Source organism: Microvirga puerhi, assembly GCF_020089865.1.
Lineage (GTDB): Bacteria > Pseudomonadota > Alphaproteobacteria > Rhizobiales > Beijerinckiaceae > Microvirga > Microvirga puerhi.
Genome location: NZ_JAIRBM010000006.1, coordinates 1 through 55236, shown reverse-complemented (window position 1 = coordinate 55236; position 55236 = coordinate 1). Strand labels below are relative to the sequence as shown.

General features: G+C 60.8%; 58 protein-coding genes, 5 tRNA genes and 2 pseudogenes (1 of these 65 only partly in view). 34 read left to right on the top strand and 31 right to left on the bottom strand.

From position 1 onward, the window contains the following. The 6 genes from K9B37_RS09780 to K9B37_RS09755 form a co-directional block, all read left to right on the top strand. A protein-coding gene (locus K9B37_RS09780) for a DNA polymerase III subunit gamma/tau (RefSeq protein WP_224312890.1) crosses the window boundary here: on the top strand, nt 1-1448 show its 3' portion. 382 nt of this gene lie to the left of the window's left edge; only the last 1448 of its 1830 coding nucleotides appear in the window; its start codon lies beyond the left edge, outside the window; the stop codon is at nt 1446-1448. Nucleotides 1449-1458: 10 nt separating this feature from the next. Continuing rightward, nucleotides 1459-1779, top strand: a complete 321-nt coding sequence (locus tag K9B37_RS09775; protein WP_224312889.1) for a YbaB/EbfC family nucleoid-associated protein — start codon at nt 1459-1461, stop codon at nt 1777-1779. Nucleotides 1780-1788: 9 nt separating this feature from the next. After that, nucleotides 1789-2394 (top strand): recombination mediator RecR, encoded by a 606-nt coding sequence (gene recR / locus K9B37_RS09770; protein WP_224312888.1) that lies wholly within the window; start codon nt 1789-1791, stop codon nt 2392-2394. 240 nt (nt 2395-2634) lie between these two features. After that, on the top strand, nt 2635-3477 hold the full coding sequence (dapD, locus tag K9B37_RS09765; RefSeq protein WP_224312887.1) for a 2,3,4,5-tetrahydropyridine-2,6-dicarboxylate N-succinyltransferase: 843 nt from the start codon (nt 2635-2637) through the stop codon (nt 3475-3477). A gap of 3 nt (nt 3478-3480) precedes the next feature. Continuing rightward, nucleotides 3481-4638, top strand: a complete 1158-nt coding sequence (dapE, locus tag K9B37_RS09760; protein WP_224312886.1) for a succinyl-diaminopimelate desuccinylase — start codon at nt 3481-3483, stop codon at nt 4636-4638. A gap of 147 nt (nt 4639-4785) precedes the next feature. Beyond that, nucleotides 4786-5376, top strand: coding sequence for a hypothetical protein (locus K9B37_RS09755; protein WP_224312885.1), 591 nt, complete (start codon nt 4786-4788; stop codon nt 5374-5376). Here the strand turns inward: K9B37_RS09755 and truA are convergent. Genes truA through def form a run of 4 tightly spaced genes read right to left on the bottom strand, consistent with a single transcriptional unit; the run spans nt 5373 to nt 8071 of the window. Continuing rightward, nucleotides 5373-6116 carry a tRNA pseudouridine(38-40) synthase TruA gene (gene truA, locus K9B37_RS09750; protein ID WP_224312884.1) on the bottom strand — a complete coding sequence of 248 codons (744 nt, stop codon included), beginning with the start codon at nt 6114-6116 and terminating at the stop codon, nt 5373-5375. The genes K9B37_RS09755 and truA overlap by 4 nt on opposite strands. 1 nt (nt 6117) lies before the next feature. Beyond that, the gene (locus tag K9B37_RS09745; protein ID WP_224312883.1) at nt 6118-6624 is read right to left on the bottom strand and encodes a GNAT family N-acetyltransferase; all 507 of its coding nucleotides are present in this window, start codon (nt 6622-6624) and stop codon (nt 6118-6120) included. Then, nucleotides 6621-7553, bottom strand: coding sequence for a methionyl-tRNA formyltransferase (fmt, locus tag K9B37_RS09740; RefSeq protein ID WP_224312882.1), 933 nt, complete (start codon nt 7551-7553; stop codon nt 6621-6623). The genes K9B37_RS09745 and fmt overlap by 4 nt, the downstream gene beginning before the upstream one ends. Continuing rightward, the gene (def, locus tag K9B37_RS09735) at nt 7550-8071 is read right to left on the bottom strand and encodes a peptide deformylase (protein WP_224313074.1); all 522 of its coding nucleotides are present in this window, start codon (nt 8069-8071) and stop codon (nt 7550-7552) included. The genes fmt and def overlap by 4 nt, the downstream gene beginning before the upstream one ends. An 84-nt stretch (nt 8072-8155) precedes the next feature. Between def and K9B37_RS09730 the strand changes: the two genes are divergently transcribed. Both K9B37_RS09730 and K9B37_RS09725 read left to right on the top strand, forming a co-directional pair. Beyond that, the gene (locus K9B37_RS09730) at nt 8156-9343 is read left to right on the top strand and encodes a DNA recombination protein RmuC (protein ID WP_224312881.1); all 1188 of its coding nucleotides are present in this window, start codon (nt 8156-8158) and stop codon (nt 9341-9343) included. A 156-nt stretch (nt 9344-9499) separates the two neighbouring features. Next, entirely contained in the window at nt 9500-10003 is a 504-nt protein-coding gene (locus K9B37_RS09725; protein ID WP_224312880.1) for a YciE/YciF ferroxidase family protein, read from the top strand. Between the two features lie 72 nt (nt 10004-10075). On the opposite strand, the gene K9B37_RS24900 is transcribed toward K9B37_RS09725, so the two are convergent. The 6 genes from K9B37_RS24900 to K9B37_RS09685 all read right to left on the bottom strand — a co-directional run bounded on the left by K9B37_RS24900 (nt 10076) and on the right by K9B37_RS09685 (nt 17014). Beyond that, nucleotides 10076-12448 carry a hypothetical protein gene (locus K9B37_RS24900; RefSeq protein ID WP_369414264.1) on the bottom strand — a complete coding sequence of 791 codons (2373 nt, stop codon included), beginning with the start codon at nt 12446-12448 and terminating at the stop codon, nt 10076-10078. A gap of 107 nt (nt 12449-12555) precedes the next feature. Beyond that, complete coding sequence (locus tag K9B37_RS09705; RefSeq protein WP_224312879.1) at nt 12556-13287, bottom strand: pyrimidine 5'-nucleotidase; 732 nt, start codon at nt 13285-13287, stop codon at nt 12556-12558. Nucleotides 13288-13365: 78 nt separating this feature from the next. Next, on the bottom strand, nt 13366-14280 hold the full coding sequence (gene argB, locus K9B37_RS09700) for an acetylglutamate kinase (RefSeq protein WP_224312878.1): 915 nt from the start codon (nt 14278-14280) through the stop codon (nt 13366-13368). A gap of 179 nt (nt 14281-14459) precedes the next feature. Continuing rightward, the gene (locus tag K9B37_RS09695) at nt 14460-14831 is read right to left on the bottom strand and encodes a DUF423 domain-containing protein (RefSeq protein WP_224312877.1); all 372 of its coding nucleotides are present in this window, start codon (nt 14829-14831) and stop codon (nt 14460-14462) included. Beyond that, on the bottom strand, nt 14828-15484 hold the full coding sequence (gene yihA / locus K9B37_RS09690) for a ribosome biogenesis GTP-binding protein YihA/YsxC (protein WP_224312876.1): 657 nt from the start codon (nt 15482-15484) through the stop codon (nt 14828-14830). Before yihA ends, K9B37_RS09695 begins: the two co-directional genes overlap by 4 nt. 42 nt (nt 15485-15526) lie before the next feature. After that, nucleotides 15527-17014, bottom strand: coding sequence for a CYTH and CHAD domain-containing protein (locus tag K9B37_RS09685; RefSeq protein ID WP_224312875.1), 1488 nt, complete (start codon nt 17012-17014; stop codon nt 15527-15529). A 208-nt stretch (nt 17015-17222) separates the two neighbouring features. On the opposite strand from K9B37_RS09685, the gene K9B37_RS09680 reads away from it, so the two are divergent. After that, nucleotides 17223-17807 carry an NUDIX domain-containing protein gene (locus tag K9B37_RS09680; protein ID WP_224312874.1) on the top strand — a complete coding sequence of 195 codons (585 nt, stop codon included), beginning with the start codon at nt 17223-17225 and terminating at the stop codon, nt 17805-17807. Between the two features lie 14 nt (nt 17808-17821). Here the strand turns inward: K9B37_RS09680 and K9B37_RS09675 are convergent, their stop codons facing one another. The 4 genes from K9B37_RS09675 to rpmH all read right to left on the bottom strand — a co-directional run bounded on the left by K9B37_RS09675 (nt 17822) and on the right by rpmH (nt 20502). Continuing rightward, entirely contained in the window at nt 17822-17983 is a 162-nt protein-coding gene (locus tag K9B37_RS09675) for a hypothetical protein (protein ID WP_224312873.1), read from the bottom strand. Between the two features lie 76 nt (nt 17984-18059). Further along, nucleotides 18060-19910 carry a membrane protein insertase YidC gene (yidC, locus tag K9B37_RS09670; protein WP_224312872.1) on the bottom strand — a complete coding sequence of 617 codons (1851 nt, stop codon included), beginning with the start codon at nt 19908-19910 and terminating at the stop codon, nt 18060-18062. After that, nucleotides 19903-20346 (bottom strand): ribonuclease P protein component, encoded by a 444-nt coding sequence (gene rnpA / locus K9B37_RS09665; RefSeq protein ID WP_224312871.1) that lies wholly within the window; start codon nt 20344-20346, stop codon nt 19903-19905. The genes yidC and rnpA overlap by 8 nt, the downstream gene beginning before the upstream one ends. Before the next feature lie 21 nt (nt 20347-20367). Continuing rightward, nucleotides 20368-20502 (bottom strand): 50S ribosomal protein L34, encoded by a 135-nt coding sequence (gene rpmH, locus K9B37_RS09660; RefSeq protein ID WP_027314822.1) that lies wholly within the window; start codon nt 20500-20502, stop codon nt 20368-20370. Between the two features lie 558 nt (nt 20503-21060). Between rpmH and K9B37_RS09655 the strand changes: the two genes are divergently transcribed. The 7 genes from K9B37_RS09655 to K9B37_RS09625 all read left to right on the top strand — a co-directional run bounded on the left by K9B37_RS09655 (nt 21061) and on the right by K9B37_RS09625 (nt 24921). Beyond that, complete coding sequence (locus K9B37_RS09655; protein WP_224312870.1) at nt 21061-22524, top strand: dihydrolipoyl dehydrogenase family protein; 1464 nt, start codon at nt 21061-21063, stop codon at nt 22522-22524. Nucleotides 22525-22533: 9 nt separating this feature from the next. After that, entirely contained in the window at nt 22534-23961 is a 1428-nt protein-coding gene (locus K9B37_RS09650; RefSeq protein WP_224312869.1) for a sensor histidine kinase, read from the top strand. Between the two features lie 119 nt (nt 23962-24080). After that, nucleotides 24081-24157, top strand: a tRNA-Arg gene (locus K9B37_RS09645). A gap of 108 nt (nt 24158-24265) precedes the next feature. Further along, nucleotides 24266-24341 (top strand) — tRNA-Ala (locus tag K9B37_RS09640). 23 nt (nt 24342-24364) lie between these two features. Further along, nucleotides 24365-24439 (top strand) — tRNA-Gly (locus K9B37_RS09635). A gap of 11 nt (nt 24440-24450) precedes the next feature. Next, nucleotides 24451-24527: transfer RNA gene (locus K9B37_RS09630), tRNA-Asp, on the top strand. Between the two features lie 124 nt (nt 24528-24651). Further along, nucleotides 24652-24921: a GlsB/YeaQ/YmgE family stress response membrane protein gene (locus tag K9B37_RS09625; RefSeq protein WP_224312868.1), complete on the top strand. Its 270-nt coding sequence runs from the start codon at nt 24652-24654 to the stop codon at nt 24919-24921. 69 nt (nt 24922-24990) lie between these two features. On the opposite strand, the gene K9B37_RS09620 is transcribed toward K9B37_RS09625, so the two are convergent. After that, complete coding sequence (locus tag K9B37_RS09620) at nt 24991-25221, bottom strand: YgaP-like transmembrane domain (protein ID WP_439651708.1); 231 nt, start codon at nt 25219-25221, stop codon at nt 24991-24993. A gap of 149 nt (nt 25222-25370) precedes the next feature. Here K9B37_RS09620 and K9B37_RS09615 point away from each other — a divergent pair, with 149 nt between their 5' ends. After that, nucleotides 25371-25865 (top strand): YciE/YciF ferroxidase family protein, encoded by a 495-nt coding sequence (locus K9B37_RS09615; RefSeq protein WP_224312867.1) that lies wholly within the window; start codon nt 25371-25373, stop codon nt 25863-25865. A gap of 164 nt (nt 25866-26029) precedes the next feature. On the opposite strand, the gene K9B37_RS09610 is transcribed toward K9B37_RS09615, so the two are convergent. Then, a complete protein-coding gene (locus K9B37_RS09610) occupies nt 26030-26170 on the bottom strand; it encodes a hypothetical protein (RefSeq protein WP_224312866.1) in 141 nt (46 codons plus the stop codon). 158 nt (nt 26171-26328) lie between these two features. Here K9B37_RS09610 and K9B37_RS09605 point away from each other — a divergent pair, with 158 nt between their 5' ends. From K9B37_RS09605 to K9B37_RS09575, 7 genes are all read left to right on the top strand, one after another. After that, nucleotides 26329-26895 (top strand): hypothetical protein, encoded by a 567-nt coding sequence (locus K9B37_RS09605; RefSeq protein ID WP_224312865.1) that lies wholly within the window; start codon nt 26329-26331, stop codon nt 26893-26895. Further along, the gene (locus K9B37_RS09600; protein ID WP_224312864.1) at nt 26882-27277 is read left to right on the top strand and encodes a phage holin family protein; all 396 of its coding nucleotides are present in this window, start codon (nt 26882-26884) and stop codon (nt 27275-27277) included. Before K9B37_RS09605 ends, K9B37_RS09600 begins: the two co-directional genes overlap by 14 nt. Then, on the top strand, nt 27274-27672 hold the full coding sequence (locus K9B37_RS09595; RefSeq protein ID WP_224312863.1) for a DUF3618 domain-containing protein: 399 nt from the start codon (nt 27274-27276) through the stop codon (nt 27670-27672). The genes K9B37_RS09600 and K9B37_RS09595 overlap by 4 nt, the downstream gene beginning before the upstream one ends. A gap of 276 nt (nt 27673-27948) precedes the next feature. Then, the gene (locus K9B37_RS09590; RefSeq protein WP_224312862.1) at nt 27949-28455 is read left to right on the top strand and encodes a hypothetical protein; all 507 of its coding nucleotides are present in this window, start codon (nt 27949-27951) and stop codon (nt 28453-28455) included. 438 nt (nt 28456-28893) lie between these two features. Beyond that, the gene (locus tag K9B37_RS09585; RefSeq protein WP_224312861.1) at nt 28894-29295 is read left to right on the top strand and encodes a response regulator; all 402 of its coding nucleotides are present in this window, start codon (nt 28894-28896) and stop codon (nt 29293-29295) included. Between the two features lie 82 nt (nt 29296-29377). Beyond that, nucleotides 29378-29830, top strand: a complete 453-nt coding sequence (locus K9B37_RS09580; protein ID WP_224312860.1) for a response regulator — start codon at nt 29378-29380, stop codon at nt 29828-29830. A 160-nt stretch (nt 29831-29990) separates the two neighbouring features. After that, on the top strand, nt 29991-30302 hold the full coding sequence (locus K9B37_RS09575; RefSeq protein ID WP_224312859.1) for an SWIB/MDM2 domain-containing protein: 312 nt from the start codon (nt 29991-29993) through the stop codon (nt 30300-30302). A 14-nt stretch (nt 30303-30316) separates the two neighbouring features. Here K9B37_RS09575 and K9B37_RS09570 read toward each other — a convergent pair whose 3' ends face one another. Further along, nucleotides 30317-30934, bottom strand: coding sequence for a hypothetical protein (locus K9B37_RS09570; RefSeq protein ID WP_224312858.1), 618 nt, complete (start codon nt 30932-30934; stop codon nt 30317-30319). Nucleotides 30935-31050: 116 nt separating this feature from the next. Between K9B37_RS09570 and K9B37_RS09565 the strand changes: the two genes are divergently transcribed. Then, nucleotides 31051-31914 (top strand): D-amino-acid transaminase, encoded by an 864-nt coding sequence (locus K9B37_RS09565; RefSeq protein WP_224312857.1) that lies wholly within the window; start codon nt 31051-31053, stop codon nt 31912-31914. A gap of 54 nt (nt 31915-31968) precedes the next feature. Next, nucleotides 31969-32292 carry a hypothetical protein gene (locus K9B37_RS09560; protein WP_224312856.1) on the top strand — a complete coding sequence of 108 codons (324 nt, stop codon included), beginning with the start codon at nt 31969-31971 and terminating at the stop codon, nt 32290-32292. Between the two features lie 5 nt (nt 32293-32297). Here the strand turns inward: K9B37_RS09560 and K9B37_RS09555 are convergent, their stop codons facing one another. The 3 genes from K9B37_RS09555 to K9B37_RS09545 all read right to left on the bottom strand — a co-directional run bounded on the left by K9B37_RS09555 (nt 32298) and on the right by K9B37_RS09545 (nt 35056). Further along, complete coding sequence (locus K9B37_RS09555; RefSeq protein ID WP_224312855.1) at nt 32298-33299, bottom strand: coiled-coil domain-containing protein; 1002 nt, start codon at nt 33297-33299, stop codon at nt 32298-32300. Between the two features lie 126 nt (nt 33300-33425). Continuing rightward, the gene (locus K9B37_RS09550; RefSeq protein ID WP_224312854.1) at nt 33426-34028 is read right to left on the bottom strand and encodes a DUF1134 domain-containing protein; all 603 of its coding nucleotides are present in this window, start codon (nt 34026-34028) and stop codon (nt 33426-33428) included. Between the two features lie 212 nt (nt 34029-34240). Continuing rightward, nucleotides 34241-35056, bottom strand: a complete 816-nt coding sequence (locus tag K9B37_RS09545) for a 3'(2'),5'-bisphosphate nucleotidase CysQ family protein (protein ID WP_224312853.1) — start codon at nt 35054-35056, stop codon at nt 34241-34243. Nucleotides 35057-35232: 176 nt separating this feature from the next. Here K9B37_RS09545 and chpT point away from each other — a divergent pair, with 176 nt between their 5' ends. Continuing rightward, entirely contained in the window at nt 35233-35874 is a 642-nt protein-coding gene (gene chpT / locus K9B37_RS09540; RefSeq protein ID WP_224312852.1) for a histidine phosphotransferase ChpT, read from the top strand. Between the two features lie 169 nt (nt 35875-36043). Here the strand turns inward: chpT and K9B37_RS09535 are convergent, their stop codons facing one another. Together K9B37_RS09535 and ctrA are read right to left on the bottom strand one after the other, a co-directional pair. Next, nucleotides 36044-36481: an EamA family transporter gene (locus K9B37_RS09535; RefSeq protein WP_224312851.1), complete on the bottom strand. Its 438-nt coding sequence runs from the start codon at nt 36479-36481 to the stop codon at nt 36044-36046. A gap of 85 nt (nt 36482-36566) precedes the next feature. After that, the gene (gene ctrA / locus K9B37_RS09530) at nt 36567-37268 is read right to left on the bottom strand and encodes a response regulator transcription factor CtrA (protein WP_224312850.1); all 702 of its coding nucleotides are present in this window, start codon (nt 37266-37268) and stop codon (nt 36567-36569) included. Between the two features lie 517 nt (nt 37269-37785). Between ctrA and K9B37_RS09525 the strand changes: the two genes are divergently transcribed. Then, entirely contained in the window at nt 37786-38190 is a 405-nt protein-coding gene (locus K9B37_RS09525; RefSeq protein ID WP_224312849.1) for a flagellar export protein FliJ, read from the top strand. Nucleotides 38191-38252: 62 nt separating this feature from the next. Here K9B37_RS09525 and K9B37_RS09520 read toward each other — a convergent pair whose 3' ends face one another. Next, the gene (locus K9B37_RS09520; protein WP_224312848.1) at nt 38253-38873 is read right to left on the bottom strand and encodes a GNAT family N-acetyltransferase; all 621 of its coding nucleotides are present in this window, start codon (nt 38871-38873) and stop codon (nt 38253-38255) included. 338 nt (nt 38874-39211) lie between these two features. Here K9B37_RS09520 and K9B37_RS09515 point away from each other — a divergent pair, with 338 nt between their 5' ends. Next, a complete protein-coding gene (locus K9B37_RS09515; protein ID WP_224312847.1) occupies nt 39212-40207 on the top strand; it encodes a lysylphosphatidylglycerol synthase domain-containing protein in 996 nt (331 codons plus the stop codon). Nucleotides 40208-40216: 9 nt separating this feature from the next. After that, entirely contained in the window at nt 40217-41041 is an 825-nt protein-coding gene (locus K9B37_RS09510; RefSeq protein ID WP_224312846.1) for a class I SAM-dependent methyltransferase, read from the top strand. Between the two features lie 4 nt (nt 41042-41045). On the opposite strand, the pseudogene K9B37_RS09505 reads toward K9B37_RS09510, so the two are convergent. Both K9B37_RS09505 and sciP read right to left on the bottom strand, forming a co-directional pair. Further along, a pseudogene (locus K9B37_RS09505) lies at nt 41046-41237 on the bottom strand (helix-turn-helix domain-containing protein); the annotation flags it as partial. 249 nt (nt 41238-41486) lie between these two features. Then, nucleotides 41487-41762, bottom strand: a complete 276-nt coding sequence (gene sciP, locus K9B37_RS09500; protein ID WP_109595385.1) for a CtrA inhibitor SciP — start codon at nt 41760-41762, stop codon at nt 41487-41489. Between the two features lie 235 nt (nt 41763-41997). Here sciP and mnmA point away from each other — a divergent pair, with 235 nt between their 5' ends. From mnmA to K9B37_RS09485, 3 genes are all read left to right on the top strand, one after another. Then, the gene (gene mnmA / locus K9B37_RS09495) at nt 41998-43152 is read left to right on the top strand and encodes a tRNA 2-thiouridine(34) synthase MnmA (RefSeq protein WP_224312845.1); all 1155 of its coding nucleotides are present in this window, start codon (nt 41998-42000) and stop codon (nt 43150-43152) included. 23 nt (nt 43153-43175) lie between these two features. Next, nucleotides 43176-43817, top strand: coding sequence for a class I SAM-dependent methyltransferase (locus tag K9B37_RS09490; RefSeq protein ID WP_224312844.1), 642 nt, complete (start codon nt 43176-43178; stop codon nt 43815-43817). A 67-nt stretch (nt 43818-43884) separates the two neighbouring features. Then, a complete protein-coding gene (locus K9B37_RS09485; protein ID WP_224312843.1) occupies nt 43885-44139 on the top strand; it encodes a hypothetical protein in 255 nt (84 codons plus the stop codon). Between the two features lie 214 nt (nt 44140-44353). On the opposite strand, the gene K9B37_RS09480 is transcribed toward K9B37_RS09485, so the two are convergent. The 6 genes and pseudogenes from K9B37_RS09480 to K9B37_RS09455 all read right to left on the bottom strand — a co-directional run bounded on the left by K9B37_RS09480 (nt 44354) and on the right by K9B37_RS09455 (nt 49083). After that, the gene (locus K9B37_RS09480; protein WP_224312842.1) at nt 44354-45493 is read right to left on the bottom strand and encodes an HlyD family secretion protein; all 1140 of its coding nucleotides are present in this window, start codon (nt 45491-45493) and stop codon (nt 44354-44356) included. A gap of 92 nt (nt 45494-45585) precedes the next feature. Beyond that, a pseudogene (locus K9B37_RS09475) lies at nt 45586-45915 on the bottom strand (DUF3302 domain-containing protein); the annotation flags it as partial. A gap of 498 nt (nt 45916-46413) precedes the next feature. Then, nucleotides 46414-46785, bottom strand: a complete 372-nt coding sequence (locus K9B37_RS09470; RefSeq protein WP_224312840.1) for a hypothetical protein — start codon at nt 46783-46785, stop codon at nt 46414-46416. Next, nucleotides 46782-47246 carry a hypothetical protein gene (locus K9B37_RS09465; RefSeq protein WP_224312839.1) on the bottom strand — a complete coding sequence of 155 codons (465 nt, stop codon included), beginning with the start codon at nt 47244-47246 and terminating at the stop codon, nt 46782-46784. The genes K9B37_RS09470 and K9B37_RS09465 overlap by 4 nt, the downstream gene beginning before the upstream one ends. A gap of 31 nt (nt 47247-47277) precedes the next feature. After that, a complete protein-coding gene (locus K9B37_RS09460) occupies nt 47278-48603 on the bottom strand; it encodes a metallophosphoesterase family protein (RefSeq protein ID WP_224312838.1) in 1326 nt (441 codons plus the stop codon). Nucleotides 48604-49006: 403 nt separating this feature from the next. Then, nucleotides 49007-49083: transfer RNA gene (locus tag K9B37_RS09455), tRNA-Met, on the bottom strand. 650 nt (nt 49084-49733) lie between these two features. Here K9B37_RS09455 and K9B37_RS09450 point away from each other — a divergent pair. Continuing rightward, nucleotides 49734-55236: beta strand repeat-containing protein (locus tag K9B37_RS09450; RefSeq protein ID WP_224312837.1), on the top strand; the 5503-nt coding region annotated here is incomplete at its 3' end.

Sequence of the window (55236 nt, the reverse complement as noted above, 5' to 3'; positions counted from 1 at the left end):
CCGCCTCCCACACGGGCATCGACGATGTCCGCCAGATCATCGACGGCATCCGCTATTCGCCGGTCTCGGCGCGTTACAAGGTCTACATCATCGACGAGGTGCATATGCTCTCGGAGAAGGCGTTCAACGCCTTCCTGAAGACCCTCGAAGAGCCGCCGCCGCACGCGAAGTTCATCTTCGCCACCACCGAAATCCGCAAAGTTCCCGTAACGATTCTGTCCCGCTGCCAGCGCTTCGACCTGCGCCGGATCGATGCGGACAAGCTTGTGGCCCATCTCGGCCGGATCTGCAGCGCCGAGGGCGTGCAGGCTGAGCCGGAGGCGCTGGCCTCCATCGCCCGCGCGGCGGAGGGCTCTGCCCGCGATTCGCTCTCGCTTCTCGATCAGGCCATTGCCCACGGGGCCGGTCTCGTGAAGGCCGAGACCGTGCGCGACATGCTGGGGCTTGCCGACCGGACCCAGGTCATCGACCTGTTCGAGGCCGTGATGCGCGGGGACGTGCCGGCGGCCTTCGCGGGCTTGCGCGCCCAGTACGATTCCGGAGCGGACCCGGCCGTGGTCCTGTCGGACCTCGCGGCGTTCTCGCATGTGGTCACGCGCCTCAAGCTCATCACCGAGGCTGCGAAGGATCCGGCCTTGTCGGAGGCTGAGCGGAGTCGCGGCCTCGACTTCGCTCAAAAACTCTCCGTGCGGGCTCTCTCCCGCGCGTGGCAGATCCTGCTGAAGGGTATCCCGGAGGTCCAGGCCTCGAATCGGCCGATCGCAGCGGCGGAGATGGTGCTGGTGCGCCTGGCTTATGCGGCGGACCTGCCGACGCCGGACGAGGCTCTGCGCGCCCTGAAGGATGGAACGCCGGTGCCGACGGGAGGAGCCGCTCCCTCCGTGCCACGGCCGTCCGGGCCGACAACCTCCGGCAACATGGCCTTGGCCTCCTCGCAGCCTCGGCCGCAACCGCGACCGGAGCCGCAAGGCGCGGCACCCGCCGTGCGGTTACGGCGGTTCGAGGACGTCGTCGCCATGGCCGGCGAGCAACGGGACATCGTTCTGAAAGGCGCCCTGGAGCGGGACGTACGCCTCGTCCGCTTCGAGGAAGGCAGCATTGAACTCAGCCTTGCGGAAGGTGGCAGCCGTACCATCGCCAACGACCTTTCCCGCGCGCTGCAGCAATGGACCGGCCAGCGCTGGATGGTCGCCTTGTCGTCGGAGCAGGGCGCCCCGACCTTGCGCGAGCAGGCCCAGACGGCGGAGCGTGAGCGTAAGGAGGGGGCGGCGAACCACCCTCTCGTCCAGGCTGTGCTCGCCAAGTTCCCAGGCGCGCAGATCGTCAACGTGATCGAGCGCGGGGAGAAGGGCGCGGACGACGCGTCAGCCGACGCGGAAACCGAAATTCTCGGCGAAGCCGATGCGCTCGCCGCCCACGAAGCAGAAACCGACGACGATCTGAATTGAGGAGACCGTCATGAAGGACATCATGGGACTCATGAAACAGGCCCAGGCCATGCAGCAGAAGCTGCAGGACGCTCAGGCCGAGCTTGACACCGTGGAGGTCGATGGCACCGCCGGCGGCGGCGCCGTGACCGTGAAGGTCTCCGGCAAGGGGACGCTGAAGGCGATCAGCATCGATCCGTCGCTGATGAACCCGGACGAGAAGGAGATCCTCGAGGATCTCATCGTCGCAGCCATGAACGACGCGAGAGGCAAGGCCGACCGCGCCGCTCAGGACCGGATGGCGGAGCTGACCAAGGGCCTGCCGCTGCCGCCCGGCCTAAAGCTCTTCTAAGGGATCGCAATGGCTCAGAACGTCGCCGGACCCGAGATCGAGCGCCTGATCCAACTCCTGGCACGGCTGCCGGGTTTAGGCCCGCGCTCAGCCCGGCGCGCCGCTCTGCACCTGATCAAGAAGCGCGATACGCTTCTCAATCCGTTGAGCGACGCCATGCGTGTCGCCAACGAGCGGATCGTCGTGTGTTCCACGTGCGGCAACGTCGATACCTCGGATCCTTGCACCATCTGCCGCGATCCGCGCCGCGATATGTCGATCCTCGTGGTGGTGGAGGATGTGTCGGACCTCTGGGCACTGGAGCGTTCGGGTGCCGTCAATGCCCGTTATCACGTGCTCGGCGGCGTGCTTTCGCCCCTCGACGGTGTTCGTCCCGAGCATCTCAATCTCGACCGTCTCGTGGCCCGCGCTTCCGAACCTGGCGTCTCGGAAGTCATTCTGGCGCTCAACGCTACCGTTGACGGCCAAACCACCGCTCATTACATCACCGAGCTCCTCACGCACCTGCCGGTGAAGGTCACCAAGCTCGCCCACGGCGTTCCGGTGGGTGGCGAACTCGATTATCTCGACGAAGGCACCCTCTCAGCGGCGATCCGGCAGAGAACAGCGTTTTAAGGCCCCTGCCCCGTCATTCCGGGGCGCGCCATTGGCGCGAGCCCGGAACCCATAGCCGCTGAGCTTTACGGTTGAAGCGCAATGGCGGTTGCTGCGCCATTTCCTCCATTATCTGCGGTTATGGGTTCCGGGCCCAGCTCTGCGAGCTGTCCCGGAATGACGGTGTGTCAGGTGACAGGCTCAACCACCGTTGCTAAGCAGGCTTCTCCCGTTTTCCTCCGAAGCCTCCGAGCCAATCCCATGTCCCATACCGATCTCGCCCGAACCATCGATGCCGCCTGGGAGGACCGGGCCAATGTGAGCCCCGCCACCAAGGGCGCAGTGCGGGAGGCCGTCGAGCAGGCCCTTCATCTGCTCGATTCCGGCAAGGCACGCGTCGCCGAAAAGGCGGGCGGCGAGTGGCAGGTGCATCAGTGGCTCAAGAAGGCGGTTCTTCTGTCCTTCCGCCTCAACGACATGGGCATTATTAAGGGTGGGCCCGGCGAGGCCGTGTGGTGGGACAAGGTGCCCTCCAAGTTCGACGGCTGGACCGAGACCGAATTCAAGCAGGCGGGCTTCCGCGCCGTTCCCAACTGCACCGTGCGTCGCGGCGCCTTCATCGCGCCCGGCGTGGTGCTGATGCCGTCCTTCGTCAATCTCGGCGCCTATGTGGACGAGGGCACCATGGTCGATACCTGGGCGACGGTCGGCTCCTGCGCCCAGATCGGCAAGAACGTCCATCTCTCCGGCGGCGTCGGCATCGGCGGCGTGCTGGAGCCGCTCCAGGCCAATCCCACCATCATCGAGGACAACTGCTTCATCGGCGCCCGGTCGGAGGTGGTGGAAGGCGTGGTCGTGGGCGAGGGTTCGGTCCTCTCCATGGGGGTCTTCATCTCCGCCTCCACCAAGATCATCGACCGCAACACCGGCGAGGTCTTCGTCGGCAAGGTTCCGCCTTATTCGGTGGTCGTCCCCGGCTCGCTCCCCGGCAAGCCGCTTCCCGACGGCACGCCCGGCCCATCCCTCTACTGCGCCGTCATCGTCAAGCGCGTCGATGCGCAGACCCGGGCGAAGACCGGAATCAACGAGCTGTTGCGGGATTGAGCCATGGAGCATTCCCCGCTCTCTCTTGCCCAGTCCCTTCTCCGCTGTCCCTCCGTGACGCCCGCCGAGGGTGGGGCGCTCGCCTTCAGCGAAAGCGTGCTGCGCGAAGCGGGCTTCGAGGTGCATCGGCCGGTCTTCTCGGAGCCCGGCACGCCGGACGTGGAGAATCTCTATGCCCGCTACGGCAAGGGCGAGCCTTATCTGCTCTTTTCCGGGCATACGGACGTGGTGCCGCCCGGCGACACAGGCCGCTGGCGGCATGATCCGTTCGGCGGCGTGATCGACGGCACCGAGCTCTACGGGCGCGGCGCGGTCGACATGAAGGGTGGCATCGCGTGCATGATGGCGGCGGCGCTTGAATTCGTCCGCGAGCGGCCGGATTTTCCAGGCTCCATCGGCTTCCTGATCACGGGTGACGAAGAGGGGCCCGCCATCAACGGCACGGTCAAGCTCCTCGACTGGGCAAAGGCGCGGGGCGAACGCTTCGATGCCTGCATTCTCGGCGAACCGACCAATCCGGAACGGCTCGGTGACATGATCAAAATCGGCCGGCGTGGGTCGCTCACCGGTCATGTGACCGTCGAGGGCAAGCAGGGCCACGTGGCCTATCCACATCTTGCGGACAATCCGATTCCGAACCTCATGCGGCTGCTTTCCGCCCTGATCGCGAAGCCGCTTGATCACGGCACCGATCATTTCGATGCATCCAATCTCGAGGTGACGACGGTCGATGTGGGCAATCCGGCCGCGAACGTGATTCCCGCAGCCGCGCGAGCCACCTTCAACATCCGCTTCAACGACCGCTGGACGCCGGAGAGTCTGGAGGAGGAGATCGCCCGAAGGCTGAGTGAGGCCGCCGGGAACCACGTGCGCTACACGCTCACCATGGAACCGACGAACGCAGTCGCGTTCCTCACCGAGCCGAACGACTTCGTCGGCTTCATCGCGAAGGCGATCGAGACTGAAACAGGCATCCGGCCGAAGCTGTCCACCACGGGCGGCACCTCCGATGCCCGCTTCATCGTCAGGGATTGCCCCGTGGTCGAGTTCGGCCTCGTCGGCCAGACGATGCATCAGGTCGACGAACGCGTCGCCGTCGCGGACCTGGACAGGCTGGCCTCGATCTATCGTAAGGTGCTCGACGCCTATTTCCCTGCCTGATCCGGATTCATCCGGGCGCGACGATAGGAATTTCATTCTCCTGCGGCACTTTGAAAGCGCGGCATTATGCGACGAAAGTCGCATCATACCGGAACGTTCGCCGTCTTGGCAGGTTTTCGTGAGCAATCCTCTTGCGGGAGCTTGGCCATGATCGTGACTGCCGACGAAGTCAATCGCTCGTTCAGAGGCGCGCTCGACCTGCTCAACAGCCGCGTCGAAGGGCTGAAGGCCTTCGACATGAGCGAGCGCGGGTTCTGGCGGTCATTCGCGGCGATCTGGCTGACTTTGCCGGCCTATGTGGTCTCTATCGCGTTCGAGCGGCTGCGCCTGGGGTTGCTCTTCCCGAATCATCCCCTGCTCGACAGTTTTCAGATCGATTTCGTCGTGGCGCTGGGGCAGGTGGCGAGCGTCCTCGCCTTGCCCGTGGCAATGATCTGGGGTGCGCGGCAGCTGCACCTGACGCATCGCTATGTTCCGTTCGTGATCGTCATGAACTGGATCAACGTCATCGCCATGCTGTTGATGTCGGTTCCGCTTCTGCTTCTGCTTCTCGGATGGGCGACGCCGGCCCTGTCGGCTCTGTTCAGCCTCGCGTTCTTCGTCATCGTCCTTCGCGTGCAGTGGTTCGCCACGAAGGCGACGCTCGGGCTCGAAAGCCTTCCGGCCTTCGGCATCGTGACGCTCGGTGTCGTGCTCAACAGCCTCATCGACACCGCGGCGCGAGCGCTGCTGTCCTAATCAGGATAATCGACGCCGATCAGATAGAGGCCAGTCGAGGGCGCCATCGGCCCGCAGCGCTTCCGGTCGCGGGCATCGAGGGCTTCGCGCACATCGGCAACGGTCCAGCGGCCGGCGCCGGCCCGCTCCAAGGTCCCGACCATGGAGCGCACCTGATGATGCAGGAAGGAACGGGCGGAGGCGAAGATCCGGATTTCGTCTCCGGTCTGCTCTACATCGAGACGGTCGAGTGTCCTCACCGGGCTATTGGCTTGGCATTCGGCGGCCCGGAAGGTCGTGAAATCATGCCGCCCGATCAGCGACTGCGCCGCCTCGTGCATCACGGCAGCGTCGATGGGCCAAGCCACGTGCCAGACGCGATTGACTTCGAGCGCCGGCGGCGAGCGACGGTTGAGAATGCGATAGACATAATGACGTTTGACCGCCGAAAGGCGCGCGTGAAACGTGTCAGGCACCTGTCGCGCCGAGAGAATGGCGACCGGAGCCGGTTTCAGGTGAGCGTTGGTCGCATCCCTGACGGTATCCTCCCGCCACTCCTTGGCGAGATCCACATGGATAACCTGGTGCGTGGCATGCACACCCGAATCCGTGCGCCCCGCGCAATGGATGCGCACCTTCTCCCCGGCGAAGCGCGCGATGGCATCCTCCACCGCCTGCTGCACGGAGAGGCCGTTCGTCTGATGCTGCCAACCCGTGAAGGGCGTCCCGTCATATTCGACGACCAGCTTGTAGCGCGGCATCTCAGGTCAGCTCCGCAAAGGCGGAAGCATAGGCAACCGGGCCTTGTGCGTCCCGTCCCTTGTCGGTCAGGGGCAGGGCCTGAAGGAAGGGGCCATCGTAAGGGGTACGAAGCCCTTGTGCATCCTCCGGCCGAAAGCCGAAATCGCCGTAGTAGTTAGGCTCTCCGAGCACCAGGATAAGATCGGCACCCTGATCCGCCAGCCTTTGCAGTGCGTCCTCGATCAGGGCCGCGCCAACGCCCTGGTTCTGAAAAGCCGGCAGGACAGCAACCGGCGCAAGCGCGTAGGCCCTGACGTCAGGCGACTCAGCAAGAATCAAAGGCGAAAAGGCGACATGGCCGATTACTTCGTCCGCAAAGGCCACGAGAGAGAGGGCGAGATCGCCGTCGCGACGAAGCCCGTCCACGAGATTCGCTTCGGCAGGTCCGCCGAAGGCGGCGGCGTGAAGCGCGTGGATCGCAGTCCGGTCGTTCAGCTCCTCGGGCCGGATCCGCAGATCGGCTGTCATGCGAGGCTTGCTCCCGTGCCCAGCCTGACGCCACGAAGGAACTCCTCGGCGCTCATGGGGCCCTTTCCGGCCCGCTGAACCTGGAGAAGGCGTACGGCACCATCGCCACAGGCCACCAAGCCCTTGTCATTGAGAAGGCGGCCAGGTTCCCCCTGTCCATCGCCGATTGCAGTCCGCAGAACCTTGACCCGCTCGGCTCCCTTGCCGAAATCGGCGGCGAAGAAACTGCCCGGAAAGGGTGACAATCCCCGGACATGGTCATGGACCGCCTGGGCGGGTTTCGCCCAGTCGATCTGCGCCTCGGCGTTCGTCAGCTTGTGCGCATAGGTGACGCCCTGTTCGGGCTGGGGTGTGAAGTTCAGACCGCCGCGCGAGAGAGCCGCCAGAGCCCGCACCATGAGGTCCGCCCCGAGACCCATCAGCTTGTCGTGCAACTCGCCGGCCGTCATGTCGGGGGTGATCGCTACGCGCTCCGCCATAGCGACGGGACCGGTATCGAGGCCCTCTTCCATCTTCATCACGGCGACGCCGGTTTCCTTGTCGCCCGCCATGATCGCCCGCTGGATCGGCGCCGCGCCGCGCCAGCGGGGCAGGAGGGAGGCGTGGAGATTGAGGCAGCCGAGGCCGGTCCTTCCGAGAATGGATGTCGGAAGGATCATCCCGTAAGCCACGACGACAGCCACATCCGCTTCGTGCGCCCGGAAAACCTCGGCGGCTTCCTCGTTGCGCAAGGACTTGGGCGTGAGGACTTCGAGCCCGAACCGCTCCGCCATCCGGTGAACCGGGGAGGGGCGCAGTTCCATGCCGCGTCCGGCTGCGGCCGGCGCCCGCGTATAGACGGCGACGACCTCGTGCCCCTGGCCGACGATCTCGGAGAGGGTCGGAACCGCGAAGTCGGGTGTGCCCATGAAGACGACGCGAAGGCTCATGCGCCGCTCGCCTCGCGCTTGGCCGCCTTCTTGAACTTGGTCATGACCCGGTCCCGCTTCAGCTTGGAAAGATAGTCAATGAAGAGGACACCGTTGAGATGGTCGATCTCGTGCTGCACGCAGGTCGCCATCAGCTCCCCGGCTTCCTGCTCGATGATCTTGCCGTCGAGGTTCATGTAACGAAACCGGACCCGGTCCGGCCGCTCGACTTCCTCGTAGTATTCCGGAATCGAAAGGCAGCCCTCCTCGTAGGTGCGCTTTTCCTCTGACGTCCAGAGAATCTCGGGATTGATGAGGACCATCGGCTGACGCTCGGTCTCCGACTTCGACACGTCCACGGTGACGATCCGCAGCGGAACGCCGATCTGGATGGCGGCGAGGCCGACGCCGGGAGCATCGTACATGGTTTCCAGCATGTCGTCCGTCAGTGTCCGGATCGCGTCGGTGATCTCCTTTACGGGCTCGGAAACGAGACGGAGCTTGAGATCGGGAAGAATAACGATGGGTCTGATGGTCATGGGCGCGGAGATAAGCGGTTGTGTCAGGATGGTCAAATCGTTCGTCTTATGTTCGGATGATTTCGTCAACCGGAACCTTGCCTCATGAACGACCCCGTTCTGCTGTTCGGCGCTTATGCTATCCCTTTTGGGAAGCTGATGGCCGGAATCGCCGTCTCGTGCCTCCTGCTCCTGGCCGTTCTCACCATCCTGCTGTCGCGTAGCAAGCGGGAGAGAGCCTTCGAAGCGGCTTTGGCCGCGGAGCGGGCTCGGGAGATGGACGACAAGATGGCAGAGCTGACGCGGATCCAGGCGGAGATGACGGGACGGATGCAGACCATCGCCGAGGTCTTCGGGACACGCCAGAGCGACTTCGTGCGGCTGATCTCGGAACGGATCGATGGGCTCCAGCACCGGGTCGGCCAAGGTCTGGAGGCGACCACGCGCCATCAAACCGAAAACCTGTCGAAGCTGAACGAACGCCTCGCGGTGATCGATGCGGCCCAGCGCAACCTAAAGGACCTGACCGGGGAAATCGTCAGCCTGAAGGACGTGTTGTCCAACAAGCAGAGCCGAGGCGCCTATGGGCAGGGCCGGATGGAGGCGATCATTCGCGACGGGCTCCCGAGCAGCGCCTTCGAGTTCCAGCCGACGCTGTCCAACCGCACGCGGCCCGATTGTCTCGTCCGGTTGCCGGGAGATGCCCGGGGCCTCGTGGTCGATGCCAAGTTCCCGCTGGAAGGGTTCACGCTCTTTCGCGAAGCAAGGGAAGAGGAGGGCAGAGCAAAGGCTGCGGCGCGAGTCCGCAATGACATGCTCGTCCATGTGAAGGACATCGCCGAGAAATATCTTATCCCCGGCGAGACGCAGGACATCGCGATGATGTTCGTTCCCGCCGAGTCGATCTATGCCGACTTGTCGGAACACTTCGAAGACGTCGTGCAGAAAGCCCATCGCGCACGGGTGGTGATCGTTTCACCTTCTCTGCTCGCTCTGGCGATCCAGGTCATGCAGTCTCTGGTGCGCGATGCACGTATTCGCGAGGAAGCGCATGTCATTCAGATCGAGGTGCAGAAGCTTCTGGAGGATGTCGAACGCCTCGATGGTCGCGTGGCCAAGCTCGATGCTCACTTTCGTCAAGCGCAGGAGGACGTAAGCCAGATCCGGGTTTCGACCGAGAAGATCACCAAGCGCGGCCAGAAGATCGAGGCTTTGGAATTCGAGCAGGAGCAGACAGAAATGCGTGCCGAATGGCTCCGCCTTCATGGCCCGGGCTTGCGCGCTGTCGAATAGAAACGGTCACGCTGCTGCCGCCGTTCGGCAAACAATGTCGAGGCGGATTCACATCTAGGTCTGGGGAACTGGCGAAGCATCGCGACGTTCTTGAACCATCAGCCGCGATTTTCGCCAGCTCTGCGTCTGGCTCCCCCGAAACGAAGGATGTGAACCATGGGTCTCTTGTCGAAGGACATCAAGACACTGGATGATCTCTTCATCCACACGCTGCAGGACATCTATTATGCTGAGCAGCAGATCACGAAGGCGCTGCCGGACATGATCGAGAAAGCAAGCGATCCCCAGCTGAAGCAGGCATTTCAGTCGCATCTGGGCGAGACCGAGCAGCAGGTAAAGATGGTGGAGCAGGTCTTCCGTATGCACGGCCACGATCCGAAGGGCGTGACCTGCCCGGCGATCGACGGGATCATCGACGAGGCGCAGGATGTGGCCGGCGATATCGACGATCCGCAGGTGCTGGATGCGGCTCTGCTTGCCGCTGCGCAGGCCGTGGAGCATTACGAAATCACTCGCTATGGAACGTTGGTCGCCTGGGCGAAGCAACTTGGACGTGAAGATTGCGCTCAGATCCTGCATCAGATCATGGAGCAGGAACGCGCCACTGATCAGAAGCTGACACGAATTGCCGAGAGCAAGATCAACACTAAGGCTGCATAAAGGCGCAACCTCTGCAGTCTGTGAAAAAGGCGGCCTTTAGGCCGCCTTTTGATTCATTCAGGGGTCCACTCGTCAGATGACCATGAAGTCGAGATAGGTTATCTTGAGGCCCTTCTTGAGGGTGGCGATCTCGACCGCCTTGCCTTTGCTCGATCCATCGGCGTCGTAATAGAGCACGCCCTTCTTGTTGTCGTAGATAAGATAGTCGTTCTTGTCCTTGGCTTTGGATCCAATTGTAAAGAACGCCTTGTTGAGCTTGCCCGGCTTCAACTCTGTGCCCTTGCCGAGCTTCTTGAATACTATGTTGTCGAGCCAGATCGTGTCGTCCTTGACATTGAAGTCGACGATATTGTCCAGGTTCGTCTTCTTGTTCGAGGCGTAATCGAAAACAAAGATGTCCTTGCCGGATCCCCCCGTCAATTGATCATTGCCTTGGCCGCCCCACAGCCTGTCATTGCCGCCACCGCCGTTCAAGGCATCGTTGCCTGCTAGGCCCTTCAGAACATTGGCCGCTGCATTGCCGATGACCGTATTGGCAAAGCCATTGCCGGTCAGGTTCAGAGCGCCAGCCCCTGTAGCGATAAGCACTTCCACTTCCGCATCAGAAGCCAGTGCGAAGCTCGTGCTCGCCTGAACCGTATCGATGCCGTTGCCAGCCGCTTCCGTTACGAGATCTGCGGCATCGTCGACAATGTATATGTCGTTGCCGGCGCCGCCTTTCAGATGATCCGCGCCGGTGCCGCCGTCGAGAAGATCGTTGCCGCCTTCACCTTCAAGGGAATCGTTGCCGGCGCCGCCATAAAGCATGTCGTTGTCGCTGCCGGCTTCGTGGATGCTGTCGTCGCCATCGCCGCCATAGACCGTGTCGGCGCCCGTTGCGCCATAGAGCTGATCGCGTCCGGCGCCGCCATCGAGAACATTGTTCCCATCGTTACCGAAGATCGTATTGTCGAGAGCGTTTCCTGTGCCGTTGATATTGCCACCGGCGTTCTCGAGCGCGAGATATTCGACATTGGCGGTCAATGTGTAGCTGATTTTGGCGATCACACGATCGAACGTGCCGCCGTTCGCATCCTCCGTCACCACGTCGCCGGAAGAGTCCACGAAATACAGGTCGTTGCCGGCCCCACCGATCATGATGTCGGCGCCTGCGCCGCCGATCAGCATGTCATCGCCCTTGCCGCCATCGAGGTGATCTGCACCGGCGCCGCCGTCGAGCGTGTCGTTTCCATCCTCGCCGCTGAAGGTGTTCGCGCCACTATTGCCGGTGAGGAGATTGTTGGCATCGTTGCCCGTGGCCGCGAAATCGCGTGTGCCGGTGACCGTGAGCTTCTCGAAGTGGTCTTGCAAGATATATGAAGCGGGCGCGTAAGCATCGGTAATTTTGATCGTATCGGTGCCTCCGTCCTCAAGCTCCGTAATCGTGTCAGCCGCATCGATCACGTAGGTGTCATTGCCCTTGCCGCCCTCAAGGACATCGGCACCGCCCTTGCCGTCGAGTGTATTGTTGCCGTCATTCCCGACAATCGTGTTTGCGTTGGCATTTCCAATGGCATCGATATTTTTATCGCCGATCAGCGTAAGATTCTCGACATTGGGCAGCGTTTCCAAGCCGAAGCTGATCGAAGCTTTGATTGTATCTGTACCCTCGTTTGACGCTTCCACCACGATATCGTTGATGTCGTCGACATAGTACAGGTCATCGCCTTCGCCGCCTCTCATGTTATCCGCGCCGAAGCTACCATCGAGAGTGTCGTCGCCTTTTCCCCCCTCCAGCAGGTTGTTTTCCATATTGCCCGTAAGGTGATTGGCATAGTCGTTGCCAGTCGCTCTCACGCCGGACATCAATTCAATATTTTCGATTTCGGTGCCGACAATGGAATAGTCAAAAAGAACGAAAACCGTGTCGTTTCCGCCATCAGCGTCCTCAACAACCACGTCGTTAACATCATTGAGGTAGTAGGTGTCGTTACCAAGACCACCCGTCATGTGGTCGGCGCCAGCACCGCCGTCGAGCGTGTCGTTTCCTTTGCCGCCGTCGAGAATGTTCGCGAGGTCGTTACCCATGAGGTAGTTGTCGTCATCGGTTCCCGTGGCATGGATTGCCGTCCCGATCAGTCCAACATTCTCGACATTCGCGTAATTGTGCAGATCGATATCAAAGTAGGAGAGGATGGAGTCGTTGCCTTCGTCCGCGCCCGCCGCCTCGGTAATGACCACGCCCGCTGCCGCGTCATAAAGAACGTAGAGATCATCGCCCTTGCCGCCGATCAGGGTGTCTTTGCCGCCGTTGCCGTCCAGCGCGTTGCTGGTGTCGTTCCCGGTCAGGATGTTATCGAGGGCATTGCCGATGATATTAGAATCGATATCGGTCGCCGAGAGCGTATAGTTCTGCTCCTGGTCCGTAAGAGTGTAGGTATTCTCGACGGGATCGTAGGTGGCCACGGGACGTTCTCCATAAGGGGACTCTCCAGTAGCGTAATTCACATATTATATCATATCAACAGACGATGCTTCGCCATTATGGGTCGTCTACCGCCCAGGCGGCAGCTCTATAGGCGAATCGGCAGGACACCCCCGTGCAGGAAGCCTGCCAGATCGTCCGTGACATGGTCGATGTGCTGGGCCCTCACGGCTTCCTGCTCGAATTCCTCGCGGAAGGGGTCGGCGGTCCTGGGCACGACGAGGGTGGTGGTCATCCCTAGGTCATGGGGAACGATCAGGTTCTTGGCGATATCCTCGAACATGGCCGCCTGCTTGGGCTCTACCGCATGTTTGTCGAGGAAGCTCTCATAGGCGCGGCGGTCCGGCTTGGGCACGAAATTGGCGGCAGCGATATCGAATACGTCCTCGAAATGATCGAGAATGCCGATCTTCCTGGCCACGTTCTCCGCATGCTTGCGGGAGCCGTTGGTCAGAATCAGCTTGCGGCCCGGCAGTTTTTCGATCGCAGTCCCCAGACGAGCGTCCAGGGCGATATCCGTGTGGTCGATGTCATGCGCGAAGTCGAGGAAATCATAAGGATCGATATTGTATTCATCGATCAGGGCCCGCAGGGTCGTGCCGTATTTATGATAGAAATACTTCTGCAATGCTCGTGCCGAGATGCCGTCGATCCCGAAAAGATCTGCGATATACAGAGTGATCCGTTCGTCCACCTGCGGCCAGACACGGGACGTGTGGGGATAGAGCGTGTTATCGAGGTCGAAGATCCACGTATCCACATGGGAGAAGTCCCTTGCTTCCCTAAGGGACAGTTTTTCGTCGATCGGCAGAGCTTTCATGGCACCCAGAGATGGCAATGGGGCCGATGCGGCCCCATTCCGGTAATATAGGCACTGGATGGCCGGTTTTGAAGAGACCTACCCCCGGCGGATCATGGTGCCGGCGCCATGATCCGTGAAAAGCTCGAGCAGGACCGCATGTGGTACCTTTCCGTCGAGGATGACCACGGCCTCCACGCCCCGCTCCAGGGCATAGATGCAGGTCTCGATCTTCGGGATCATGCCATCGGTGATCGTGCCGTCGGCGATGAGGCGGCGGCAATCGTCGATGGTCATGTCAGGAATGAGATTCTTGTTCTTGTCGAGCACGCCGGGAACGTCCGTCAGGAGCAGGAGGCGCTTGGCCATCATTGCCCCCGCGATGGCACCTGCGAAGGTGTCGGCATTGACGTTGTAGGTCTGTCCGTCGCGCCCCACGGCCACGGGAGCCAGGACCGGAATCAGCTCGGCGCTCAGGACCTGATCCAGAACCGCCCGATTGACGGATTCGGGCTCTCCGACGAAGCCGAGATCCACCACCTTCTCGATGTTGGAATCCGGGTCGACGGCGGTTCGCGTCACCTTGCGGGCCGTGACCATGTTGCCGTCCTTGCCGCATAGGCCCACGGCCTTGCCGCCCTCGGCCCCGATCCAGCCGACGATCTGCTTGTTGATGGATCCGGCGAGGACCATCTCCACGACCTCGACGGTGGCCTCGTCGGTCACGCGCAGCCCGGCTCTGAATTCGGACTTGATCCCGAGCTTGTCGAGCATCTTGCCGATCTGCGGTCCACCGCCATGAACCACGATGGGCTTGATTCCCGATTGTTCGAGCAGCACCACGTCCTCGGCGAAATCCTCGGCAGCGGCTCGGTCGCCCATGGCATGGCCGCCGTACTTGATCACCACGACCTGCTGGTCGTAGCGCTGCATATGCGGAAGAGCCTGCACCAGCACTTCGGCTTGCACGTGGACGTCGGGCAGCTGCTGGGCTGCAGGGTTGGCATTGGACATGAAGGGCCCCGGCGCGAGAGTGAACGGAACGGCGAGGGTTCTAGAGCATCAGGCTCGAAAGTGGAATGCACTTTTGGGCCCCGTTCGATGCTCTCCCATTTCAAGCGACGTATCGTTTCACATGGAAAACCGGATCCGCTTTCCCATGATGAGTTGGCCGAATCCCGAGGAGGGCGGTCTCACGATCTCCGGTGAAGAAGGCCGGAGGCTCCTGCGAGCAGCCAACCGATCATGAGAAGAACGCCTCCCGTCGGTGCGGCCATGGGCACCAGGGGAAGTCCGGAAAGGGTGCGGCGGGAGAGATCGCCGCAGAACAGCACAAGCCCGAGAAGAAGGACGACCCCTGAAAGGCGCGCAAGCCGCGGATGCAGGAGGCCGCCGGCTCCCAAGGCGGACAGCGCAAGGAGCGCCGGCGCATGGAACAGAAGGAATTGCGCCGCCGTGAGCAGATTCCCACCGCCCGTCACGTGAGCCGCGGCCGCCGACAAGGCGACGCCCAAGCAGCCTGCCAGGCCCGCAGCAACCAACAGAAGCCGATCGGGCACGGTCATCCCTGGCCCCGCTCGTCCAGAAGACGGGCGATATGGGCGCGCAGCTCTGAGATACCCGCAGTCGTGCGGCTCGAGGTCGGCACGATGACCGGGTAGGCTGCAGCGCGCTTGGCGATCTTCTGCGCCGTGTCGGCTAGGCACTTCTCGATCTCGCCCTTCTTCAGCTCGTCCGCTTTCGTCAGCACGATCTGGTAGGAGACCGCGGCCTTGTCCAAGGTTTCGAGCACATTCTCGTCGACGGGCTTGATGCCGTGCCTGGCATCGATCAGGACATAGACGCGGGCGAGGCTCGCCCGTCCGCGGAGGTAGTCGTGGATCAGCTTGGTCCAGGCCTGCACCTTCTCCTTTTCGACGGCCGCATAGCCGTAGCCCGGCATGTCGACGAGCTGGAAACGTCCTCCGATATCGAAGAAGTTGAGCTGCTGGGTCCGCCCGGGCGTATGGGACGTGCGGGCAAGGGTGTTTCGTCCCGTGAGGGCGTTCACGAGGCTCGACTTGCCGACATTGGAGCGTCCCGCGAAGGCGATCTCGATCGGCCCCATGGGCGGCAGGTTCTGCAGGGAATTCGCGGCCCATTTGAAATCGGCCTCGCCGGCAAAGAGCTTGCGGCCGATTTCGAGAAAGGGGTCCGTTTCTGGTACCGTGTCTGTCATGAGCCCCTTATCGGTGCTTGCACGCCGTTGTTCAAGGCGTGCCTAAACATTCCAGAACGGTTTTGCCTTCACCAACTTGCGGGCGGAGGCCTCGGCACGCGTCTCGAGCCTCTTCATCCGCGTGGCCTGTGACTTCTCCGCGCCGTGCGCCGGAAAAAGCTTTTCGGCCATGATGATGTCGTTCATCTCGCCGAGTTCATCCTGCTGGTCTTGGAGGTTGCTCAGCATCGACTGGCGGCGTCTCTCAGCCTGTTTCGCCGGGAAGGTCGCTGCGAAGAATTCGAGGCCGTAGCGCAGCTCCTTGATCCTGATGCGTAGCTTATGGCGCCGCTCGGCATCCAGATCCGGCAGGCGCCGGGCGCCTTTGCGGATCCGCTTCCAGCGACGCTGCAGCTCGGTGCTCGCCCGGTCCGTCGCCGGGATCGCCCGCGCCTCCTGAACGCGCTGCTTCCTGCGGAAATGCCATTGCCCTGCCTCGATCCAGGCCGCAAGCCACAGGACGGAACGCATGAAACGCCGTTTCTCCAGGGTCTTCAGCAGAGCTTCGTAGGCCTTGGCGCGTTCGCGTTCGGCCTCATTCAGGGCCTCCCTGTCCAGATCAGGCCCGGTTTCCCGCAATGTGTGGACGTAAACATCCATATCGCGCACATGGCCAAGCTTTCGGCCGATCCAGCGCAGACGTTTTCGGACCGCCTTGCTCTCTCGGTCGTCCACCAGAGGCTCGAACAGCGCTACCGCTGCCTTGAGGCGTCTTGTCCCGACACGCATCTGATGAAGAGCCTCCGGCGCTCGGGTCCGGCGCAGGATTTCCTCATTCTGAATGACCTGGAAAAGACAGGCTCTGGCCGCCAGCTGGAAAGCCTTCTCGCTGCTCATGTGCGGCTGAATAGCAATCTCTTTGGCCTTGACCGAGGTCGCGGTGTCGGCCCCCAGAAGGCGATACCCTCGTTCGGATTTCGTGAGGGTCGAGAGCCGCAGCGGCATGCCATCCTGGAGATCGAGGGCAATGGAGAAGAGCGCGGATGTGTCCCCCCGTTTCAGCTCCAGCTCGACCTCCGTGAAGGGAAGGTGCTGCTGACCCGCGATCGCGGCGGCTTGGTCCAGACTCAGCTCAATCAGGGCGCCGTCCCTCTCGAGGGAAAAAACCCGCCGACGGGTCTCGATCATGAAAAGAGGGAGCAGGCTTTCTCGGAGGGCCGCGTCCGCGAGCAAGTCAGCCAGGGGCGTATCGGAGAGCATATCGAGATCGAGGCCCTCCTTGACCGGGCACTCCCACTCCTTCCGGTCAAGGGCAGGACCGCTCTCTTCGCCGCTCGCCTTGAGGGTCTGAATCAGGTGGCCGTCCTTCTCCCTGATTCGGAGAGAGAGTTGCCGCTGACGGAGGGCAAGCTCGGGCGTGTCGAAGTAGGTGGCACGCAGGATCCCACTCTGGTCGGCAAGTGGCTTTGCTTTTTTCAGGACGGAATGCGCCAGAAGGTCGTCCAGGGTGCCGGATGCAAGCTCAAGCTTGAGCTCGACTTCACGCGGCACCTCTGGCTCCTGTGATGACGTCAGGTTGGGGCGAGCTTGGTCCATGGTTACTGCCGCAGCAATTTTGCACTGTGTTGAATCTAGGGGCCATTGCTCCGCAGAAAATGTAGCTCTGCCCCATGAATGTATAGGAGTGCAATTGGGGTGCTCTCATGGTTCTGATGCCGGGTTGCGACATGTCACTGTGAATGCCACGTGAGGAGTTCCCATGAAAGCAGATCCGGTCCAGATCCATTCTGTGGAAGTCCTGTCGGACGATTGGGCCATCCTGAAAAAGGTGACGTTCGACTATACTCGTCGGGATGGGCGGATCGAACGGCAGGTCCGCCAAACCTATGATCGCGGCAACGGCGCCGTCATTCTGCCCTACGATCCGACCCGCCAGACCGTCCTGCTGGTTCGACAATTCCGGCTGCCCGCCTATGTCAGCGGCCATCCTGCGCCGCTGATCGAGGCCTGCGCCGGCCTTCTCGACGATCGCGACCCGGAGACCTGCATTCGCCGGGAGGCCGAGGAGGAACTCGGCTACCGGCTGCGGGATCCGAAGCGCGTCATGCAGGCCTTCATGAGCCCCGGCAGCGTCACGGAGCAGCTCGTGTTCTTCGTGGCCTGCTACGATGCCCGGGATCGTATCGGAGCAGGGGGCGGGGCGGAGGAGGAAGGGGAGGACATCGAGGTCCTGGAGCCGACCCTCGACGAAGCTCTGGCGATGATCGAAAGGGGCGGGATCATCGACGGCAAGACCATCATGCTGCTGCAGCACATGAAGCTGAACGACCTGATGGCGACGTGACGCGAACGGACGATTCAGGCGGCACGCTTCAGCGTGTCGAGATTCACCCCCCGGACGGCGTTCGGGTTGCACGTGATCTTTTCCAGATTCCGATCCCACCAGCAGACCGCCAGAATCGCCTCGAGCAGCTCGTCCTCGAAGCAGGCGTGGGTGACCAGGGATCGGGACCGGTCCACATGGGCTTGGCCTCCGTCGCAAAAAAATATCCCCGGGGAAGGGCCCCGGGGATGATCATGCGGCTCTTCTAGGCAATCAGCCCTTGGCCGCTGCCTTCTTGCCGAACATGTTGCGCAAGTTGTGCACCAGTTCGATCCGGACACCGTTGCGCTTCATGATGAAGGCCTGCTGGGTTACGGAGAGCAGATTGTTCCAAGCCCAGTAGATCACGAGACCGGCCGGGAACGAGCCGAGCATGAAGGTGAAGATCACCGGCATCCACGAGAAGACCTGCTTCTGAACCGGGTCCGGCGGCTCGGGATTCATCTTCATCTGCAGCCACATGGTCACGCCCATGATCAGCGGCCAGGCGCCGAGCATGAGGAAGTGGCCGATGACCGGAACGGCGCCCGGGTTGAAGGGCAGCAGGCCGAACAGGTTGAAGACCGAGGTCGGATCCGGCGCAGCGAGGTCGCGAATCCAGCCGAAGAACGGAGCATGGCGCATTTCGATGGTGACGAAGAGCACCTTGTAGAGCGCGAAGAAGACCGGGATCTGGATCAGCACGGGCCAGCAGCCCGCCACCGGATTGATCTTCTCCTTGCGATAAAGCTCCATCAGCGCCTGCTGCTGCTTCATCTTGTCGTCGGCATAGCGCTCGCGAATCGCCGCCATTTCCGGCTGCACGGCCTTCATCTTCGCCATGGAGGCGTAGGACTTATTGGCGAGCGGGAAGAACAGGATCTTCAGGATCACGGTGACGAGCAGGATCGCCACGCCGAAATTGCCGAAGAGCTTGTAGAAGAAGTCCAGGACCTGGAAGAGCCGCTTCGTGATGAAATAGAACCAGCCCCAGTCGATCAGCAGATCGAAGTTCTTGATCTGCAGGTTGGTGGCGTACTGGTCGACGGTCGCGACCTCCTTGGCACCTGCGAAGAGGCGCTGCGTCATTTCCGCGGTGGCGCCGGGCTGCACGGTCTGGGTCGCGCCCAGGATATTCGCCTGGTAGGTCGGGCCAGTCGGATCCTGCCGGACAGTGAAGGAGCCCTGATAGGCCTGCCCCTGATCCGGGACGACCGCCGCAGCCCAGTATTTGTCCGTGATACCGACAAAGCCGCCGGTCACGTTGTCCCAGACCCGGCCGACGACATTCTGTCCCGAGACCGGGCTTTCCTTGTCCAGCTTGGTATAGGTGTATTCTTGCAGGCCCTGGTCGCCGAGAACGCCGATCATGCCTTCATGAAGAACGTAATAGCCGAGCGTCGTCGGCCGGCCGTGGCGGGAGACGAGGCCGTAGGGATGAAGGGTGACGGGATCGGAACCGTGGTTCTCGACCGAATCCTTCACGGTGAACATGAACTTGTCGTCCACCGAGACAGTGCGACGGAAGACCTGCCCCTTGCCGTTGTCCCATGAAAGAGTCACGGGGCTCGCAGGCGTCAGCTTGTCCTTGTCAGCCGTCCAGATGGTGTTCGGGCCCGGGACGGCATCGGCCTGCGCGCCGACCCAGCCGAATTCCGCATAGTAGGGGTTCTGACTACCGGAGGGCGAGAGGAGAACGATGTTCGGACTCTGGGGATCGACCGTCTCGTGATAGGTCCGCAAGGCCACGTCGTCGACGCGGCCCCCACGCAGATTGATGGAGCCGATGATCGCGGGCGTCTCGATCGGAAGACGCGGCGAACGGGCCAGTGCCGCCTCACGTGATTCCACCACCGGAGCGGCAGGAGTCGCCGGAACCGTGCCGGGGACCGGCGCGGAAGGCCCACCTGCTTGGCTTGGCGTCGGCGCGGGCGGGTTGGTCTGTGTCGCAGCGTGCTGCTGAGCCGTCTGCGCTGCCTGACGCTGCTTTTCGGCCTCCGGGGCGGCAAAGAAATACTGCCAGCCAATCAAAACCACCATCGACAGCACGATGGCGACGATGAGGTTTTTGTTCTCGTTACGCATGGGAATGTCCGCGACGCTCGCCGTTAGGAGGTGAGGAGGGGATAGAGCGGCCCTCGGGCCGCGCCGTTCTCGGCTTGGTGACGATACGCAAGGCCCGCTGAAGGTCGTCAATCAGCTGGTCGTAATCAGCGGTGAGGATGTCACGTCGTCCGATCACCACGATATCGGCATGAATGCCGGCATAATCTAGACCTGCCGTGCGGCATGCGGTTCTAAGACGCCGCTTGATCCGATTGCGCTCGGTCGCATGACCGACCCGCTTGGTCACCGTCAGCCCGATCCGCAGGGGATTGGCCAGATGGCCAGTGTCTTCGTCGTCCCGCAGGCGGCCTTGGACCGTCATCCGCTCCGTATGAAAGCGGCGGCCAGAGGCCGCCGCAACGAAATCAGATCGTTTCGTCAGGCGCCCGACCGAACCTGCGCGAGCGTCGCGCACCGGTCTGCCCTGAACGCCGGATTACGCCGAAAGGCGCTTGCGGCCATGGGCGCGGCGAGCAGCGATGACCTTACGGCCACCCTTGGTCGCCATGCGCGCACGGAAGCCATGGCGGCGCTTGCGAACGAGCTTGCTCGGTTGATACGTCCTTTTCACGGCTCATCTCCGGTCGAATGGGGCAGCGGTGCTCGAAGGCTCGCGCCCGTCTGGATTTGTGGGGAAACCCCGAAACTGTCTCGAAAAAACGATCAGCGCCCATAATGAGCGCCGTCAGCTTGCGGGCTTATGACGGAAGGGCGGCGCAAAGTCAACGCTGCTCGGGTCTCTAGCCTCCTCGAAAACAGCTCTCACGAGGAAGTGACCTGTTCGGCCTTTGTCGGCGTCCATTCTAGATAACAGAAACGCTGAAGTAAAAGCTTGACGGTCAGCGAGCGGAGCGATGGGGAGCAGGGCCTCGGGCCGGTGCGACAATACCTGTCTGTGCGTTCACCCTCCTCGATGCTGAGATGCCTTCCCGCGGGGCGTCACCGCAACCTAGTCCTTGAGAATTTGGTCCGTCACCATGGCGGCATCCGGAGTGGGCGATTGCTGAGTGACACCGGACCTGCGGAGCCGTCTCACCACGGAACGGATGATTGCCCTGGCGGTCCCGAGTATCCTGGCGCTGTCCCCGATCCTGTTCCGATGGTGGCAGGGTCACAACGAGGAGCGAGCGTGACCGCATCGAACGAAGCTGCCCGAAAACAGGGTGTCCTCAAGCCCGATCTCTGCGTGATCGGTTGCTCGCGGGCAGGCCTCCTGATTGCCTCTGCCGCCGCTGCGCTCGGGGTGAGCGTCGTCCTCGTCGATAACGAGCACGCAGGAGAAACGAGCGTCGAGACAGACCGTATTGCCCATCAGGCCTTCATCGCTGCCGCCCGGCAGGCAGATGCTGGGCGCCGGGCGCGCGGCTTCGGCATAGGCTCGGGGGACGAGCCCGCCGTCGATTTTGTCGCGGTCGCGGGACATGTCCGGGAGGTCGTGAAGTCCCTCGCACCGATGACGTCGCACGAGCGCTACCGGGCTATGGGTATCCATGTCATCGAGGCGAGGGGCCGATTCATCGACCGCCGGACCCTAGCGGCGGGCGAGGTTCTCGTCCGGCCGCGGCGTTTCGTCATCGCTGTCGGCTCGAAGCCGGCGATCCCGGATATTCCGGAAATTGATGGCGTGTCGTGCCTCACGGCCGCGACGATCGGCAGCCTTCAGGCGAAGCCGGAACATCTGGCGATTCTCGGTGGCAATGCCTTCGGCCTTGAGATGGCTCAGGCCTATCGCCGCTTCGGTGCCCAGGTTTCGGTGCTGGAATCCGAAAGCCGCATTCTCCCGCATGAAGATCCCGAGATGACTGCTGTCGTCGAGCGGGCGCTTCGAGCCGAAGGAGTATCGGTCCGGACCGGCGTTGCCGTTTCCAGAATCGAAGGGAAGCCGAATGGAGCCTTCGCATTGGTGTTGCAGACTGAGAGCGGGGAAGAGGTCCTGGCGGCAAGCCATCTGCTCGTAGCAACCGGTCGCAAAATGGATCTGGAAGGGCTGGGGCTTGGGAACGCGGCCGTCGAGGCCGGTCCATCCGGAATTTGGGTGGATCGGGGCCTACGGACGACGAACCGGAGGATCTACGCCGTTGGCGACTGTATCGGCGGAAGCGAATTTTCCATTCATGCGGCCAGTCACCATGCGGAACTCGTGCTCCGCAGGGTCTTGTTCCGCCTTCCCGCCAGGCTTGGGGCTGCTCCTGTTCCAAGAGCCACGTTTACGGATCCCGAGCTTGCATCCGTTGGCTTCGCAGAAGAAGAGGCACGCGTCCGCCATCGGGAAATCCGCATCCTCCGCTGGGCATTTGTGGATAACGATCGGGCATTGGCAGAGCGCTGTTCGACCGGTCATCTCAAGGCCGTCGTGACGCCCAACGGCCAAATCCTGGGGTGTACGATCGCAGGCCCTCGCGCCGGTGAGCTGATTATGCCCTGGGTCCTTGCAATGGCGCGAAATCTAAAAGTTTCCGATCTGGCAGGACTGGTCTATCCATATCCTACGCTGTCCGAGATCACGAAAAGTGCCGCAGTGGAATTTCTGAAGCCATCGGCGCAGAATCCCTGGGTGAGGCGTTTCGTCGGATTTGTCAGCCGCCTGGGATAAAGGGTTTGGATGAGAGCTGAGCGGCCGAATTTCCTCAAAGGGGGGATCCTGAAGCGCTTAGGACTCTCCGCGCGTCTTCTTCTTCTCACCCTGCTGTTCGTGATGATCGCGGAGGTGCTGATCTATGTGCCCTCCGTCGCCAATTTCCGTTTGACTTGGCTGAATGACCGATTGGCGGCCGCGCAGATTGCCGCCCTCGTGCTCGATGCAGCGCCGGACCAGAATCCATCGGGCGATCTGGAAATGCGCATCCTGTCTGGCGTCGGGGCAAAAGCCATCGCCATCAGGGGCGGGGGGCGCCGAAGCCTTCTGGCAACCGGCGATATGCCGTCCGAGGTCGGCAAGACGGTCGATCTGCGCACTGTCACCTGGACGCAAAGTATCCGCGACGCTTTCGAGCTCATGATCGACCCGCCGCATCACCCGGTGCGTATCATCGGTTCAGGCGTGGGGGTCGATTTCGTCGAGATGCTGCTCGATACCCAGCCGCTGCGTAACGCGATGCTGGTGTTCTCGCGCAATATCCTGCTGGTTTCCCTGCTCATTTCCGGCCTGACCGCCTGCTTCGTCTATTTTGCCCTGCAATGGGTCATCGTCCGCCCTGTCCGTAGGCTGACAGGTAACATCGCTGAATTTTCTCAGAACCCGGAGGATGCCTCTCGCGTCATCCAGCCGACCGACCGGGCAGACGAGATCGGCCTTGCCGAACAGGCGCTCGCGCGCATGGAGACGACCCTTGCGGACGAGTTGCGCCAGAAGCGTCGCCTCGCCGAGTTGGGACTTGCCGTCAGCAAAATCAATCACGAGCTGCGCAACATGCTGACCACGGCTCAACTGCTCACGGATCGCCTCGACCGGGTCAATGACGAGCGCGTGCAGCGAATCGCGCCACGGCTCGTCGCGACGCTCGGCCGTGCCATCGCATTCTGCGAGGGGACATTGGCCTATGGGCGCGCGACGGAGCGCCTGCCACGGCGGCAGCTTATTCCCCTCGCGCCGCTGATCGACGATTTGTCTCATCTGACCGATCTGGCGCCGGGGCGCGGAATCGCTTTCGAGCGGCAAATGCCGGATGGGCTGATGATCGATGCCGATCCGGATCAGTTGTCCCGGATATTGGTTAACCTCGTCCGCAACGCCACGCAGGCGCTGAGCCAGGCTGGTTCCTTCGAAGGGCAGCCACAGATCACCGTCTCGGCGAGACGGGAAGGGCGGTTGGTCGCCATCGATGTCAGGGATAACGGGCCGGGAATTCCAGAGCGGCTCCGGGCCGGATTGTTCACGCCATTTCAGGGCTCGGCTCAGAAGGGAGGGACGGGACTCGGCCTCGCTATCACCGCAGAACTCGTCCATCTCCACGGCGGCACCATTTCCTTGGCGGAGAGTAACACCGGAACGTGCTTCCGTGTGCAAATCCCGGATCGTCAAACGTCTTAGAAAAAATTTTCAGCCGACCAGTGCAGCTTCCTCAGAAAGAGGCTTGCCAACCCCGTTCGAACACTTTAATTGAGCCGTCCTCCGGACAACGCTGCTTCTCGCAAGCAGCTGCCGAGTAAGCGCCCGTAGCTCAGCTGGATAGAGCACCAGACTACGAATCTGGGGGTCAGAGGTTCGAATCCTTTCGGGCGCGCCATTCTTTGAAGAATCTTCGATCAGCATTGCGCTGCTTTGAGGAGGGACTATCCTCGGAGCCCGGTCGTCAGGCTCGGGTACCGGGGCGATGACGGTGTCTGTTCGGCTTGGGGTCATAGCTCAGTTGGGAGAGCGCTTGAATGGCATTCAAGAGGTCGGCGGTTCGATTCCGCCTGGCTCCACCAACCGATCAGGCAAAACGGAGCGTGCGGGTGTAGCTCAGGGGTAGAGCACAACCTTGCCAAGGTTGGGGTCGAGGGTTCGAATCCCTTCGCCCGCTCCAAAAATCGATGCGCGGGCGTAGCTCAGTCGGTTAGAGTGCCGGCCTGTCACGCCGGAGGTCGCGGGTTCGAGCCCCGTCGCCCGCGCCAGTCGATCAAATTATCAGGCAAATCTCCTGGCGATTTTGGGCACCATTCGACGCAGTCGATTCGGTGGCGCAACCTTAGCCACGTCTGTGCGTTTCCTGTGAGCTACGGTCACGGGGAACATCTCATGAGTATCATCTGGACAATCATCATCGGCTTTGTCGCCGGCGTTATCGCCAAGCTCATCATGCCCGGACGGAATGAGCCGTCAGGCTTCATCCTCACAACCATCCTGGGCATCGTCGGCGCCTTCGTGGCGACCTATCTTGGCCAGGCGCTCGGCTGGTATCGTGCCGATGAGGGTGCGGGATTCATCGGCGCGATCGTCGGTGCGGTCATCGTCCTGTTCATCTGGGGTCTGATCGCGGGGCGGAATCGCACCACCTCGACTTACTGAGACGATCGACCTTCTGATGGAAACGGGCTGCAAGGCGACTTGCAGCCCGCTCCCGCATGGGTGGACGGCTCAACGCAGGCGTGGAGTTGATTCGTTCGGGCCGAACAGCGCGGCTTTGACCGGGCAGCTGCCCTCATAGCCTCGCCAAGCGAGGTATGAACCGCCCAAGAGGGCGGCGATGTTCAGGAGTGGATTGGGACGGGGTTTGACGCCCGCCGCGGCCAGCCCGAGCCCCGCCACGATGTAGGCGGCTCGCTCCATGGTCGTGAGATTCTGTTCACCGGACATCGCATTCGCCACGTTTATCTCCTTTGGAAAACCGTAACCGCAACGCGACGCTTCCTGGTCGAGTTCCCGCCATCGACTCTTGCAAACCGATTCAAGAGACGGGCGGAACCACGCAACTTGGCCGTCGTTGAGTCCACGCTCAACGATAGGGAGTTGCTGTAATGCCGAGCAAGGAAAAGACGTTGGACGACCTGTTCCTTCACACGCTGAAGGATGTCTATTACGCGGAAAAGCAGATCCTCAAGGCTCTGCCTAAGATGGCCAAGAGCGCGGAATCGGAAGAACTGAAGCAGGCCTTCGAGACCCATCGCGACGAGACCGAAGGACAGATCGAGCGGCTCGAGCAGGTTTTCAAGCTGCTTGGCAAGCCCGCCCGCGGCGTGCAGTGCGAAGCCATCAACGGCATCATCGAGGAAGGCAAGGAAGTCATGGAAGACTTTGCCGAAAGCGAAGTCCTCGACGCCGGTATCCTCGCCGCCGCACAGGCGGTCGAACATTACGAGATCACCCGCTACGGCACCTTGCGGACCTGGGCAATGGAACTGGGCATGCGGGACGCGGCAAAGCTCCTCGAACAGAACCTTGCCGAAGAGAAGAAGACCGACGAACTTCTCACCAAACTGGCGGAAGCGCGCATCAATACAAAAGCGGCCTAGCCGCTCGCGAAGGACCGAAAGGTCCCGCCTGCCCTGCGCGAACGGTCGCGCAGGGCAGGATCGGCCAATGCCTATCCTCGCGTACGATGAAATCGCGCGTGCATTCGAAAATGCTTAGACCGTGTTGTCGTTGTGAACATATCGATGTCGTGGCCGTCGGTGTGTCAAGGGTTCGCCATTGAACCGATGCTGAAGCGTCCTGTCACCGCGGGCGCTTTGTTGACGGCTTCCAATTTGTGGCTGGCATTGGTGCCATGCGCGGTGACTGCCCTTTCCGTTATCCGCACGGCTACCGCATCATTCATGACAATCTCAGCAAGAACCTTATCCGTGGGAATGAACGCCGCCGCGGATCGAATGTTGCGGGTTTTTCCGCTTGAACGGTGTGCTGCTCACCGCGCCGATAGCTGCGGAACCTGTAGCGTTTCAACGGGTTACCTCCTCGCGATCGGAAGAGGATACCATGAGCGTGGGACAGCAAGGCAGCGACACCAACCGTCAGCATGAGAGAGACGAAGAGAGCTGGGATACGCTGAGAGGCGACGTGAGCGACATCGCAGATGCCGCGGTCGAACAGGGCTGGCACTTCATCGATGCCGCGCGCGAACAGGCAACGGACTATGCCGGACGACGCAAGGCTGATGTCGCGCAATCGGTAGCCGATTTTGCGACGTCTTTGCGGGAATCGACCCGGTCCTTCGAGGAAAGGCCTAATATCCAGGCCGTGGTCGACAGCGCCGCTGAAGGACTCGAACAGCTTGCCGACTCGATCCGAGACCGCAGCTTCGCCGATATCTTCAACGACGTAGAGAACATTGCGCGGCAGAGGCCAGCAACGGTCGCGGCGGTTTCCCTGGCGATCGGTTTCCTGGCGGCACGATTCATCAAGAGCACCGCCGAGGATCTGCGCGAGGATGCCTATGTCACGCCACGTCGGCAGAACAGCGGACGCAACGCCCGGCGTCAGGGTGGGCAGGATCACAACGGCCAGCCGGCCGCGCGGCGGGAGACAAATCATGCCGGATCGTGAGGCACAGACGATTCAGAGCCTCGTCATCGAAGCCATCCGCGACAGTAGCGATTTGGCGCAGAAGGAATTCACGCTCTTTCGCACTGAGTTATCGGGCAACATTCGCACGCTGTTTATCGGCCTTGCGATGATTGTCGTTGCGGCGGTCTTCGCCATCGTCGCACTCCTGCTGTTCACCGACGCATTGGTGAAATGGCTTGCGACCGTGGTTCATTCGGAGGCGCTCGCGGCGCTTATCGTCGGCGGAGTCCTGGCCATCATTGCTATAGGGCTTGGGCTCTATGCCCGCCACGCCATGTCTCCGTCCGCGCTTGCGCCGCAGCGGACTGTGCGCTCGATCAGGCGCGATGCGGAAGTTTTGTCGGAGAGGGTCGCCGGATGACGCAGAGCATCGAGGAACTCGAACGAGAGATTGAGCAAAGCCGTGCCAAGCTCGATCTGACGATCGATCAGCTTCAGGGCAGACTTTCCGTCTCGGGCGTGGTCGATGACATGCTCGGGAGCGCCCGTAACGGACGATATGCGCCGGTGTTCGATCACGTGCTCAAGACGGTCCGGCGCAATCCGGTTCCCGTCATGCTGATCGCCGCCGGAATGGGACTGTTGTTCTATCGCCTTGGACGAAGACCGCGAGTCCGTACCCATGTCCGCGTCGTGGCCGATGAGGACATCGTAACCTATCCCGAAGAGCCACGTCTGTACGAGCCCGGTGCAACGACTCTTCAGTCCCCCCAAGATGTCATGGATCGCCGTCGCGGCGTCACCATGCGGATTTGAGTTCAACAGGAGATTTCTATGGCTGACCCGAAGAACGAAACAGGCAAGTCACCGTCGCAGCAGAGCCAGCAGAAGGGCAGCGGTTCGGACAGCGGCTCCGGAGCCAAGATTTCCGCTGGGACATCCCTCGGACATGTAGGTGAATCTCCGATGCCTCATGCCCAGGGCGGGACTCAGAACGGCAGCCGTCCTTCGCAAAGTTCGACGCTTGCTTCTCATACGTCTCAACCTCTCGGTGGAAAAGAAAACCGTGAGGCGGCGGATAAGAGTGCAGGGATGACTGATAAAGCACAGCAGGCAGCTCAACAGGCTGGAGAGAAAGTCCGGGACGCTGCCGAACAGGCGCGGCAGAAGGCAGGCGAAGCCTACGAAACGGCCTCCGACTGGGCGCAGGATACTTACGAGCGCGCATCGGACTGGGCCTCCGATCACTACCGCGACCAGCAGCGGCGACTTGATCAGATGCGCAACCGCTCTGCCAGGCAGTTCGGCCAGGCGCGGAACAGCATTCAGAATTACGTATCTGAGAACCCTATGGTGGTCGGTCTCGTAGGATTGGCAGCCGGTCTCCTGCTCGGTGCTCTTCTGCCCAGGACACGGCGGGAGAATGAAACTTTTGGCGAGTGGGCCGACGAAGTCCGCAACCAAGGTCTGCGCTATGCTAGGTCCGCGACGGAGCGGGGTCGAGAATATGTCGAGGAGGCATTCAGCGGAGATGATGACCGGTTCCGTCGTCACGAGAGTGAATACCGGTCCGATCGCTCGAACTCAGCTCCGCACTGAACTCAGATATTGCAAACCAAAGGCCGGCCTTTGGGCCGGCTTTTCTCTTCCTATGGGCTCTTGAGCTCTGGCAGAGGATTTCGGCGCTACCGTAGAAAAAGCAACGGCCACGGTGAAGTGATGCGCGTACATCCGGCGTCATCAGCTTCAGCATCGTGACCGTATCCGGCACCGCGTTTCGTGCCGGGTTGAGCAAAAGATAATGACGAGATGTGACAGTTTCAAGTCAGTGTATTTAAAAAATGGTTCAGCTTTCAGGCGATCCCCTCAAAGAGCTATTTTTACCGTAATTCTTCTGGGTTGAGGGCCGACTATTTCGCAACGGAACCTGCAGGACGTCTCGTCCGTTCCTTCTGTGTTCGCATATTGAAGCGGTTTTACTTAGCGGTTAACTCTTGGTGGCCGGCACGGGATCGATTGGTTCGATGAGGTGGCGACGTGCGTATTCTAATTTTGGAAGATGATCCTTTTATCGCGATGGATCTGGAGATGATCCTCCAAGATCGGGCTCATGAGATCATAGGGATTTACAGTTCGATCCGCGCTGCCAGAGCACATCTGGCGGATGAATTCGATTACGCTTTGCTTGATATCGATGTTGTCGATGGGAAAAGCTTTGATGTCGCCGTCGAGTTGCTTGAGCGAAAGGTGCCCTTTGCTTTCGTATCGGCCTCTTTGCCTGGGGACATCCCTGCAGGACTCGAAAGGGTGGCGTTTATTGCGAAGCCTTTCGAGGAGATGGCGATCCTTCGCTGTATTGAAGGGAAACTTAGTGACGGGAATCTGGATGAGGAGAGGGCTCGATCAGGTCTTTCTTCCTGCTGCATGCAGCCTTCCTAGACAGAGATTCCAAGGAGGCGGCTCTTACGGAACTAGTTTCCTTTTCACGCGTTGAGGAGCGTCGAGTCGCGAGTTTCGGTAAATGATCGAGGATCAGTCCACAGTTCTTTTGGTCGAGGACGAGCCCCTCATCCGCCTTTTCATTTCAGATTTGCTGGAAGATGCAGGCTTCAAGGTGGTCGAGGCCGCCAATTCTATGGAAGCTCTGACGATTCTTGAGGCTGGGCTACCCGTCGATGTCTTTCTGACAGATGTCGATATTCCCTTTGGGTGCAATGGCTTCGACCTCGCTTGGCAAGTTCATGGCAGGTGGCAGGAGACCGAGATCCTGATCATGTCGGGGCGTCAATGGCCTTCCCGCGGCGACCTTCCGCCGGGCGCAGCTTTCCTGGCGAAACCATGCCCTAACGATGCCATCGTTTCCCATGTGATTTCCGCGGCCGAGCGCACGAAAAGAATTCGCAATCACGGCGGAAAGTCGAATGTTTCCAAAGAATTGGCGACAAATGTCGTGCCATTCCCGAAAACAGGTTAATCGCTCCCAAAACGGTCTTGCTGACTGCCCGGACGAAACATAAGCTTTGCGCCCATTGGCCGTCTGACCGGTAAGCCGTTTCATTTCCGGCCAATGGACACTTTACAGACCCTTTCATGGCTGCGAAGGGTTGTCCTTACCTACTCTTTTGGAGGAATCCATGCCGACCAAGACGACAGACGGAAAAGCCGGTGCGAAGAAGCCTGCAGCCAAAAAGGCGGCGGGATCCAAGCCCAATGCGCTTCAGCAGCCCCTGCAGCCCTCCAAGGAATTGGCGGCGGTCGTCGGCTCCAACCCGCTGCCCCGCGGCGAGGTCGTGAGCAAGATGTGGGACTACATCAAGAAGAACAACCTGCAGAATCCCGAGAACAAGCGCGAGATTCTGGCGGACGACAAGCTTCAGCCGATCTTCGGCAAGAATAAAGTCACGATGTTCGAGATGAACAAGCACATCGCACAGCACCTGAAGTAATTCGCTGTGACAGCTCAGGAATCCTGCCGCCATTGTGAGAGCGGCAGGATATCCGGCCTTTCTCCTGGCGCTTTCGCCCACGGATCCACCGCCCATTTTCTATGATTTGCCTTTTCCGAGATGATTGCTGTCGTGTGCGGATAGCGCCCATCCAGAAAAAGACCTCGTGATTGCGGTCTTTCAACCTCATGAAAAGCCAGCAATCCGTTATCCTGCAGGATCAATAGCAGGCTCGTCGTATTGGCGGTCTCGTCCACGCAATCCATCTGTCCGCTTACCCCCGCCTTCGACGGCGGAGATTTCGGTGTGTCCGGGGGGCTGCCGAACTGGGTTGCCAGATAGGATGTGTAGAGTTTCACGACCTCGCCGAGGGCCCTTCGCTCCGTTTCCGGCGATGTCTTCGCCGACTTCAAGATTGCGCTTGCGCGATGGATCAGCGTGGCATCGACCGGCACGGCAGTCCGTCTGGCGCATCCATACCCATGACAGGCGATGATTTGGCCCTTCTCGGGTGGGACGTAGCCCTGCTCCAGGAACCAGGATTGCGCACCCTGTCCTGCACTGGCATTGCCCGCAGGCATGGCCAGGAAGAGGGGGAGGAATGCGGAAATGAGGTGTGGCGTCCACTTCATATTCTGAGTACCTATCGCTTAGGTCGCCCGATGCCTCAGGCAGGTCTTCATCATCAATCTAGGCTGTTTGCCTGGGCGGACCAGAGGCGGTCGGTTCCGTGCTGTCGAGGTTTTCCATGTCGCGCATCGTCTTTCTGAATGGTTCGTTTCTGCCCCCGGAAGAGGCCAAGGTTCCGATCATGGATCGAGGCTTCCTGTTTGCCGACGGCGTCTACGAGGGGGTCGGTGTGCTCGATGGAAGGCTGATCGACAACGAGGCCCATTTGGAGCGGCTTGAGCGGTCTTTGCGGGAGATCCGGATCGACAACCCTTATTCCCGGAACGAGTGGACCCGCCTGGAGCAGGAACTCGTCCGGCGGAACGGCATGACCGAAGGTTTCGTGTATTTGCAGGTGACCCGCGGCGTTGCCGAGCGTGACTTCTTCTTCCCCCAGGAGGGGAAGCCGACCGTGATGATGTTCACGCAGACCAAATCCATTGCAAACGCCCCGGCGGCGAAGAACGGGATTTCCGTCATCACCGTCCCTGATCAGCGTTGGGAGCGGCGGGACATCAAGTCGATCGCCCTTCTGGCGCAAGTTTTGGCCAAGCAGGCGGCCAAGGAGGCCGGAGCGCAAGAGGCCTGGATGGTGGAAAATGGCTACGTGACTGAAGGTGGGTCCTCCAGCGGCTTCATCGTCACCAAGGCCGGCAGCATCGTCGTACGACCCCTGTCCCACGCGATCCTGCCCGGTATTACCCGGCAGTCCCTGCTACGCTTGTCGAAGGAAGACGGCGTCACCCTGGAAGAGCGCCTCTTCACGGTTGAGGAGGCCTATGGCGCCGCAGAGGCTTTTCTGACCAGTGCCTCGAATTTCGTGGTGCCTATCGTCTCCATCGACGGCCGGCCGATCGGCGACGGCAAGCCGGGGCCGATAACGCGGAGATTGCAGGAATTGTATCTCCAGATGGCCCGTGAGCCAGCTATTGCAGCAGAATAACTCTTCCGGAACCTCTCCGTAAAAGGTCCGTTCCCCCTTGAAAGGAGCGGACACATGAAGCGATTACTTGCTCTCGTCGTCCTTGCGGTCGGCGGGATTACAGGAGCTTTGGCGCAGACGCCCAAGCCACCTCAAGCGCCGAACATGCCGGCCCCGGATCAGATGCCAGCCGAGAAGGTAAAGCCGAAGGATCCTTCGGAAACCGGATCGACGGGCACCCTGAGCGACAAACTTGAGAAGAGCGATGGCGTGATCAAGCCGCCGCCTACGGCAACACCGGATATGCGGGTTCCAGCGCCGGTCCCAGATCCCGGGACGACACGGGTCATCCCACCTCCGGGCAGCCCCGGCGGTAATCAGAGTGTCGAACCCAAATAACGTACTCAGCCGGTCCGTCTGCGCCGATTGGCCTTGGCGGGCTGGCTTTTCCCATTCTTGACGATTTGGTCTGCCAGCTCCTCGATTTTACGACGAAGCTCTTCGTTCTGAAGCGCAATCTCTGAGTTAGGCGCTTCCTGCGCCTTAAGGGCATCGGCGCTGGCTACGGTCAAAGCTTCGATCTCCGCGAGCTTCTCATCCCGCTCGGCCTCGAGCTCACGAATATGCTGCTCCAGGATCAATCCACGTTCCTGCTCAGCCGTGAGATTTGTCGCAAGCTCGGCGAGCCGCTTGCGCTCGCCCGAGAGCTCGCTGTGACGCTCGTTCAGGGCCCGCTCGAAATCGTTGCCGCGGGCCGTCTGGGTCATCAGCCTTGTCTCAAGATCCGAGATCGTGATCCGCTTGACGTCGAGCTCGCTGAGAGCTGCGGTCAGGCGCGCATCGGCATCGTCGTATGCGGCATTCCGCTCGGCGGTCTTCTCCTCAGCGCGTTGGAGGGCCGCTTTGGTTCTGGTCAGCTCCGCCTGTCTGGCATCCAGTTCCCGACGGAGATTAGAGAGTTCGTCCAGGGTGGCACGATGGGCGTTTTCGAGTGCCGCCAGCGTCTCTCGTGCACTGGAAAGAGAGGTGCGGGTCTTGGATAGTTCTTCTTCCGTCGAGGTCTGCTTCTCTTGCGTCGCCTTGAGTTCGGTCTCGCGGGACGTGATGATGCCATCCCGGGCGGCAAGGGTCTCCTCAAGCTCCTGGATGCGAACCGCGCGGCGGCCGAGCTCTTCCATGCTCTGGTGCTTGACGGCCTGCGCCTCCTCGGCCTTACGCTCGAGCTTCCGCTGCAAAATGGCGAATTCCGCCCGCAGATGGTCCTTCTCGGCGGACAGCTCCTCGATGGACATGGGAAACAAAGCTTCGACGCGCCGGCGCGCCAGGCGCTCGGCACGGCTGTTGATCGCCGGGATGATAAGGAGCGCAATCAGGGTTGCCGCTAGGAACCCCAGTGCGAAAATCATGATAGTTTCGACCACGCGGACTCGATCTCCAAGATGCCTGACCGGAAACGCTCAAGCACCTTGTCTTGTGCCCGCGCTGCTTTCCAGGGCTTTGAGAAAGCCCCGGACAGGCCTTTGTAGCGCAGCTTAGAAGGGATTCCAGGTCGGCTCTGGGGTGAACTTCAGATATCCCATGTTGACACCGAGGCGAGCGCCTACGCCGGTGCGGATCGGTACGACCACCATCTCGTCCGCCGCGGCCGCCGAGATCCCGAACCCGCCGACAAGATAGGCGGAGCCGTTAATGCCGACAAAGCGCTTATACAGGGCATTCATGGCTGGCAGGTTGTAGACCAGCATCATCGTGCGGGCTCCGTCGCCACCGACGTCGAATCCGAGGGTCGGACCCTGCCAAAATACGCGCCGCTCGCCCGCATTACGGGTAAAGAGCTTGCCTTCGCCGTAGCGCAATCCGCCGAAAAAGGCGCCAGAGGCCTCCTGCCCGAGGATATATCCGTTCGGTTCACCCCAGCGCCGAACGGCTTCCTCGACCGCGAGGGCGAGCCCACGGGACGCCGATCCAAAGAACTGATGCCCGGATTGGACCAGATCGTTCGAATTATAGGAGTCCGGTGCGTTGGGGGCAGGATAGCTGGTACGGGCCACCTGCTGCGCGGAGACACCCGTTGAGGACAGTCCAACAAAGGCGGCCAAGGCGGCGGCTGCCAGGAAGCGGTATCGCGAGCCCATGAGCAATCTCCTCGCATGAGATGCCGGTCCGACGGCCCGGCGGAAAGTGGACAAACCGACCCTGAGCCGGCTACCGCTCGGGCAGGGCCGCCTTGAACACAGGCGGTGGCACATTTTTAAAGCCATCAACCCTAACAATCTCTCTACGTCACCATGCATGGGTCGGCGCTGAGAGGCGAACGGGAATTTTCGTGGCTTTTTGGAAGTGCGGTCTAGCAGGTGACCGGCAATGCGAGACGCGGGGCGAGGGCGGGATCCCCCAACGCAGCAAAAGGTCCATTGCGATAGTCTCGGTCCCTGTGTCCATACGTCAGATGCGTGCCGCCCGCGCCGATGACCTTGCCTCCGGCGCAGGACAGGATGTGGTCGCCGGCTGCGGTATCCCACTCCATCGTCGGACCGCATCGAACGTAGACGTCCGCTTCGCCCGACGCGATGAGGCAGAATTTCAATGCGGAGGAGGCCGTCCGTCGGGTGCCGATCGACAGGGTCGAGAGGCATTTCTCCGTGGCGTTGTCGCCATGCCGGCGGCTGACGAGCGCGATTAGGCCCTGTTCCGGTGCAGCTCTCGTTGCGATCGGATGCCAGATGATCTCATCATCCGGCTTGCCGGGCATGGCTCCGGTCTCAGCTCGTGTTCCGGCGATCCAGATATTCCTCATGGCCGGCGCAGCCACGACGGCGGCGACGGGCCTATTGCCTTGGACCAGAGCGATGTTGACGCTGTACTCGCCCGTTCCATGGATGAAATCGCCGGTTCCATCCAAGGGATCGACAAGAAAGAAGAAACTGTCGGGAGAGACTTGGCTCGCGGTCTCTTCGGCGACGACGGGAATGCCGGGCCACGCCTCGTTCAGATGCGCGATGATCAGCTCTTCCGCCGCCAGATCGGCGAGGGTCGTCGGCGTTCCGTCCTTCTTGAGAGTGGCGTCCTTTTGAACGCGCTCCATTCGCCGGAGGACATGGCCCGCCTCGATGGCAATCGTCGCAAGCCGGCGGGCGACGGCATTCATATCGCTGTCGCGCATTATCATGATCGCAGCCCGCTTGGCTTGAGCATGTGGGCTCCTTTCTGCCCGCTTTTCAAAGAACTCGCAGCCGGGTATCCCGGTTCACGTTCTCTTTCCTGTTCTCCCTTAAGCTTGGCAGATCAGAACCCGATTGTGCAAGCATTAGACCGATTGACGGTCGTTCCGGAGCCCTCATGGCCACGATTTCCCTCGACTCCCTCGATCTCGCTGCTCTCCTGTGTTCCCGTGTCTGCCACGATGTGATTTCCCCCGTTGGGGCGATCGTCAATGGCCTTGAGGTTCTCGAGGATGACAGCGATCAGTCCATGCGGGAATTCGCTCTTGAGCTGATCGAGAAGAGCGCGAAGCAGGCATCGGCCCGTCTTCAGTTCGCGCGTCTTGCCTTCGGGGCCGCGGGCTCCGCCGGAGCCGCGATCGATCTCGGCGATGCAGAGCACGTCGCACGTGGCCTGTTCCAGGACGACAAGATCTCGTTCGCGTGGTCGGCCCCGCGGCTTCTCTTTCCGAAGAACCGGGTCAAGCTCCTGCTCAATCTCATCATGATCGCCATCAATGCCATCCCGCGCGGCGGAGCAATTTCCACCAGCGTCTCGGGGGATGCGGACAAATGCGAGTTCATCATTCGCTCAAAGGGTTTGAACGCACGGATTCCGGCACATGCCGAGGCGCTTCTCGCGGGCGAGTCGGAGACCGGCACCGTCGATGCACACGGCATTCAGATCTATTACGCCGGTATGATTGCCCGCGCGTCGGGAATGACGACGTCCTTCAGCATCGAGGGCGACGAAGTCACCTTGCGTGCGACTTTGGCATAATGCTTTCGCGAAGCCGCGCAATGCTCCTTACGCGCGGTATTCTTGCGTGTGCGTCCCTCACCGCAGCAACCGGGACGCACGCGTTTCAGTCTGTCGAGTGAGCGCAACCAATATTTCGGACAGGAGCCGTCTTCACGAGCAACGCGATTGGATGAAATGGTCTGTGACCTTATCCCCTGTATGCAACCAGCACGGCTCCGCCTGCGATTAGGGCCACACCGGTCCAGTTCCATCCTGACAAGCGCTCGCCGAGAAACATGACGCCGAAAAGGGCCACCAGAACGACACTCAACTTGTCGATCGGTGCAACGCGCGCAGCATCGCCGAGTTTGAGAGCACGAAAGTAACAGAGCCACGAGGCGCCGGTCGCGAGGCCGGACAGAATCAGGAACGCATAGGTTCTGGTAGAAACAGATCCCCAGGGTTGCCACTGGGCCGTGCCCGTCAGGATGGCAGCCAGCACCAGGAGGATCACCACGGTGCGGACAAAGGTTGCGAAATCCGAATTGATGTTCTCGACGCCGACCTTCGCGAAGATCGCCGTCATCGCCGCGAAGGCCGCCGACAGCAGAGCCCAAAATTGCCAGGACACGATCATCGACCGCATGAGGATTACTCCCATCTCGTGATCACCCATATTAACAAAAAACCCGGCCTTTGGCCGGGTTTTTGCGCGAAACGGGAGAGCACATTCAAACGGCGATGCGCTCGTCCGATTCATTCGGCTCGCGCAGCACATAGCCACGCCCCCAAACGGTTTCGATGTAGTTCTTGCCTTGAGATGCGTTGGCGAGCTTCTTGCGGAGCTTGCAGATGAAGACGTCGATGATCTTCAGCTCCGGCTCGTCCATTCCGCCATAGAGATGATTGAGGAACATCTCCTTGGTGAGGGTAGTGCCCTTCCGCAAGGAAAGGAGTTCCAGCATCTGGTACTCCTTGCCGGTCAGATGAACGCGAGCGCCGCCGACTTCGACTGTCTTGGTGTCGAGGTTGACGACCAGATCGCCCGTCGTGATGACGGACTGAGCGTGTCCCTTGGAGCGGCGCACGATGGCATGGATACGGGCAACGAGCTCGTCCTTATGGAACGGCTTCGTGAGATAATCGTCGGCACCGAAGCCGAGACCCTTCACCTTGTCGTCCGTGCCGGCCATGCCAGACAGAATCAAGATCGGAGTCTTGACCTTCGCGACCCGCAACGTGCGCAGCACCTCGTAGCCCGACATGTCGGGGAGGTTCAGGTCGAGAAGGATAATATCGTAGTCGTAGAGCTTGCCGAGGTCGACGCCCTCTTCGCCGAGATCCGTCGCGTAGACGTTGAAATTCTCGGATTTCAGCATCAGCTCGATGCTCTGCGCAGTTGCGCTGTCGTCTTCAATGAGAAGTACGCGCATGTTTATTCCCCAGCCCTTGCCCTTGGGTTGCTGACGAGCCGATGGCTGCCCATTCGCCACAGGGCCTGTGGTGAATGCCCTCTTGAACTGATTCGAAACGCTAGTTCAGAATGGTTAACAAACCCTGATTCAGACATGCAAGCTCTTAACGACTGAGGCATGGGTTCCTGTCGCTCGAAGCTGCTACCAGATGGTTCTTGACTCGCCATTCGAAGCCGTACGTTTCGGTCGAAACTCTTTTCTTCTCGGGATCTTACGCCCTTGTCTTGCGACGAGCCCTAAGGCGCGCCGCTGCGACGAACCCAGTGTTAACGGGTTGGGTAAACGAAAGGTTGATGACCCCTGCCTGTGGATAGATTGCTGCCCCAGTGACATATCGCACCGCAATCTTTCGCGGGGATTTCCTCGCTGGCGGTAAGGAAAGGTCAACTTCCATGCAGGATGGTAAATCGCGCCTGGCAGATAACTGAGCGATCTGCGGGGCACGTGAAACAGCGACGTGTGGAGTTGAATCAAGATGAAGTCGCGGGATACGCTCATTCGCCTCAAGCGCTTTCAAGTCGACGAGAAACGTCGGAAAGTGGCGCAGATCGAGATGATGGCCGCCGAGTTCGATCGTATGGCGGCAGACCTCGACCGGGAAATTGCGGCGGAGGAGCTTAAAGCCGGGATCTCGGATCCGAACCACTTCGCCTACCCGACCTATGCTCGCGCCGCGGCACAGCGGCGGGACAATCTTCGGCAGTCGATCCAGAACCTGCATGTTCAGCTCGATGATGCCAAGGCGGAGCTTGGAGAGGCGTTCGAGGACCTGAAACGGGCCGAGAGCCTGGAAGACCGCGAGCGCTCTATCGACCCAGCGCGTGATGCGGCTGTCCTAAGCCAGCCGGCACAACCGCGTGCCATGCGCGCCTCGGCATAGTTCCCAGCATACTTGCTTTCGCAAGGCGCACCTTAGGTGCGCCTTTTGCGTTTGAGCGCGCCTCAGCGCTTTTCGAGAATTGGAACATGGGGTCCGGCCTGCAACGGCAGATGACCGGTCAGGCGCGGATCGTCTGCCACCTCGATCGCGCGCTTATAGGGTTCTAACCCGGCTCGTCGATAGAAGGAGAGGGCGGCAGGGTGGTCGAGCGTGCAGGTGTGCACGAACAGGCGATTGATGGGCCTCTCGAATGATCGGCGGATGGCTTCCTGAATCAGGAACCGTCCCGCACCCTGGCCGATCGTCCCGGGCACGACCCCGAGAAAGGCAAGCTCCGCTTCGCCCTCGGTGCGAAAATCGAGTTCGAGCAGACCGATATCGGTTGTCTCATCATGGAGTGCATAGACTTCGATCCCCGGATCATGAAGAATCGCGTCGAGTGCCTCGTTGGACATCGTTGCCCGGCTGAACCAAAGCCAAGGCTCGCCGACGAGGCGAAAGAGGGTGCGATAGCGATCCATATCTCCCTTGATCCGCTCGAGAGACCAGGTGTCGGGCTTTCCCGGGGCCGGGATCGCGGCAGGGCGCTGCATCTGCAGATAGGTCACGACCGCTGCAATCTTCCCATCGGGAAGGTCCGTATAGCCATCCAGGTTCAAAGAGACGGAAGAGGGGGCTGCCATCCTATGACGATCTCCTGCGGGTCTGCTTGCGAAGGCACCGTTTCCCATGGCTCGCCCGGGAGGGCAATGGCCGAGACATGACCCTGGAGATCCAAGCCTTCGACGCGAGGCGTAGATCTCCTTCGCTGCGGACCCCACGGAACTTTCCGAATGTCTGCCGCGGGCGATTTCCGGCAAGCATGTCGCTCGCAATGGAGCGCTTCTTTTCCCAACGGGCGTGGTGAGTTGCCCTTACGAAAGTACTGGTCCGTGCGGTAGGGGCGCGACCGACTTTCCCCTTGCTCGGCAAAGGGTTGTAGGGCACACAGGGATGAAGTGTGAAGGAGCCGTCCACTTCAATGAAAAATGTGCGTGAGTTCCTCTGGCCTGTGATCGGGCTGTTGGCTGTTGTCGTGTCTGGCTGGCTCCTTTATCGCGAACTTCGTGGCCTTTCCCTCGACGATGTTTGGGAAAGCCTCACGGCCGTACCGAACCACCGTTACCTGCTGGCCGGCCTCTCCACGTTGGTCGCCTATGCCGCCCTCGCTTGGTACGATCGGATCGCCCTTCTTCATCTGGGGGTCCGGCACATCTCCTGGCTCTTCGTATCGATCACGTCTTTCACCACCTATGCCCTCTCGCACAATATCGGTGCATCGGTGTTCTCCGGCGCCGTGGTCCGCTACAGGGCCTATTCGTCGAAGGGGTTGAGTGCCGCGCAGATCGCGGTCCTGGTCGCCTTGTGCTCCTTCACTTTTGGGCTCGGCACGATCCTGCTCGGCGGCGTCGTGCTGACTTTGGACCCGACCCTGCTGCATCGTCTCGAGGATCTTCTGCCGGGCTTTCTGACCAATCCGGCAACCGCGCGAATCGTGGGCTTCATCCTGCTTGGCCTCGTTGTCCTCTACGCCGCCGGATCCATCCTTCATCTGCCGCCGTTGGTCGTCGGAAAGGCCAAGCTCGAATATCCTCGCCCGACCATTCTCTGGCGCCAGCTCCTTGCGGCACCCCTCGAACTTCTTGGAGCAGCCGGCATCATCTATTTTGTTCTGCCCGCTCATAGCGAGCCGAGCTTCGTCGTCGTGCTGGCGGTCTTCCTGGCGTCCTTCTCGGCAGCACTCGTGAGCCATGCGCCGGGAGGGCTCGGCGTGTTCGAACTGGTCTTCCTGACGGCCATGCCGGATATCCCCAAGCCCGATGTTCTGGCTGCCCTTATCGTCTTTCGGGTCTTCTATCTCCTGATCCCATTCGCCTTGTCGCTGATCGTCGTTCTCATGTTCGAAAGATCGCGTCTGGCGCAGGCTTGGCGAGGACGTCCGGGAAGTGGACCGTTGCCGCCTTCTCCCCTGGTCTGAGTGTCCACAGTGGCCTTCTGGCGGCGCCTGAGCTTCGGCCTCTCGACGCTTCTGGGGCTGAAGGTCCGGGGCTTCTTCATTCCCTATCGGTATGCAGAAAGCGTGCAACCAGGCGGCTATCCGGCTCTCATGCCGCTTTTTGAGAATGCCAGATCCCGTTTCGCGGATGTCCTGAACGAAATAGAGGTGCACGGTGCGGATCTGCGCCGGATTGCAGATGGGAAGGGGCCGGCCCGCTTCGACCAGGACTGGTTCCCGCGCCTCGACGCAGCGGCTGCGTATGCGATCGTACGCACGAACAAGCCACGACAGATCCTCGAGATCGGGTCGGGCCACTCGACCCGGTTCATGGCGCAGGCTGTGTCGGACGGCGGGCTTACGACCCGCATTACCTGCATCGATCCAGCCCCCCGGGCCACTTTGGCAAAGCTTAACGTGAGCCATAAGGCCGTGCTGCTGAAGGATGCCGATCAGAGCGACTTCATGGCGCTGGAGGCGGGAGATATCCTTTTCATCGATTCAAGCCACATTGCCATGCCAGGCACGGATGTAGACCGCCTCTTCCTGGACGTGCTGCCGCGCCTTGCTGCCGATACCCTGATCCATATCCACGACATTACCCTGCCCGATGCCTATCCGGCGGAATGGACGTGGAGGGCCTATAACGAGCAACTCCTGGTCGGAGCCCTTTTGCAGGGCGGCGGCTATGAGCTTGTCTTTTCAAGCCATTTCGTCGCGAAGGCCATGCTGCGCGATGCGGGCCGGAGCGTCCTTTCCGATCTGCCTCTCGTGCAAGGGGCTCTTGAGACGAGCCTCTGGCTGCGCAAGCTGTAATCCTTCAGGACGGCGCTCCGGTCCGAAACTGCCCCGGCTCCGGAATGAGAAATCCGGCTCCCGCATATTCGTTCAGCTTGTTGCGCAGGGTGCGGATCGAGATCGCGAGGATCTTGGCGGCATGGGTCCTGTTGCCCTGGCAATAATCCAGCGTCGCGAGAATGAGATGCCGCTCCACATCCGCAACCGTCTGACCGATCTCGATCGTTCGCGATGTCCTCGACCCGGCAGGGAGAACTGCCGCGTGGGCGGCGGGATGCGTAGGACTTTGGGGATTCGAGACGTTGTAGGCTTGCTGCACCGGATGGACCTGTCTGAGCAAAGGGGCTTCAAGACGATTGTCCGATGATGGTTAGAAAACGCTTAACGGCCCTCGGGAGGGGGCGCCGACGCGAAAAGGGCGCGGTCCGATTGGGAGCCGCGCCCTTGAGAAAAGATCCGAGGATTACTGGCGATAGTGCTGGATGCGCGTCGTGCGCAGTCCGGCAAGGCCATGCTGATCGATGGAAAGCTGCCAGCTGAGGAATTCCTCCGTCGTCAGCGTATAGCGCTGACAGGCTTCCTCGAGGCTGAGAAGGCCGCCGCGGACGGCGGCGACGACTTCCGCCTTACGGCGGATGACCCAGCGGCGCGTGCTGGACGGCGGAAGATCAGCAATCGTCAGAGGACTGCCGTCGGGCCCGATGACATACTTGACCCTCGGGCGGTGGGGTTCGGTCATGATACGCTCACACAAAAATTCAACGACCTTGTCGACGGTGAAAGTATGCGACGCCGCTTAATGTTTTCCTAAGCGCATAGGGGAGGTGGCTTGAGTCGCCTCAATTTCGCCCGAGCGGTTAACGAGGCGTGACGTTTCGGGCCTGCCGGCGCTCTGGAAGATCGGCGCAGTGATCGCTATAGAAGGGCTTTGGCCCCTCCGTGCGCCGCCTTGAACGGCGCCTCGGGATGGAACGATGCTCAACTCACTCGATCTCCCCCACGACCCGTCGAAGACGCGCGTCGTGGTCGCCATGTCCGGGGGTGTGGATTCCTCCGTCGTCGCCGCACTCCTCAAGCGGGAGGGCTACGATGTGCTCGGCATCACGCTTCAGCTATACGATCATGGCGCCGCCGCGCACCGTAAGGGTGCCTGCTGCGCCGGCCAGGACATCTACGATGCCCGCCGGGTGGCAGAGGCCATCGGCATTCCCCATTACGTCCTTGATTATGAAGCCAGATTTCGCGAGGCGGTGATCGACCGCTTCACCCAGAGCTATCTGGCCGGCGAGACGCCGATCCCCTGCGTGGAATGCAATCGCTCCATCAAGTTCCGCGACCTTCTGGAAACGGCGCAGGAGTTGGGAGCGGACATCCTGGCGACCGGTCACTATGTGGCGAGCCGGGCGCTTCCCGATGGGCGGCGGGCCCTCCACCGGGCGGCCGATCCGGACCGGGACCAGAGCTATTTCCTCTATGCGACGACGCCCGAGCAGTTGAACATGCTTCGCTTCCCCCTGGGAGAACTACCCAAGGAGGAGACTCGGGCCCTCGCCCGTGAGTTCGGTCTCACGGTGGCCGAGAAGGCAGACAGCCAGGATATCTGCTTCGTGACCCAGGGGCGCTACAGCGACGTGATCGAACGGCTAAAGCCGGGAGCCGTTCATGGGGGCGAGATCGTCCATGTGGATGGGCGCGTCCTGGGTCGGCACGAGGGGATCATCCACTACACGGTGGGGCAGCGGAAGGGGCTTGGCATCTCGACCGGCGAGCCTCTCTATGTCGTCCGCCTGGACGCCAAGGAGGCTCGCGTCGTCGTCGGCCCCCGCGAAGCTTTGGCGACTCGCCTGATCCGTATCGCAGACATCAACTGGCTTGGCGACGTGCCGCTCGAAAGCGTGGGCCAGACGGGCCTGGACGTTGCCGTGCGAGTCCGTTCCACCCGTGAGCCGCGCCCGGCCGTCCTGCGCGCGGACGGAACCGGCGCTACTGTCGAGCTGTTGTCGGCGGAAGATGGGGTGTCTCCCGGTCAAGCTTGTGTCATCTATGAGAGCGATGCTCCCCGGGCGCGCGTGCTGGGCGGGGGCACCATCGCTCGAACGAATGCTGAGGCCGCTCCCGCCGCGGCCTGAGGCTCCCCACTGAAGGACTCTCCATGACGGATGGACCCACCACGGCCCCGATGCGTAAGGCTTACGCGCGTTGGGCCCCGATCTATGACATCGTCTACGACAAGCTGACCGAGCCGGCCGCGCGCGCGGCGGTGAACGCGGCGGTGGCTTGCGGCCCGCGGGTGTTGGAGGCCGGCGTCGGAACGGGGTTGGCGCTGGGCTATTATCCGGCGCATGCGGAGGTTCATGGCGTCGACTTGTCCGAAGACATGCTGCGGCGCGCCCAGGAAAAAGTCGAGAAGCGGGGGCTCACGCATGTGAAGAGCCTGCAGGTCATGGATGTGACCCATCTGAGCTTTGCCGACGAGACATTCGACGCCGTGACCGCTCAGTTCATCATCACGCTCGTGCCCGAGCCGGAAGTGGCCCTTTCCGAATTCGCGCGAGTCCTCAAGCCCGGTGGAGAAATCGTTCTCGCCAACCATTTCGGTCAGGCTTCGGGGCCGATCGCGGCTCTCGAGGAGCTGGCATCGCCGATCGCGAAGGCAATCGGCTGGAGCTCCGCCTTCAAGGCCTCCCGGGTCGAGGCCTGGGCCCGATCCACCGGCCGGATGGAGGTGGTGGAGCTCAAGTCGCTCTTCCCAGCCGGCTTCTTCAAGCTGATGCGGATTCGTAAGAGCGCCTGATTCCGAGCCGTCGTGGAGAGGTCTGTTGGCCGCCTCCGCCTGACTTCCGCTACGGAAGCCCTATGTGATGAAGGAAACAACTCCATCAGAGAAAGCCGGCGCCATGCGTATCTTCATGTTCGTTTCCCAGTCCAAGGACGATCTCCATGCTTTCGCGGGCGATGAGGCAGGGAGCAAGCTTCCTGCCAAGTTCGGGCCTTGGGGACTGACCGGGACGCTTCAATCTCGCCAGGCGCCGCCGCACAACTTTTCCCGCCGGACGATCGAGCAGGCCATCTCCTCCGAGGGGTTCCAGCTCTGGCGCACGAAGTCCAAGAATTGATATGCGAGAGTCTGCAGATGAAGCCGACTTGGGGGCTTCCACAATCGCTTAAGCAGTGGCGCTAAGCTTCCGCGACACTAGTGCTTTGTCTCCGACACAACAAGGAAAGTCGCGTCGGTGATTGCCATCTTCCGAGGAAGCCAAAAACGACATGGAGATGGAGCAAAGATCCGCTACCGGCAATCCGCCTGAGGCGCCAGTCACACCCCTGCAGCTAATGCCCTTCATAAAAGACATAGTTTTCCCAGCTCCGCATGCGCAGTAAAATGCGCCGCAGTAGCGCCAAGTGTTCCGCGTGCTCCGTCAGAATCGCGACCTGCGCGGCTGCACCGAGCGGAATCTGATACGCGGAAATGTCGTCAAGCAGCTCGATATCCGCGACGGCCCGGTCGTTGAGTGTCGTCGATGCGAAGTCCTGAAGGACGCCCGTTGCCTGGAACTGGCCGGCCGCGATCACATCGAGGATCCGGCTGACCTTGGCTTTGAAGACCCGTCCTGGCACGGCCTCGAAGGCGACCTCGGCCATATCTCCGGGGTGAACCCGCTGCAACGAGTTCTGCTGGAACGCCGCCGCAAGCAGCCGGTCATGGGGGCCCTGGTTGACGAACACAATCACCGGCCTGAATGGCGCCGGGACGACATACATTCCGGGACGCAATGCGACCTGGGTGGCGAAGCCATCGGTCGGTGCCCGGACCGTCGTCTGGGCCAGATCAAACTCCGCATCGCGCAACTCGGCCTGGAGGCGTGCCACCGTCGTGTTGACGCCGCCGATCTCAGACGAATAAGCCAGCGAGGCCCGTTCTTCCTCGGCCCGTGCGCCGATCGTGCTTTGTCGTGACGTCTCAAGGTTGCGCGAGGAGGTATCGAGGGCCGCCTGCGCGATCACCTGCTTGCGGAACAGTTCGGCCTGGCGTTCATAGTTCTGCTGCGCCAACTCGAATTGTGCCTGCGCCCGATCGGCGCCAGCCTTGGCTTGGTCGAACGAGGCCTTGAGCTGCTTCACGTTCTGCTCCGCTTCCGCCAACAGGGCCTTCTTCTGATCGACCACGTACTGGTAGGGCTCGGCGTCAAGGCGAAAGAGAACGTCGCCCTCCTTCAGTTTTGTATTCGGGACGACGGGAACCTCGACGACCCGCCCCTTGACCCCCGACAGAATCGGCGTCACCGCGAAATAGATGCGGGCCGTGGTCGTGAAGGGATGGTTGTAGTTCATGACCAGCAACAGCAGGAAGATGCCGACGATGCCGCCAAGCGCAGCCGTGGAGAGGGTCCATTGATTTACCGGGATGCGAAACAGCTTGAACACCACCACGCAGATCGCGACGTACATGAGGATGAGCAACAATTCCATCAGCGGGCTCCCACATCCTGCCGCAATTCGGGAGCCGCTCCGGCTTCCGGACGCGTCGGCACTCTCACTTCTGGTGAGCCGACCGGCCGTGCCTGCGCTTCAAGGTGCGCGACGCGTCGGCGTAGTTCGGCGACTTCCTCTGCCAATGCCGTTCGTTCGGTCTCGTCCGTAGGGGCCGCTTTGAACCCCCATCCCCGTTCTGGCCGGTAGGTCATGGCCCAGATCCACAGGAAGGGCCAAAGGACGTGGAGTGTGAACAGGCTCACCCATCCGGCGGCGTGAATCGCATCCTGATGCGGATGATCACGCGATTTGGCGATGCGATAGGGAATGTCGTGAATGGCGATGACGCCGTAGAACAGTACAACGGCCACGAAGAAGAGGATGCCCAGCGCAAGATAATTCAGGAAGGGATCGCCCATGGCTCAAAGCCCTCCGGCGATGTGGCAGCTTCCGAGCGCGTCGCCGGCCAGCTATCCCTGACTATAGCCAAACGCCAACTGAATTATAACTCGGCAACAGATGGACGGCGAGCTCTTTGGTATCCTCTTCGCAGCGCCTGCTGCCTTTGAGCAGCTTCAGAAACCGTTGAGCTTTCGGCAGCGGAGCCATTGGCATCAAAGAGAGAAAAGGGGATTGTTTTTAAGATCAAACGCTTGCTGAATTTTTGGTAGCGGGGAACCGCTACCGCCAATCCGCCAACCACCCTCTATCCGGTTCCAGTTGCGCTCTTTCGGCCCAAACCAGGGATTTCGAACAGCGTCGGCTTAGTGCCAGATGCGGACCTTCGATTGCGTTTGCCCAGTTCCGGCTGGAGAGGCGCTTCCGGACATCGTCATGCCATGCTTCATGAGCTGATCCACGATGGAGTGCCCATCTCGCCTGCTCGGTCCGGACCGCACGGACAATCTCCCCAAAGCTCACAGATAGAGCCGGAACCAGGGCAACGTCAGGTAAACGCATGCGCCCATCGCGGCCAGGGGAACGACCCATAGCCATCCCGACCAGAGGCGGTTGGTCCATCGCTCCGGCAGCGACGCAGCGGCAAGGCCGATGGCGAGCGCCCCCATCGCGGCGGTCGCGGTCCAGCCGTACCAGTAGATTGCGGGGGCAAGGAACCCCATCGAGGGATCGACGATGTCTTTCGGACGGTGCGTGCCTGCAAGCACGATGCCGAGCGACGGATAGACGGTGAACAGTGCAAGATCGCGCGCCAGGGCGATGACGTAGAGCACTGCGAAGGCCGGCCCGAAGGCGAAGGCAAAGCGACGAAATGCCGGCGAGGATGTCATGCCCCAAATCCCATGATGTTGTTCACGACGTGGCCCACGAGAAAGCTCCACCAGACGATGCCCGTCAGGATCGTCGTCAGGGCGGTGCGGGTCCGGGTAAGCTCGCCACCTTGGGGCTGCTGCCAGCAGACCCAATAGGCCGGCAGCAGCCCCAATCCGATGGCGACGAAATGCTCCTTCATGTCGAGGAAGCCAAGGGCCTGCCAATGCCCGCCCCGCTCCAACTGGGGCCTGACGTCGACGCGGAAATACAGATAGACGACCGCGCCCAACAGTGCGGACGTGACGAACAGAAGCACGATCGCGTCGGCGAATGCGGCTGATGGAACAGTCCGAAACCGACCGAAGAACGAACCCGGCCGCGGACGCATTGATGTCCATGTCGCCAGGGTTTGGTGCATGGTTGCGCCAAGCAGCGCGACCGCTACCAGGCCGTGGAGGATCAGGAGGATGGTCGCCACGGCTGCCCTCCTGCCCTCGGATCCTCGCTGGTCACGTGAACAGCTCTTCCGTCCCAAAGGGCTCGGCCGATCCGGGGCGGAACCGATTAAGCGTGAACCTGGTCCTCTGGCCCGGTTTAACGTCCACGAGGACGTAGTTGTACTCCTCCGTGGGCGGCTGCCCCTTCCAATACAGATCCGGTGGATAGTCCGCGGGCAGCTTGATGCTCGTGCGGCCTGGAAGGATCGGGTCCTGTTCGGCGCCACCGCCACCGAGCATCAGGTATTTGACTCCATCGACATCATAGATCTCGGTCGTATGGACGTGCCCGTTGAACACGACGATCTCGAGGTCCTTGGCATAGGACGCGATCAACTTGTGCGGATTGTCGGGCGCCGGAATGGGACCGAGGCCGGACCGGGCGAAAACCGGGTAGTGGAAAACGATGAAGGCCTTGCGGATGCCCGCCGCCTTGGCTTCGTCGAGCCATTGCCGGAGCTGCTGCATCTGCTCGGTGTATCGAGGCCGGTCGGCGTCCCAGAGCGAAGGGGACCGGTAGTCGTATTGCCCGCTCCAGAGAAAGACGAATCGGGCGCCGTCGAAGTCGAACTTGTAGATGAGGTGGTCCGGTGTCACGCCGAGGTTCTTGAGATAAGGCACCGCGGAAAGTACGCCATCGATTCCAGGATCGCCCCAGACTTCGTGGTTGCCCACCCCGATGAACCACCGGCCCTCCAGCCCGGCCGCGAGCATCTCGCCATCAGGAGCGGGCAGTTTCTTCAGCATGGTATCGTTGACGCGCCTCCAGTAGGGGCTGTCGGCAATCGTCAGGCCTTGGTTACCCCACCAAACGACATCGCCGCTGTTGACCACGAATCTGGCGCGTCCGGCCTGGACATCCTTGACGATCTCCCGCGCCACCCAATCGCCGCCCTCCAGCCTGAAGATCGTCCGGTGCACGCCCGGCAGCAGCTTCACGTCCTCGACGGAGGCCTCGGTAACCCACCCCTTGTCGACCGTCAGGGTCATGACCTCGCTCCGGCTCTCGAACGGCATGATGATCCGGATGAGTTCGCCGGTAGCCGGGTCGAAGATGGTTTTCACGTCCTTCCGGACCACCGCTTCCGCGACCTTTTCCGGCATGACCAGTCCGAACATCTCGACGAACAGCTTGGTCAGGTCCGGTTGGCCCTGCTTGTAGGGCAGATACATCATCGGGCGGGTGTCGCCGCAGACGGCGAACGAAAAGCTGGATCCGGCTGGCTGCGCCGCCGCCGTACCCAACACCGGCAAGGCGGTCATGGCGGCGGTCACCGCAATCTGCTGCGCCAACGCCCTGCGCGTCAGCCTGATCGGAGGAAGTGGGTGTTCCGTCATAGGGTCCCTCCTCGTGCCGTGAGGCGCCCCCAGTCGTCAGGTGTTGCGTGATTGACTGACACCTGTCCAGGCTAACCGAACTGCAGCGTTGGGGCATCGGGCGAGACCTTAAGTTCCAGCTTGGTTCAACCTTGGAGGTAGGAGCCTGAAGGACCGTTCCGAGTCAAAAGCAGACATTTGGGACGAGAGTGATGCCTGCTCACATATTGAGGTCATCGCGGATTATGTGCTCGGAAGCAAAGGCCTGTTACGCGGGCTTGACCGCGAACGGAGGTGGAAACCACCTGCGAACTGCCGTTCAGTTGAGCCACAGGAATTATTGAGCTTTTTAGATGAGGGGCGCTTCCATGGAGGAAGCGAAGAACGTAAATTTGACTTTAAGATCAAGTACTTAAATGACCGATGGTAGCGGAGGAGGGATTTGAACCCCCGACACAAGGATTATGATTCCTCTGCTCTGACCAACTGAGCTACTCCGCCCCAAACGGGAAGAATCCCGTGCGAGACAGGCGCGATATAGGGAGGGTTTGGCCGCCCTGTCAAGAAAGAGTGTGTGGTTTTCGGCCTGCCAAAGCAGGTTCGCGAAGCTTGAGCGAACCGGCTCGCCTGTCGGGGTGCCATCGCATGATCGAGTGTCGGCAGAAGGCAGTATCCCCATGGTACTTTATGTAAGAGAGTGACAATCGCGAAAACCCGCAAGGCCACGCTCGGCGGGCGAGCCGGAATAAGGGCTTTGCAACCCCTGGGCGTGATGAGCGTCGCGCGGCTTAAACCTTTGGTTGGTGACCATTATTGCTTGCGATGTGAAGTATCGCGACAGCATATCCATGCAATTTCTCCCAGATGAGTTTGTAATTTCTGCAAAGAAGCCGAGTCTTCGAGGCCGTCTCGGTCCTTGGTTAATGTGAAAGAGAAACGAGCCGAGGCAGCCTTCCTCAAGAGGATATTCCTTCTTGGAAGCCACTTCTGAGATGCGAATACGATGAATTTCGCCGGCTGACGTTTCTGCCCCCTCCGAACATGGAGCTTGGCGCTGCCACCAATGTGCGTAATGTTACGTCATATCGTAATATGCGCCCAAAGTGGGTAACGCGGCGCAAGAGTGGCGGCACAGGCCAAGGGGACGTCAAATGAACAAGCCGGTTTTCGACAAGGCACTCATCAACGATGCGATCCAGCTCGACGATGTGGGCGGCCTCAACGCCGCCGATAGCATTGCCGAGATGACGATCGGCGACGTCGCTGCCTCACGTGACGAGGACGAGGCACGGCGTGTGCCCCTCTCCGAGCCTTCGGATCAAGACGAGAGCCGCCGTCAGGTTGTGCTCGACACGGAGCAAAAGGCCGGAGCGACGATCGCAGATGTCGAAGGCACGGACGCCGAACACACCGCCGGTCCGCTCGTGACGGCCACCCCACGCGTCACGGATCATTCGGTTGATCTCCCTAACGACAAGGCGGCCTATGACGTGAAGGCCGAGTTTGCCGGTGTGGAGAAAGCTCCTTGGGAAGCTGCGACGCTCTCCGACAGCACCATCGTGTATGAAGCTGGCGCGGCCGACGCGACTGTCGGCTCAATGTCTGATGGCTCCGAGCCGTCATCGGCGAAGGGAAATAGTGCCGTCATCCTGACCGACTCGGCGCTCTTTGCGGATCCTTCGGCCAATACGCTTGCGGGCCCGTCCGGTGGTGACACCCCGGCTCCGCCGCCTCCTCCGCCAACCACGATCGGTACATTCTCCGGTGCTACGACCATCGATGAAAATCCAAGCTCGGGTAAGGGGCTTGGTACGCTAATCGGTGATGATGACGGATATGGTCATAAATTCGAGAGCGTGACCGGTGAGGCTGTTAGAGTTGTCTTTTCCAACGGCCAATACAACGTCCTGGTTAACGACGCCTACTTGTATAAATACGACTACGAAACGGCCCCCAATCATCAGGTGAAGGCTCTAGTCAAGTCCTGGACCATGGATGTTGATACGGGGCTGTCGTCATCGACATACCAGACGCTGACATTCACGTTGAACGACGTGTCCGAGCCGCCGATCCTCGGATTTAACGGGACCTTGCAGGTGCTCGAGAACCAGGTCGGTTATGTCGTCGGTGAGATTACCATCAATGACATAGAAGGATACGGCACCGGAAACGTAGGAATAGCTATCAGCGACCCGCGCTTCGGCGCTCGCCTGCAGAATGGAAAATGGTATCTCGTTACGCGGGACACTGCAGAGGGAAAAAGCGGGATCGACTATGAAACGACCCCCAATCATACGCTCACCGTCACCATTGCGGTGACGAACACCGCGGGCCACACCGGTTACGAGACCCTCACGCTCTCGGTTCTGGACGGGCCAGATGCTCCGACAGGAGTTTCCATCGCCTATCCGGACGGCAAGGGCGTGCCCGAGGATACGGCGGGCATCAAGATCGGGACGCTCTCGGGAATCGACCCGGATCAGACGCCGACGACATTTACCTACCAGATCATCGACAGCCAGTTCGAGACTTACAAGTATACTGACTGGTACGAGATCAAGAATGTCAACGAGTTGTGGCTCAAGCCAGGAATATCGCTCGACTATGAGCGGTTCAGCATTCTGGGGGCTCCGATCCAGATCAAGGTTACGGATGGAACGGGTCTTTCTACCAATGTCGGACTTAGTCTCAAGGTAGAGGACCTTCCCGAGAATCCTCACGATATCTATCTCAGTGTGGAGATGGCGGGCGGCGTTATTCCGGAAAATACCAAAGGTCAAAGGGTCGCCCTTGTCGGTGCTATCGACGACTTCGCCGATCGGCCGAATCTGATCTACTGGATTGAGCCTTCGGTCGGTGGGCAATATTTCACACTGTCACAGAGTTCGAACGCCTCCATTTGGGAGCTTTTCGCAAAGCCCGATGCGAATATCGACTATGAAGCGCTCGCGAGCAGCAACTTCAAGATTCCGGTAAAGATCTACGTCAAGGATCCGGCAACCGGGTACACGACGTCTCAGACGTTCAACGTCGACATTTCGGACGTCGATGAGCCGACGACACTGACTTTCGCAGGGCAAACCTCCTATACAGCCCGCGCGACGGGGGACGAGGCAAATCCCTTCGTGGGGGTGACGCTCACGAATCCCGATGGCGGCGACCCAGTGACGCTGACGATCGCTTTTAAGGAAAGCGACGGCGTGCTGTCGAATATGTTCACGCATAACGGCGTCACCGTGACGAGCAGTTCGTCGGGCGGAATTATCACTTACACGCTCGTCGGACAGGCCGCGACCCTCAACACCTTCCTCGACAGCGTGGGCTTCAATCCGATGGACCGGAACAACGGCCCGGATGTCGTCACCAAGTTCACGTTTACGGTCACGGATGCGCCCTACGCGACCATTACGTCTGCGGACGCTATTCAGGTTACTTCCTATACCAACAGTGCTCCCCAGTTCAGCGTCGATCCCGGCAAGAAGGACTTCATCGCCAAGTCCATCAACGAAACGGTGGCGCCGTTTGAAGGTGTCAGTTTGTTTGACACAGAGAACGATGAAATCACCGTTACGATCTCCTTCACGAAGGCCAACGGCGATTTGATCGGCATGACGAGCCGGGCGGGCGTGACTCTTGTGAATGACGTAACATCAGGCACAGTCCGAACCTTTACTGTAAAAGGTCTGGCGGCAGATCTTCAAAGCTATTTCGATACGATCCTGTTCGATCCGAAGGATAGTACCTCCGGCACCAATGTGGTGACGACTTTCTCGTTCACCGTGGCTGACGCATCACATACAGCAGCCCCGTTCGACAATGTCATCTCGGTCACGGCCACGTCCGTCAACAATGCGCCCGACCTCACCGTTGTTGGCCCACGGTCCTTCACGACGGCGGCGACCGGCGGCCTTGCGACGCCGTTCGGTGGCGTAACGGTCTCCGACGGCGAGAACGATCAGGTCACCCTGACGATCATGTTTGCCGATGGCGACGGTGCTCTCGGTGGCCTCGGCAGCCGCAACGGCGTAACCGTTCTCTCCAACTCGACAACCGGCAGCATTCGCACGGTGACGCTGAAGGGCCTGGCCTCGGACCTGAATACATATCTGGATGGAGTCACGTTCGATCCCACCAACCGTGCGTCGGGCGCCAACGTGATCACTAAGTTCACCTTCACCGTGAAGGATGACACAAATTCTGCGGCCGGCTACTCCGATTTGATTCAGGTCATTTCGGATGCGACGAACGCGGCGCCGACTTTCAGCGTCTCCGGCCCCAGTACCTTTACGACAGCCTCCATCGGAGGCGTCGTAAATCCATTTACGGGTATCAATCTCGCCGATGTGAATGGCGATCTGATCACGCTCACTATCGCGTTCACGAACAGCAATGGTGCGCTCAGTGGGATGCTGAGCCACGGTAACGTGTCCGTCATAGACAATGACGTTGCTGGCGGAATCAGGACTTACTCACTGACTGGCTCTGCAGCCGATCTCCAAACATTCCTCGATGGTATCACCTTCGATCCGGCGGATCGTAAAGTCGCGGATTTCACGACGAACTTCAGCTTCACGGTGAAGGACGACCTGCACACGCCTATCGCGTTCAACAATGCCATCAACGTTGTCGCCGTCGTGTCTCAGACTGCTCCAACCTTTGCGGTGACCGGGCCGACGTCGTTCACGGCTGCGGCGGTCGGGCAGACGGTCAATCCCTTTGCCGGCGTGTCTCTCGATGATAGGGACGGCGATCAGGTAACTCTGACGATCAAATTCGCCGATGGCGATGGCGTTCTTTTCAACATCAGCGACCGGGATGGCGTCACGGTCTACGGAAACACTGCCACTGGTGGATTCCGCACCATCACATTGAAAGGGTTGGCCTCGGATCTAAGCACGTATCTCGATAGCGTGGCTTTCGATCCAACCGATCGGTCTTCGGGCAATAATGTGTCGACAAAATTCACCTTCACGGTGAAGGACGATTGGCATACTGCGACCGTTTATTCCGACGCGATTGAGGTCATATCGACCCCGGCGTCATCTCCAAGCAATGCATCCCCCACCCTCGTCGTGGCCGGCCCAACTTCGTTCACCACGGCGGCAAGCGGTGGCCTGGCGGTGCCGTTTGGCGGCATCACGCTCGCCGACAGCGATGGCGATCTAATCACCATACGAATCGCGTTCGCAGATGCTGACGGTGTGCTCGGCGCACTGGGTAATCGCGATGGCGTGACGGTGCTCGACAATGTAGTCACCGGTGGCATTCGCACCGTGACATTGAAAGGCTCGGCGGCGAGTCTGAACAACTATCTCGATGGTGTTACCTTCGACCCAACTGATCGGGCCTCCGGAGCGGACATTGCCACCAAGTTCTCGTTCTTGGTGATGGATGATTACCACAACGGTCTTGGAAACGGCTATTCAGACGCGATTACCGTAATCTCCACGACCACGCCTCCGTCAAACAACACGGCGCCGACCCTTGCTGTCACCGGGCCGACCTCGTTCACGACGGCGGCGAATGGCGGCCTGGCGACGCCGTTCGGTGGCGTAACGCTGGCCGACAATGAGGGCGATCGGATCACGCTGACAATCGCCTTCACCGATACGGAAGGCACCCTCGGAGGGGTTGGCGCACACGATAACGTGTCGGTCATCAGCAATACGGTCAGCGGCGGCATTCGCACCGTCACGCTGATGGGTTCGGCTTCGGACTTGAACACCTATCTCGACATCGTCACGTTTAACCCGACCGATCGTGCCGCTGGACCGAACGTGACGACCAACTTCACCTTCACGGTGAAGGATGGCACCCATACCGCCACCTCCTACACCAATGCGATCCAGGTGGTCTCAGACGCCAACAACGTTGCGCCAACTCTCAGCGTGACTGGCCCGACGTCGTTCACGACAGCGGCGACAGGCGGATTGGCGACGCCGTTCGGCGGCGTGACGCTGGCCGACAATGATGGTGACCAAATCACCCTGACGACCGCCTTCACAGATACAGACGGTGCCTTAGGTGGCCTTGGTGATCGCAATGGCGTGACGATTGTCAGCAATGTGGTCAGCGGTGGCATTCGCACTGTGACCCTGAAGGGCTCGGCAGCAAGCCTGAACACCTACCTCGATGGCGTGACCTTCGATCCGGCCGATCGGGTGTCAGGCGCGGATGTCTCGACCAAGTTCACCTTCACGGTGAGCGATGGCCTGCATACGACGGACACCTATGGCAATGCCATCGAGGTGATCTCGACCACGACGCCTCCGTCGAACAACACGGCACCGACGTTCGTCGTGACCGGTCCGACCTCGTTCACCACGGCGGCGAACAGCGGTTTGGCGACGCCGTTCGGCGGCGTGACGCTGGCTGACGCCGACGGCGATCAGGTTACCATAACGATCAAGTTCACCGATTTGGATGGTGCGCTCGGTGGGCTGGGCAACCGCAATGGCGTGACGGTGATCGACAACACGGCGAGCGGCGGCCTTCGCACAGTCACGTTGAAGGGTCTCGCTTCGGATCTGAACACCTATCTCGATGGCGTCACCTTCAATCCGACCGATCGCGGTCCAGGACCGAACGTGACCACCAACTTCACCTTCACGGTGAAGGACGACAGCCACACCGCGACGGCCTACACCAACGCGA

Coding starts and splice junctions, on each gene's coding strand:
- def (WP_224313074.1), bottom strand. CDS start 8,071: ATGACCATCAGACCCATCGTTATTCTTCCCGATCTCAAGCTCCGTCTC.
- K9B37_RS09605 (WP_224312865.1), top strand. CDS start 26,329: ATGAGCGTGGGACAGCAAGGCAGCGACACCAACCGTCAGCATGAGAGA.
- argB (WP_224312878.1), bottom strand. CDS start 14,280: ATGTCCAATGCCAACCCTGCAGCCCAGCAGCTGCCCGACGTCCACGTG.
- K9B37_RS09615 (WP_224312867.1), top strand. CDS start 25,371: ATGCCGAGCAAGGAAAAGACGTTGGACGACCTGTTCCTTCACACGCTG.
- K9B37_RS09525 (WP_224312849.1), top strand. CDS start 37,786: ATGAAGTCGCGGGATACGCTCATTCGCCTCAAGCGCTTTCAAGTCGAC.
- dapE (WP_224312886.1), top strand. CDS start 3,481: ATGGAGCATTCCCCGCTCTCTCTTGCCCAGTCCCTTCTCCGCTGTCCC.
- K9B37_RS09775 (WP_224312889.1), top strand. CDS start 1,459: ATGAAGGACATCATGGGACTCATGAAACAGGCCCAGGCCATGCAGCAG.
- recR (WP_224312888.1), top strand. CDS start 1,789: ATGGCTCAGAACGTCGCCGGACCCGAGATCGAGCGCCTGATCCAACTC.
- K9B37_RS09535 (WP_224312851.1), bottom strand. CDS start 36,481: ATGCGGTCGATGATCGTGTCCTGGCAATTTTGGGCTCTGCTGTCGGCG.
- fmt (WP_224312882.1), bottom strand. CDS start 7,553: ATGAGCCTTCGCGTCGTCTTCATGGGCACACCCGACTTCGCGGTTCCG.
- K9B37_RS09625 (WP_224312868.1), top strand. CDS start 24,652: ATGAGTATCATCTGGACAATCATCATCGGCTTTGTCGCCGGCGTTATC.
- K9B37_RS09680 (WP_224312874.1), top strand. CDS start 17,223: ATGAAAGCAGATCCGGTCCAGATCCATTCTGTGGAAGTCCTGTCGGAC.
- K9B37_RS09470 (WP_224312840.1), bottom strand. CDS start 46,785: ATGACATCCTCGCCGGCATTTCGTCGCTTTGCCTTCGCCTTCGGGCCG.
- K9B37_RS09730 (WP_224312881.1), top strand. CDS start 8,156: ATGAACGACCCCGTTCTGCTGTTCGGCGCTTATGCTATCCCTTTTGGG.
- K9B37_RS09490 (WP_224312844.1), top strand. CDS start 43,176: ATGACGGATGGACCCACCACGGCCCCGATGCGTAAGGCTTACGCGCGT.
- K9B37_RS09725 (WP_224312880.1), top strand. CDS start 9,500: ATGGGTCTCTTGTCGAAGGACATCAAGACACTGGATGATCTCTTCATC.
- K9B37_RS09590 (WP_224312862.1), top strand. CDS start 27,949: ATGACTGATAAAGCACAGCAGGCAGCTCAACAGGCTGGAGAGAAAGTC.
- K9B37_RS09650 (WP_224312869.1), top strand. CDS start 22,534: ATGAGAGCTGAGCGGCCGAATTTCCTCAAAGGGGGGATCCTGAAGCGC.
- sciP (WP_109595385.1), bottom strand. CDS start 41,762: ATGACCGAACCCCACCGCCCGAGGGTCAAGTATGTCATCGGGCCCGAC.
- K9B37_RS09610 (WP_224312866.1), bottom strand. CDS start 26,170: ATGAATGATGCGGTAGCCGTGCGGATAACGGAAAGGGCAGTCACCGCG.
- K9B37_RS09595 (WP_224312863.1), top strand. CDS start 27,274: ATGACGCAGAGCATCGAGGAACTCGAACGAGAGATTGAGCAAAGCCGT.
- dapD (WP_224312887.1), top strand. CDS start 2,635: ATGTCCCATACCGATCTCGCCCGAACCATCGATGCCGCCTGGGAGGAC.
- K9B37_RS09555 (WP_224312855.1), bottom strand. CDS start 33,299: ATGATTTTCGCACTGGGGTTCCTAGCGGCAACCCTGATTGCGCTCCTT.
- K9B37_RS09575 (WP_224312859.1), top strand. CDS start 29,991: ATGCCGACCAAGACGACAGACGGAAAAGCCGGTGCGAAGAAGCCTGCA.
- chpT (WP_224312852.1), top strand. CDS start 35,233: ATGGCCACGATTTCCCTCGACTCCCTCGATCTCGCTGCTCTCCTGTGT.
- K9B37_RS09695 (WP_224312877.1), bottom strand. CDS start 14,831: ATGACCGTGCCCGATCGGCTTCTGTTGGTTGCTGCGGGCCTGGCAGGC.
- truA (WP_224312884.1), bottom strand. CDS start 6,116: ATGCCGCGCTACAAGCTGGTCGTCGAATATGACGGGACGCCCTTCACG.
- K9B37_RS09755 (WP_224312885.1), top strand. CDS start 4,786: ATGATCGTGACTGCCGACGAAGTCAATCGCTCGTTCAGAGGCGCGCTC.
- K9B37_RS09570 (WP_224312858.1), bottom strand. CDS start 30,934: ATGAAGTGGACGCCACACCTCATTTCCGCATTCCTCCCCCTCTTCCTG.
- K9B37_RS09600 (WP_224312864.1), top strand. CDS start 26,882: ATGCCGGATCGTGAGGCACAGACGATTCAGAGCCTCGTCATCGAAGCC.
- K9B37_RS09550 (WP_224312854.1), bottom strand. CDS start 34,028: ATGGGCTCGCGATACCGCTTCCTGGCAGCCGCCGCCTTGGCCGCCTTT.
- K9B37_RS09515 (WP_224312847.1), top strand. CDS start 39,212: ATGAAAAATGTGCGTGAGTTCCTCTGGCCTGTGATCGGGCTGTTGGCT.
- yihA (WP_224312876.1), bottom strand. CDS start 15,484: ATGACAGACACGGTACCAGAAACGGACCCCTTTCTCGAAATCGGCCGC.
- K9B37_RS09545 (WP_224312853.1), bottom strand. CDS start 35,056: ATGCGCGACAGCGATATGAATGCCGTCGCCCGCCGGCTTGCGACGATT.
- K9B37_RS09520 (WP_224312848.1), bottom strand. CDS start 38,873: ATGGCAGCCCCCTCTTCCGTCTCTTTGAACCTGGATGGCTATACGGAC.
- ctrA (WP_224312850.1), bottom strand. CDS start 37,268: ATGCGCGTACTTCTCATTGAAGACGACAGCGCAACTGCGCAGAGCATC.
- yidC (WP_224312872.1), bottom strand. CDS start 19,910: ATGCGTAACGAGAACAAAAACCTCATCGTCGCCATCGTGCTGTCGATG.
- K9B37_RS09705 (WP_224312879.1), bottom strand. CDS start 13,287: ATGAAAGCTCTGCCGATCGACGAAAAACTGTCCCTTAGGGAAGCAAGG.
- K9B37_RS09460 (WP_224312838.1), bottom strand. CDS start 48,603: ATGACGGAACACCCACTTCCTCCGATCAGGCTGACGCGCAGGGCGTTG.
- K9B37_RS09745 (WP_224312883.1), bottom strand. CDS start 6,624: ATGACAGCCGATCTGCGGATCCGGCCCGAGGAGCTGAACGACCGGACT.
- K9B37_RS09565 (WP_224312857.1), top strand. CDS start 31,051: ATGTCGCGCATCGTCTTTCTGAATGGTTCGTTTCTGCCCCCGGAAGAG.
- K9B37_RS09480 (WP_224312842.1), bottom strand. CDS start 45,493: ATGGAATTGTTGCTCATCCTCATGTACGTCGCGATCTGCGTGGTGGTG.
- mnmA (WP_224312845.1), top strand. CDS start 41,998: ATGCTCAACTCACTCGATCTCCCCCACGACCCGTCGAAGACGCGCGTC.
- K9B37_RS09580 (WP_224312860.1), top strand. CDS start 29,378: ATGATCGAGGATCAGTCCACAGTTCTTTTGGTCGAGGACGAGCCCCTC.
- K9B37_RS09485 (WP_224312843.1), top strand. CDS start 43,885: ATGAAGGAAACAACTCCATCAGAGAAAGCCGGCGCCATGCGTATCTTC.
- K9B37_RS09560 (WP_224312856.1), top strand. CDS start 31,969: ATGAAGCGATTACTTGCTCTCGTCGTCCTTGCGGTCGGCGGGATTACA.